Here is a 55,785-nt window from a genome sequence, read left to right on the forward strand (position 1 = left end):
GTGTACGAACAGGCTCAACGCACACCAGAACAGCACCGCCAGCAGTCCGCCGAGCAAGGTCGAGCCGAGCAGTTCGCGCCCGGCATGGTGGGTGCGGGTGGTGGTGCTTTGCTGGCCGAGGCTGACGGCTTTGAGGATGATCGGCAGGTAGCTGGCGGGGTCTATCAGCACCAGCAGGAAGGTCGGCAGCACGATCAATGTTGCGCGCAACGCTACGCGGGGCACGTCTTCGGCGGGCAGGGCGGGGGCGGGTGGTGGCGCGGGACTGTTGGCCGGTTCCGGGAACAGGATGTGGCTCAGGCCGACGATGACGACGGCCAGTAACAGGCCTTTGACCAGTGCGCCGATCACCGCCATCGCCAGCTCGAATGAGGCGAAGCCGGCGGCAGAGATCATGGTCATGCCGATCACCAGGAACGTCATGATCAGCACGTTGCCGCCGCGCAAACCGTAGGTGAACACCAGAAACAGCCCAACACCGATCAGCAGCACGCCGCACACCGGGTAATACCGCAGCAACGGCACCAGCAACAGTCCGAGACTGGTGGTAAACGCGGCGACCAAAGTCAGTACCAGCGCCATTTTGACTGGCAACGGCCGGGGCATGCTGGCGAGCAGCAACACCGCGAGCACCGGCGACAGAAACGATAGTGGCAAGGCGAAACCGTAACTGGCAGCGGTGCACAGCGCCGTGCCGAACGCCAGGCGCAAGGCTCGTTGCGCCGGCACGCTGCGCTCAGTAGGCATACGACAGCCAGCTCATTAACCAGACAAACACCCGCCCGAGTGGGTTGAGCAGATTGCCCTCGGTGGGGAAGGCCATGACTTCCGCCTGCCCACCGGCGCGGATCGCGCGACTGTCGATCAGACGCTTTTTCGCCTCGTCGCTGAACTCGATGATCACCGGAAAACGTTGCGCCGGGCGCAGCCAGTCGCGGCTGTTCTGAATGCTTGGCAAGGTGCCGGGCGCAGGCGTCTGGCCGACGCTCACGCCATAGCCGACGCTGCGCACGCGACCGTCGAGGACTTCGCCGGGCAGCGCGTCGAGGACGATCGCCACCGGGGTGCCGGGTTGCACGCGGCCGAGGTTGTTCTCGGTGAGGTCGGCGCTGACCCACACGTCCTGGATCGTGATCAGTGTCATCACCGGACTGCCGGCAGCCGCGAACTGGCCGACGTCGGTGCGCAGGTCGGTGATCAGTCCCGCCGAGCGCGCGCCGATGCGGGTGTTGGCCAGATCGAGTTCAGCCTTGGCCAGCGTGGCGGCGGCGCTGAGCAGTTTGGCGTTGGTGTCGGTGTTGCCGCCTTCCTGTTCCTGGGCACGCAGCACTTCGGCCCGGGCGGCGGCGACCTTGCTGACCGCCGCTGTATGGTTGGCCCGGGACACTTCAAGAAGTCGTACGGACACCGTGCCCGGATCTTCTTTGTACAAGCCTTCAAGCCGGCGATTGTCCTGGCGCGCCTTGAGTTCATCGGCTTGGGCTGCACGCAGCGACGCCTGGGCCGAAGCGATGCCTGCGGTGCTGGCGCCAACAGTGCGACGGGTGTTTTCCAGATCGGCCCGGGCGCGGTCGACGGCAATCTGCAGCGGCTGCGGATCGAGTTCAAACAGGATGTCGCCAGCCTTCACGTCCTGGTTGTTACGCACGTTGACCTTGATCACCCGGCCCGCGACTTCCGCCGCCACCGGAATCACGAATGCGCCGACCCGCGCCTGCTGGGTGTAGGGCGTGTAGCGGTCGGCCAGCAGGTACCAGGCCAGGCTCAGCACGAGCAACAGCAGCACCCAACGGATGCCTTTTTTCGCCGGGTCGGGTTGAGCCGGTACGGGGGCGGGCGCTGGAGGCGCGGCGTCAGTCATGGGTGCTTACCTGCGGTGGAAGGGGATACGCCGCTTGGGCGGGCGGTGCGTTCAACAAATCGCCCCAGTCGGTGCGCTGCTGCATCTGTTGTCGGGTGGGGGCGTCGATCAGCGGCGCGCTGTTTTGCCAGCCGCCACCGAGGGCTTTGTACAGGGCGATCAGGTTGCTCACCGCGTCGCTGCGGCTGACCAGATAATTGTCTTGCAGCTCCAGCAGCGCACGCTGGGCGTCGAGCACCCGCTGAAAGTCCGAATAACCTTCACGGTATTGCGTGTTGGCCAGCACCAGCGAGCGCCGCGCCGCCCCTTCGGCCTCGCGCAAAATACGCTCGCGCTGCAGCGCTTTGCTCAGGCCGCTGGCGGCATCGTCGGCTTCGCGGGCGGCCTGACGCACCTTGTCGCGATAGGCTTCGATCAGTTGCTGCAGGCGCGCGTCCTGCACTCGGATGTTGTTGCGGATACGCCCGTAATCGAAGAGGTTCCAGCGCAGGCTCGGGCCGCCGATCAGGTCGAGGCTGCGCGGGGTGGCGCTGAGGGTGTCGGTGGACCAGACGATGCTGCCGAGCAAGGTCAGCGACGGGTACAGATCGGTTTCGGCAACCCCGACCAACGCCGATTGCGCAGCGACGTTCAGTTCTGCCGCCCGCACATCGGGGCGGCGCAGCAGCAGGTTGGCCGGGACGTCTTGCAACACCGCGCGATCGACCAGCGGAATCAACCCCGCTCGCTCAGCCAGCAGCGCCGCGCCCCCGGGCGGCTGACCGACCAGTACTGCCAGCGCGTTACGGGTGCGCAGCAACTGATCTTCGAACGCCGGAATGCTGCTCAGCGTGCCCAGGTATTGGGTTTTGGCCTGTTGCAGATCGAGTTCGGCGGTCTGGCCGCTGTTGAACAGTTTTTCGGTGATCTCGAAATTGCGTTTCTGCTGGGCGGCGTTTTCCCGGGCGACTCGCAGCCGTGCTTCGGTGGTGCGCAGCAGAAAATAGGTGTCGGCGACTTGCGCGCGCAGCAACACCAGTGCGTCTTCATAGTTGGCCTGAGCGGCGAAGTAACTGGCATCGGACGATTCGATGGCACGGCTGAAACGGCCCCAGAAATCCAGCTCCCAGCCGACATCGAACGCCGCGCTGTGTTGCCAGAATTGACGGTTCTGCGGGTTGTTGCCACCGGACTGATGACGGTCGATGTAGAGGCTGTCGACGCCCGCCTGCTGCACTTGCGGATAGCGGCCGCTTTCAGCGATACCCAGTTGCGCGCGGGCTTCGAGCACCCGCAGCCCGGTGATTTTCAGGCTGCTGTTGTGCGCATCGGATTCGGCGATCAGGCGGTCGAGCACCGGGTCGGCGAACACCTGCCACCACTGGCGCAGATCGGGCTGGCTGGCGCGCTCGCTGGCCTGCTCCAGCGCGGTGCTGTTCCATTGCTTGCTCCAGGCTTCGCCCGGCGGCTGGAAATCCGGCCCCAGGCGTACGCAACCGCTCAAACTCAAGGCGCCCAGCAACAACCAGTGGCCGGGCCGCGTCAGCAGGGCGGTGGTTGCAGGCATTGCGCGTGTCCCGGGTCGCAAATATCACTGGAGCATAGACGGCAGTTCACAGGTTGATCGGGCGAATCTGCTGCTACGCTTTTCAAGCGCTCCTCAACCGACCCGCGCCCTCGATCAAAAGGTACGAAACCATGGACACCTCACAGGATTCGGTTGTACCGACTCCCCCTGCCACCTGGCGCTTCAAGGCCGGTGTGGTGATCATCTGCCTGATGCTCGGCTCGTGGCTGATGGTGCCAATCGCCGCCAGCCTCGATGTACCCGGCTCGAAAGTCGCGGCGCTGACCGGGGTGCTGTTTATCAGCAACAAGGTGCTATTGCTGCTGGTGATCGCGGTGATGGGCAAGGCCGGCTTTGCCGAACTCAAGCGCAAGATCGGCAGCTATGTGTCGGGAATCATTCCGACGCCGGTTGATCAGGTCGGGCCGATGCGACACCGGATCGGTGTGGTGATGTTCTGGCTGCCGCTGCTGACGGCGTTCCTGGAACCGTATTTCGATAACTTCTGGCCGGGAGTGCGCCCCAATCTGTGGCAGATGCAACTGCTCGGTGACCTGATGTTCATCGGCAGTTTCTTCGTGCTCGGCGGCAACTTCTGGGACAAGGCGCATGCGTTGTTTGTGCGCACGGCGAAGGTGATTTCCGAGTAAGCGCATACGATGCCATATGATCCCTCAGAGGTTTGGAGCGGGATGAGAAATATCGGCGGGCGATTGGGTGCTTGCGTGAAACAAAGCCCCAGTCGCTGTGGCGAGGGCAGTCAAACTCCCGGAAGCGCGTTGAGCGGTGGGGTGATTTGCACCTGTCCGGTGGCGATGTCGACGGTGATCTGAAAAGCGCCCCCAGCATCGGGCTTGATAGCCTTTCCTGAGCGCGCTTCGGTGTTGAACATGATGATTTTGTAGCGTTCATCAACTGCCTTGGCACGCAGTTTTCTTAGAGCGGCATTCTTCTTCCCAGTGAAATACGAAGGGGCCACATTGAAAGCTTCTCCTGCGAGGTTAGCATTCGCGGAGAACGCCTGAATGTCAAAGCCGTTCCGGTCTTCGTTTCCGAACTCGACTATGTATTCATTGAAAGGGAAATGCTCGCCCTTGAGTAGCGCTGCGATGCCATGAAGAATCACCAGATCAGACATGATTCGGTTGGCCGCCTCGAACAACGATACTTCGGGGTAGGGGCCGTGGCCCAGTCGATCGCGCTTCAATGCAAGCATGAGAGGGATTCCGTTTTTGCCTACGATCGACTGGCCGATACTCACCAGTTCTTGATTGAACCACTGCGTAATCGAATCAATATTTTCTAAGTTCAAGTTTCTAACGGGCTGTTGCATGACGGGCTCTATGGTTATGAAATGTTCAGGCGTTGCAGTCAGTCCCAGTCAACTTTCACTCCGTCAATCTCGCGAAAGCTGTCCAAAACATTGATGAACGCAGCCCTGGCAAACGTGACTGACGGGATGCTGTGAAACCAGTCAACTTCGGGGTTTTCACTGGTAATGCGGTCTTTTAGCAAGCCAAAACGCTGCCAATGAATGAAGGTTTCATCCGAGAACTGTTCGGTTACGATCACACTGCAGCTCAGGTCCAGATCGTCGGAGCACACCAGCAATGGCAGCAACGTTGTCCAGCCGGGGGCAGTTGAGTAGGCACGGTCCCAAATCAACTCGTTTTCCTGATCGGAATAAAGTCCTGAGTGCGCTGCTACCAGATGCAATTCGGCCTGCGGGTTGTGGTGTGGCAACCAGACTTCAAGCGGCAGCTCATCAATGGCAAAAGTCGGGTAATGCCCCGCGCTGTACTTCGATTTGTGTTGGGTGATGGTCAGACGATTCATGACACTTGAACCATTTTTACGTAGATTCGCTAGCGTTATACGGAAAGTGCCATGTTTTGGCCATTATGCGCGCGAGGTGCCTTTTTTGTCCGTGGCAGGAAGCGTTCCTGCCACTGAGATCATCCGGCAAAGAGCTGGCGCTTTTCTGGGGCGAACTCTCGTATCGCGACCTGGTGCGGTTGCGTCAGCAACTGGCGGCTTCAGTTCTGGCCGATCAAGCATGGCCCAGGGCAATCGCAAAAGACACGACGATCATGCACGCAAACGCAAAATTGAGATTCATCAGCTGTTCATCCTGAGCCTTTTTAAAGTGAGGCCATTCTGAACACGCGCAATGCAAAGAAAAAATTCGGCTTGTTGATTCCAATGATCGAAACAATTGATACCCGCCGGTTTGTGTTTGCGTGTGGCTTTCGCTAGTCTCGGCAAAACCTGCAACTACAAGCACAAACAGGCAAAACCATGCACGATCATTCGGTCACCGAGCTGCCGTCCCTGCGCCGGCAGAAAATCCTCCTGATCCTCGAACGCGACGGCAAAGTCATGGCGTCGGAGTTGAGCCAGCACTTCGCCGTGTCCGAAGACACCATCCGCCGCGACCTCGCTGAACTGGACCATGCGGGTCTGGTGCAGCGCGTGCACGGCGGGGCGTTGCCGCGTCCCAAGGACACCGGCAAGGATTACTTCACCCGCCTGGAGGAGACCGATGACGTCAAGGTGCGCCTGGCGCAACGGGCGGCGCAAGAGGTCGAGGATGGGCAGATTGTGCTGTTCGATTCCGGCTCGACCACGTTGCAGGTGGCGCGCTCGTTGCGCGCGGATACCCAGATTACGGCGGTGACCGCCGCGCCGATGACGGCCATCGCCTTGTCCGAGTACAAGGGCGTGAAGGTGATTTTGGCCGGTGGGCAACTGAACCCTCGCACGATGTCGGCCGGCGGGCATGAAGCGGTGCGCATGCTGGCCGGGATCAAGGCGGATCTGGCGTTTACCGGCGTCTGCGCGATTCACCCGGAGGTGGGTATCACCTCGCTGCATTTCGATGAAGTGCCAGTCAAGCAGGCCCTGCTCGACAGTGCGGCGCGGGTGATTGCGGTGACCACGGCGGACAAACTGGGGGCGGTGGAGCCGTTTGTGGTGGCTGCGTGTACGCGCCTGCATACGCTGATAACCGAACGGCATGTGGCGTCGGGCAGTGTCGAGGATTATCGGCGGTTGGGGATTGTGGTGCAGCAGTTGCCTGACTGATTGTTGTATTGCGGCTGAGGGCCTCATCGCGAGCAGGCTCACTCCTACAATGGATCTTCAGTGAACCGATGACCCGGTAGGAGCTGCCGAAGGCTGCGATCTTTTGATTTTTAGAAACAAGATCAAAAGATCGCAGCCTTCGGCAGCTCCTACAGGGAGGCGGGTGTGTTAGCGCAAGCGCTCAAGCATCTGGTAATACCACATCCCCGCCGCCAGCAACGGATTGCCCAGCAAATCCCCCATCGGCACGCGAATGTGTTGGCACCCGGCAAAGGTGTCGAACTGTTCCAGCTGCCCGGTGATCGCCCGGCTCATGATTTCGCCCATGATGTGCGTCGTCGCGATGCCGTGGCCCGAATAGCCCTGGCAATACCAGACGTTGTCCGAGAGCTTGCCCAGTTGCGGGATGCGGTTGATCACGATGCCCATCGCGCAGCTCCACTGGTAATCGATCTGCACCCCTTTGAGCGCCGGGAACGTCTGCTCGATGCACGGGCGCAGCTCGGCGGCGATGTCTCGCGAGTCCTTGCCGCTGTAGTTGGCACCGCCGCCGAACAGCAGACGACCGTCGGCCGTGAGGCGGTAGTAATCGAGGACGAAACGGCAGTCGTACACCGCCAGGTCTTCGGGGTTGATCTGCCGCGCCAGATCACCCAGCGGCGCGGTGGTGACGATGCCGCCCATGGCCGGGAAAATCTTGCCCTTGAGCTGGCCCGGTTCGAGCTTGTGATAGACGTCGCCAGCGAGCATCACTTGATTGGCATCGATCTGGCCATGGGCGGTTCTGACGCCCGGGGTCTGGCCGTGAATGATCTCCAGCACTTCGCTGTTCTCGAAGATCAGCGCGCCAAGGCTTTGCGCCGCCCACGCTTCGCCGATGCACAGGTTGAGCGGGTGCAGGTGCATGTTGCGGGTGTTCTTGATTGCGCCGTGGTAGAGGTCGCTTTGCAGCAGGTCGCGTACCTGGCTGCGGTCGAGCAGGCTGACCTCATCGGCCATCCCACGGCGCACGGCTTCCTGGTAATCCTGGCGTAGACCTTCCATGTGGCCCGGCTTGTAGGCAGCGTGCAGATGGCCGTGCTTGAGGTCGCACTGGATGCCATATTTCTCGACCCGCTGCTGAATGATTTCATGCCCGCGCCAGCGCAGGTGCCAGATGAAATCGTCGACGTCATCGCCCAGTTTCGGGCGCATCTGTTTGCGCATCGCGCCGTCGCCGGAGAGGCTGCCGGTGACTTGCCCGCCATTGCGTCCGGTGGCGCCCCAGCCGATCTTGTGGCTCTCGACGATGGCGACTTTCAGGCCTTTTTCGGCCAGTTCCACAGCGGTGGCGACGCCAGTGAAACCGCCGCCGATGATCACTACATCAACCTGGTGCCGGCCTTGCAGGGTCGGGTAGTCGGTGTCCTGATTGAGGGTGGCGGTGTAGTAGGAATTGCAGCGTTGGGTCATGTCAGTGTCCACACAAAATTCAAGTCGGTACGCGATCCCCTGTAGGAGTGAGCCTGCTCGCGATAGCGGTGTGTCAGTCAAATCAGTGTTAACTGACAGATCGTTATCGCGAGCAGGCTCACTCCTACAGGGGGATCAGCGGTGAGGCCTCAGGCTTCGGTCAAATACCAGCGCCAATCCTGCTCACCCACCTCGGCCATGAACTGCCGGTACTCGGCACGTTTCACCGCCAGATACACCCCGAGAAATTCCTGCCCCAAGGCATCCCGTGCCCACGCAGAATTCTCCAGCGCCTGCAACGACGTCAGCCAATCGGTCGGCAGCAATTGCTTGGCTTGCGCATAGCCGTTGCCCTCGACCGGTGCGCCCGGATCAAGGTTTTCGCGAATGCCACGATGGATCCCGGCGAGGATCGCTGCCGCCGCCAGATACGGGTTGGCGTCGGCGCCGCAGATGCGGTGTTCGATGTGCCGGGTGTTGGCCGGGCCGCCGGGCACGCGCAGGCTGACGGTGCGGTTGTCGATGCCCCAGGTCGGCGCCAATGGCGCGTAGCTGTTGGCCTGGAACCGGCGGTAGGAGTTGGCGTTGGGGCAGAACAGCAGCAGCGAATCGAGCAGGGAGGCGAGCATGCCGCCAATTGCGGTGCGCAGCAGCGGGGTGCCGGCGGGGGACTCGGAGGCGAACAGGTTGCGCCCCTCTCCGTCGGCAAGGCTGACGTGCATGTGCATGCCGGTGCCGGCCAGATCATCGAACGGCTTGGCCATGAACGTCGCCTGCATGCCGTGCTTGTGCGCCACGGCTTTGACCAGGCGTTTGTAGCGCACCGCCTGATCCATCGCCTGCAGCGCGTCGCCGTGTTCGAGGGTGATTTCCACCTGGCCCGGGGCGTATTCGGAGATTGCCGTGCGCGCCGGAATACCGTGCAGCTTGCAGGCGCTGTAGAGGTCGGCGAGGAACGGTTCGATCTGCTCCAGTTCACGCAAACCGTAGACCTGAGTGTGTCGCGGTCGGCCACCGTCGGCATCCAGCGCCGGTTGCGGGCGACCGTTGTGATCGCGTTTGGCGTCGAGCAGATAGAACTCCAGTTCGCACGCCATCACCGGGTGATATCCCTCGGCTTTGAGGCCGTCGATCACCTTGATCAGCAGGTGCCGCGGGTCGGCAATACTCGCCGGCAGGCCCTCGGTCGGGTGCATGCTGACCTGCACCGCGGCGGTCGGAATCTGCCGCCACGGCAGGCGCACCAGACTGCCTTCAAGCGGGTAGGCGCGGCAGTCGATATCACCGACGTCCCACACCAGGCCCGAGTTTTCCACGTCCTCGCCCTGCACGGTCAAACCGAGGATGGTGCTGGGCAGCGGACGACCGCTTTCGTAGACGGCGAGCAGTTCTTCGCGGTGCAGCAGTTTGCCGCGCGGGACGCCGTTGGCGTCGAGGATGAACAACTCGATCATGTCGATATCGGGGTTCTGTTCAAGGAACAGGCGTGCGTCTTCGATGGCTGCAAATTTCATGGTCAATCACTCACGATGGCGCCGCACAGGCGCGCAGAATCGGGCCGGACGCGTAGAGAGCGTCCCGGCAGGGATTTCAAATGGAGATCAGTCAAACGTGACACAGAACCTGTGGCGAGGGAGCTTGCTCCCGCTGAGGCGCGAAGCGGCTCTCGCTTTTTGATTCAAAGGCAGGGGACTGCTATGCAGTCCAGCGGGAGCAAGCTCCCTCGCCACAATGGATCTTTACTGACTGACAGAAATCAGCAGGCGATATCCGGCGGGCGTGCGGAGTGACGCAGCTTGGAACGGCGCAGGGCCATGGGGAGATTGACGATGCGATTCATGCGCGGCCCCTGTGACAGAGGGCGCACACAGCGGAGACGTTCAACCTTTCTGGTTGTTGTGGTGACGTACTCATAACGCGTGTTTCCGGTGGCGGAAAACGTCGGTGGCGGGGCAGGCCCGCCGACCGGTGTGCCCGGATAGTAAGGGGCAATCCGCGGGCCTGTAAACCGATGATTGCACCCTTATGCCGTTGGCCGACGCTCAGCGCAGCAGGTGAAAGCCCAGCCCGGCAAGGGCGCAAACGATCAACACTTCAATCACGCCGCGCTTGAAAATGAACAGCGCCAGCGCAGCCAGCAGCGCCAGCCCGATCGAAAACAGATCCGGGTGCCCGGCAAAACCGCTCGGCCAGAACACGTGATAAGCGAAGAAACACGCCAGGTTGAGAATCACCCCGACCACCGCCGCGGTGATCGCGGTCAGCGGTGCGGTGAACTTCAATTCATTGTGGGTCGATTCCACCAGCGGCCCGCCGGCGAGGATGAACAGAAACGAGGGCAGGAAGGTGAACCAGGTCACGAGTGTCGCCGCCAGTGCGCCGGCGGCGAACGCATGTTCCGCGCCGAACGCCGGTTGCACGTAACCGCCGATGAAACCGACAAACGCCACCACCATGATCAGCGGACCGGGCGTGGTTTCGCCGAGGGCGAGGCCGTCGATCATCTGCGTTGGCGTCAGCCAGCCGTAATGCCCGACCGCGCCCTGATAGACATACGGCAACACCGCGTACGCCCCGCCAAAGGTCAGCAGCGCGGCTTTGGTGAAGAACCAGCCCATTTGTGTGAACGTGCCGTCCCAGCCGAACAGCGCGATCAGCAGCCCCATCGGCAAACACCACAGCGCCGCGCCGACCAACAGCAAGCGCCACAGCTTCGGCAGGCTGAATCGCGCATGTTCAGGTGCCGGCGTGTCGTCATCGATCAACGCCGGGCCGAAAGATTTGGCGCTGCTGCGCTGGCCGCCATTGTTGAAGCGCTGCGGCGCCAGGCGCCCGCCGAAATAGCCGAGCAACGCCGCCCCGAGCACGATCAGCGGGAACGGCAGGTTGAAGGCAAAGATCGCCACGAATGACGCCCCGGCGATGGCCCACAGCCAACTGTTTTTCAGTGCCCGCGAGCCAATGCGATGAGCGGCGTGCAAGACAATCGCGGTCACCGCCGGTTTGATTCCGTAGAAGATGCCGGCCACCACCGGCACGTCGCCGAACGCGATGTACACCCACGACAGCGCAATCAGGATGAACAGCGACGGCAGCACGAACAGCGCCCCGGCGATCACCCCGCCCCAGGTGCGATGCAACAGCCAGCCAATGTAGGTCGCCAGTTGCTGGGCTTCGGGGCCGGGCAGCAACATGCAGTAATTGAGCGCATGGAGGAAACGCCGCTCGGAGATCCAGCGCCGACGTTCGACCAGTTCCTGATGCATGATCGCGATCTGCCCGGCCGGGCCGCCGAAACCGATGCAGCCGAGCTTGAGCCAGAAGCGCCAGGCCTGGCGCAGCGTGACGGGATCGGGGCGGGGCAGGTTGTTGGGCGCTGTGCTCAAACGAGACTCCGGAATTTAATCCTGGCGGAGTTGCTATCTAATCAGAATTTCAACCCTCACCCCAGCCCTCTCCCAGAGGGAGAGGGGGCCGACCGAGGTGTCTGGCGTTATCCATCGACCTGAAGATTGAGTCGATTATGGATTCAGAGCCAATCTTTCGATTCGGTGAATTTCTTCAATATCCCCCAATCAGTCCCCTCTCCCTCCGGGAGAGGGTTAGGGTGAGGGGCTCTTGATCTTCAGGCATGCGCCAGGCTCCAGCGCAGCGCCGCATCCTGATCACTCTTGCGCGCCTCGACCCAGTGTGCGCCTTGCGGCGTGCTCTCACGCTTCCAGAACGGCGCACGGGTCTTGAGCACATCCATGATGAAGGCGCAGGCTTCGAACGCCATGTGTCGGTGCTTGCTGCTGACGCCGACGAACACGATCGGCTCGCTGACAGACAGTGCACCGACCCGATGCACAATCTCCACCCCCAGCAGCGGCCAACGCTCGCGGGCCTCTCGGGCGATCTGTTCGAGAGCCTTTTCGGTCATGCCCGGATAGTGTTCGAGGAACAGCTCATTCACGCTTTGGCGGATGTTCAGATCGCGCACGTAGCCGATGAAATTCACCACTGCGCCGACCCGTGGATTACGCGCATGCAAGTCGGCGGTCAACTGGCCGACATCGAAACTTTTATGCTGGACTCGTACCGTCATGCTCAGCCCCCGGTGACCGGTGGAAAAAACGCGATCTCGTCGAAGTCTTCGATGGCTGCGCTCGGTTGGCACAGCTCCTGATTCAACGCACACATCAGGTTGCCGGCGCCGAGCACTTCGCGCCATTCCTCACCACGGGCCATGAGCATCAGCCGCACGTCCTCGATGCTGGTCAGGTCGTTGCTCAGGGGGATTTTTTCGCCGCCCAGATTGAGGCGATCACGGTAGCTGGCGAAGTAGTTGATCAGGATCATTGCGCGTCCTCCCATTGAAAGTGTCCGGAGCGTCCGCCCTGTTTACTGAGCAGGCGGATGTCGCCGATGACCATCGCCCGGTCCACCGCTTTGCACATGTCGTAAATGGTCAGCGCCGCGACGCTGGCGGCGGTCAGCGCTTCGAGTTCGACCCCGGTCTGGCCGGTGAGGCGGCAGGTGCTGGTGATCTGCACGCGGTCCGGTTCGCAGGCCTTGAGTTCGACGTGAATCGAGCTGAGCAGCAGCGCGTGGCACAGCGGGATCAGCTCGTGGGTGCGCTTGGCCGCTTGAATCCCGGCGATCCGCGCCACGGCGAAGACATCGCCCTTGGGGTGGCCGTTGGCCTGGATCATCTGCAGCGTTTCCGGGCGCATCTGCACCCAGGCTTGCGCGCTGGCTTCGCGGCGGGTCGGCGCCTTGTCGCTGACGTCGACCATGTTGGCGCGGCCCTGATCGTCGAGGTGGGTGAGGGTGTTGCTCATGGCGAAAGCTCCTGGATCGGGCTGTAGATTCGGGGGGCGTTGCGGTGCGGGACGTGGATCAGATTGAGCCTGTGCTTGAGCGCCCAGCGCACGGTCAACGCCGTCGGGGCGGACAGGCTGACGAGGGTGCCGAGGCGGGCGCGCACCGCTTTGTGGATCAGTTCCAGGCTGCAACGGCTGGTGACCACCACGAAGCCCTGGCGCGCATCGACTTCGGCGAGGTGCAGCGCGCCGATCAGCTTGTCGAGGGCGTTGTGGCGGCCGATGTCTTCACGGCACAGCAGCGCTTTACCGTTGGCATCGAAGTACAGCGCAGCGTGCAGGGCGCCGCTGCTGCGGGCCAGTTGCTGGGCCTGTTCGATGCGTTGGCGGATACCGTCGAAATGCGCAGCCGGCGGCAGTGCGCAGGGTTGCAGGATGTCCAGTTGCGGCAACGCCTGCTCCAGCGCTTCGACACCACAGATGCCGCAGCCGCTGGTGCCGGCCATCTGCCGACGATGATCCTTCAGCGCCCAGAAGGCGCGACTGGAAATCTGCACGTCAGCCTGGCAGGCCTGATCGAAATGGCTCAGGCGGATGTCGTAGATCTCGTCGACACTGTCGATGATCGCGTTGCTCAGGCTGAAGCCCCGGATGAAGTCTTCGAGGTTGCCGGGCGAGACCATCATCACTGCCTGGCTCAGGCCATTGAAGGTGATCGCCAGGGCGATTTCCGCGGCCAGGGCGGCGTGCGAGAGCGGGGCGTGCGGCAGGTATTCGCGAAACGCCACTTGTGACGGTTGCGGCGCGGGGGCGTTGGCATCGCCCGGTTCGGCAGTTGGATCAACTTGGCACAGCATCTTGAAAGTCCCGAAGCGCTGAAGTGAGTTCAGGCTACGGGGGAGTTAAAAGTGCGTCCAATCGCTTGTTCTGATCTGGTGATTGGGTTGGTCGATCACCGATTTCAAAGGTCCGCGATTGCATGTTCTGGCCTCATCGCGAGCAGGCTCACTCCTACAGGAGAACGCATTCCAAATGTAGGAGTGAGCCTGCTCGCGATGGCGTCCTTACAGCCAACATCACCTATTCGGCAGGAGCCTCAACCCCGAACAACTTGCGCGCCTCGGCAAAACACTTCTCGGCAATCGCCGAACGCGGCTCGGTCTTGCGCATCACCAGCCCCAGCGGCGCGAGCACGCTGGCATCCGGCAACTGCATGAACGACAAATGTTCGATCGGCTGTTCCAGCCCGCTGTCCAGCGGCATGATCGAGCAGCAGAAACCCTGGTGAATCGCCTGCAACAGCTGATAGGTCGAATCGCTCTCCAGAATCGGCTGCGGATTGAGCCCGCGACTGCGGAAACTCAAGTCGATGGATTTGCGGTAATGCATGCCAGTGGTGATCATCCCCAGCGGCAGTTCGGCGGCGTCTTCCCAGCTCATTTCCGAGCCTTCGAAATGGAAGTGACGGTTGTCGTAAAGCAGCCCGACGCGGGTTTCGCCGATCTCGAAAAACTCGAAGTAGTTCGGGTTGACGTGGTCCAGATAGCACACGCCCAGATCGAGCTGGTTGTTGCCCAACCCCTCGATGATCTCGTTGGAACTGAGCGACGACAGACTGAATTTCAGCTCGGGGTAAGTCGCGGACAAACCCTGAATGTAATTGACCGGGTTGAAGCTGCTCAACGGCACCAACCCCAGGCGCAGGCTACCCACCAGTTGCCCGCGGCACGCCGCCGCTTCGGCGAACAAGCCGTCATGGGCAGCCAACAGTGTGCGGGCCCAGGCCAGCACCCGTTCGCCGGCCTGAGTGAAACCTTCAAAGCGCTGGCCGCGATTGACCAGCACCAGGTCCAGCTCATCTTCCAGGTTGCGCAGACGCATCGACAGGGTTGGCTGGGTGATATGGCAGCGTGCGGCGGCTTGGCCGAAGTGTCGGGTTTCATCCAGTGCGATCAGGAACTTGAGTTGTTTGATGTCCACTATGGCACCTGCTCGTTGAGAAATTGGAATGAGTATTGACGCAGATGCGCGCAGCGCACGAAAAACGCGAGGCGCGACAATCTCATTTGACTGTCCATTCGTCCAATCGGAAGTATTGAAAAGCCTATCGATCAGCTCTATCGCCCATGATTTCAAAGGCTTTGGTCGAGGTCAACGGCACCGATAGAGCCGGTCGATAATGTGGTTGGTTAGAGTGATTAGACAGTATTCATAAGTGGCACTTAGGCTGCTGGGCAATGTGATTAACTACTGCCGGAGAGTCCCATGAGCGCGAAAGCGGATGCCCTGTTTGTCCCCCTGAACATTGCTGTGCTGACGGTCAGCGATACCCGCGATTACGCCAGCGATACCTCGGGCCAGTTGCTGGTCAGTCGTCTGCTGGAGGCCGGTCATACCCTGAGTGAGCGCAATCTGCTCAAGGATGATCTGTACAAGATTCGCGCCCAGGTTGCGCACTGGATTGCCGACGACAATATTCAGGTGGTACTGATCACCGGCGGCACCGGGTTCACCGGCCGCGACAGCACACCGGAAGCAGTGGCTTGCCTGCTCGACAAGCAGATCGATGGTTTCGGTGAGTTGTTCCGCGCCATTTCGATTCTCGACATCGGCACGTCCACCGTGCAAAGCCGAGCGCTGGCCGGGTTGTCCAACGGCACGCTGGTGTGCTGCCTGCCGGGTTCGACCGGTGCTTGCCGCACCGCGTGGGAAGGCATTCTCGCCGAGCAACTGGATAACCGTCATCGCCCGTGCAACTTCGTGCCACACCTCAAGGCAGTGCAAGCCTGTGGGCCACGCGGATGAGCAAGGCACCGTTGATGCCGGTCGAGGATGCCCTCGACCAATTGCTGGGCATGGCCAATGAGCAACGTCTGGCTGACAGCGAACTGTTACCGCTCGACGATGCGCGCGGACGGGTGTTGGCCAGCGATCTGGTGGCGACGCTCGACCTGCCGCCATGGCCGAACAGTGCCATGGACGGTTACGCGCTCAATCTCGCTGACTTGCATCGCCAGCCGCTGAAGGTATCGCAAAAGGTCTACGCCGGGCTGGCGCCGGACGCATTGCTGCCTGGCACCTGCGCGCGGATTTTTACGGGCGCACCGCTGCCGCCCGGCGCCACCAGTGTTGAGATGCAGGAAAACGTCGAAGTGCTGGAGGACGGCCGCGTGGGCTTTTTGCAGCCGCTGAAGGCAGGGCAGAACATTCGCGCACAAGGCCAGGAAAATCGCGTTGGCGATATCCTGCTGCGCGCCGGCAAACGCCTTGGGCCATTCGAACTGGCAGTCGCTGCCGGGCAAGGGCTGGCGCAGTTGCACGTGGTGCGTCGCCCACGCGTGGCGCTGTTGTCGACTGGTGATGAACTGGTCGAACCGGGCCAGCCGCTGCGCCCCGGCAGCATCTACAACAGCAACCGTGTGTTGCTCGGTCACTGGTTGCGTGAGCTGGGCTGCGAGGTGATCGACGCCGGGATTCTCCCGGATCGCCCGGCGCAGACGCGGCTCAAGCTTGAACAACTGCAAGTGGCGGCCGACTTGATCCTGACCACCGGCGGCGTGTCTGCCGGCGATGCCGATTGCCTCGGGCAGGTGCTGCGCGAGGACGGCAAACCGCTGCTGTGGAAGCTCGCGATCAAGCCTGGCAAACCGTTGACCGTGGGCCATTTCGGCACGGTGCCGGTGATCGGCCTGCCGGGCAATCCGACCTCGGCACTGGTGACCTTCGGCCTGCTGGCGCGGCCATATCTGCTGCGCATCCAGGGCGTGGAAGACGTCATGCCGCTGAGCTTCGCGGTGAGCGCCGGGTTCGACTGGAGCAAGGCTGGCAGCCGCCGCGAATACCTGCGGGTGCGGCTGGAGGCGGGGAGTGCGGTGCTGTACCCGAATCAAAGCTCCGGCGTCCTGCTCGGTGCAACCTGGGCCGATGGCCTGGTGGAAGTACCGGAAAACAGCACCCACCGCATCGGCGACGCACTGCGCTTCATTCCCTTCAGCGAACTTTTCTGACCCCAACACCAATCAAACCTGTGGGAGCGAGCCTGCTCGCGAAGGCGTCTGCAGATTCAACATCAATATTGACTGGATGATTGCTTTCGCGAGCAGGCTCGCTCCCACATTTGGATTTATGGTGCTCGGCCATTTTGCGGGTGTACATCGAACCTGTAGGAGTGAGCCTGCTCGCGATGACGGTGGCACAGTCAGCATATGCGCTGACTGGTCAACCGCTATCGCGAGCAGGCTCACTCCTACAGGGGGATTTGTGTGGAGGGCGGGATCAGCTCAGCACATAGTCCACCGGCAGCAGCATCGGCGGCAGGTCGGTCACGCCCAGTTCGCTGAGGATGTCGCGCTCGATGGTGCGCACCAGCGAGTCGGTCGCCAGGTCGTTTTCGTCGCGGCCGAATGGGTCTTCCAGTTCATCGGCAATCGCATCCAGACCAAAGAACGTGTAGCTGACAATCGCCGTGAACAACGGCGTCAGCCAGCCCAGCGGCTCGGCCATGGCGAAGGGCAGCAGGATGCAGAACAGGTAGATCGTGCGGTGCAGCAGCAAGGTGTAGGGGAAGGGCAGCGGGGTGTTCTTGATCCGTTCGCACACCGCTTGCGCCTGAGTCAGGCTGGTCAGGTGATTGGCCAGGAGCATGTAGCGCCACTCGGTCAGTTCGCCGCTCTGGTGCAGGTCGGAACACTGCTGACCGACCTGCTGCAAAATCCGCCCGCTGTAGTCCGGGGTCTGCTCGTCCGGTTTCGGCGTGATCCACGCGCTGCTGGCCGCCGCTTCGCTTTCCCGGCGCAACCGCGCATTCAGCGCATGGGCAAACCCGCAGAGATTGAGCAGCAACGGCTGGCGCTGCACCGATTCGCGGATGACATGGGTTTCGCGGATCACCGAACGAATGTGTACGAGCACATCCCCCCAGGCTTTGCGCGCTTCGTACCAGCGGTCGTAGCAGGCGTTGTTGCGAAAATTCATGAAGATCGACAGCGACAGCCCGAGCAGGGTGAACGGCGTGGCGTTGACCTTGGTGAAGTTGCTCGGATGGAGCATTTCAATCAGGACGATGGCCGAGGCCAGCAGGGTGACCATCAGGGTGCGCAGGGCGATGCGTTTGGCAATCGAACCCTTGAGGGTGAAGAGGATGGCGAATTGGTTGACCTTGGGTCTGATGATCATGCTGGGCGATCCCGGTTACGCAGGGTGAGGGCGGCTCAGCCGCCGGTCATGTTCATGAAGCGCACGACCTGGACGTCGTCGTTCACTTCGAAATTGTGCCGATACGGCTTGAGTTTCATCGCCTCGATAATGGCTTTCTCCAGCCGCTGCGGTTGCCCCGGATGAGCGCGCAGCACGGCTTTGAGATCCACCGAATGCTCGTTACCCAGACACAGTAGCAGGCGACCTTCGACGGTCAGCCGCACGCGGTTGCAGGTGCCGCAGAAATTGTGGCTGTGCGGCGAGATAAAGCCCAGGCGAATGTCCGGCGCCTCGGCCACGCGCCAGTAGCGCGACGGGCCTTGGGTCGACTCGGCGGAGTCGATCAGGGTGTAGCGCTCGGCGATTTTCTCGCGTACCTGGGCACTGGAGAAAAACGACTCCGCCCGGCTGTGTTCGCTGATGATCCCCAACGGCATTTCCTCGATGAAGGAGATGTCGAGCTGGCGGTCGATGGCGAAGCTCACCAGATCGTTGATCTCCTGATCGTTGCGCCCCTGCATCACCACGACGTTGAGTTTAGTTCGGGTGAAACCGGCCTTGCGCGCGGCATCGATGCCGCTGATCACCTGCGCCAGATCACCGGTGCGGGTCATTTGCCTGAAGCGCTCGGGGTCGAGGCTGTCGAGGCTGATATTCAGGCGTTTGACCCCGGCGTCGAACAGCGGCGCCGCGAGTTTGCCCAATTGCGAGCCATTGGTGGTCATGCACAGTTCGCGCAGGCCGGGCAGGGCGGCGATCTGCTCGCACAGCTTGACCACGCCCGGGCGAATCAACGGCTCGCCGCCAGTCAGGCGAATTTTGCGGGTGCCCAGTGCCACGAAGCTCTGCGCCAGTTGATAGATCTCTTCCAGCGTCAGTACCTGTTGGCGCGGCAGAAACTGCATGTCTTCAGCCATGCAATAGACGCAGCGGAAGTCGCAGCGGTCGGTGACCGACATGCGCAGATAGTCGACGCGGCGGTTGTAACCATCGATCAAGACACGCTCTGACATGACAGCCTCGCAGGAGTGAGAAATCCGCATTAACGGAACAAGTTGGCGCAGGTTATGGGCAACTTCAGAGGGCGTCCAATCACTGTTAATGAACGGCTGATTGATGGCGTCGATGATGAATTGTTTTTCATTGAAAGTTTCCGCTTTAGTTTCGCAAGGCCCCGTAAATAAAGGGTTTTTAGCCGTGATAGACGCTTTCGATAGTGTGGTCATAAATAGCGATTAGACAATATTTTGTATCGGTTCATATCCTTGCTCCGGCAACTGAAACGACCGCTTTATTGCTGTGCAAAATCGGCCGTCGCTGTTTAACCAAGATCAGGTTCACGCCTGTGTGCATCGTCATGGAGATGTCCCATGTCACAAGTCGACCGTTACAAACCTTACAAGGGTGCCGCTGCAGGTTGGGGGGCTGTCATCAGCCTGACCAAAAGCTGGCTGGGCAGTGAAAACGCCCTGAAAAACATCCGCGCCATGCTCAAGACCAACCAGAACGGCGGTTTTGACTGCCCGGGCTGTGCGTGGGGTGAAGCCCCCGGCGCGAGCATGCTCAAGTTCTGCGAGAACGGCGCCAAAGCGGTGAACTGGGAGGCCACCGGGCGCCTGGTCGATCCGGCGTTCTTTAACAAGTACACGGTGTCGAGCCTGGCTGAACAGAGCGATTACTGGCTGGAATATCAGGGCCGCCTGACTCATCCGATGCGTTACGACGCGCGGATCGACCGCTATGTGGAAACCACCTGGGAAGAGGCGTTCGCGCTGATTGCCGAACACCTCAAGGGCCTGAAATCGCCGCACGAGGCCGAGTTCTACACCTCGGGCCGGGCCAGCAACGAAGCGGCGTTTCTCTACCAGTTGTTCGTCCGCGCCTTTGGCACCAACAATTTCCCCGACTGCTCGAACATGTGCCACGAAGCCAGTGCGGTGAGCATGGGCGAGACCCTCGGCGTTGGTAAAGGCACCGTGGTCTACGAGGACCTGCACCACGCCGACGCGATTTTCGTCATCGGCCAGAACCCCGGCACCAACCACCCGCGCATGCTCGAACCGCTGCGTGAAGCGGTGAAACGCGGCGCGCAAGTGGTGTGCATCAACCCGTTGAAGGAGCGTGGCCTGGAACGTTTCCAGAACCCGCAGAACCCGATCGAGATGCTCAGCAACGGCTGGGAAGCGACCAACACCGCGTACTTCCGTCCGGCGCTGGGTGGCGACATGGCGATGATTCGCGGCATGGCCAAGTTCCTCTTGCAGTGGGAGCGTGAAGCCCAGGCCAGCGGCGGCGAACCGGTGTTTGACCACGCATTCATTGCCGAGCACACCTCGGGTCTGGACAGCTATCTGGCGGAAGTCGATGCGACTTCGTGGGAGCACATCCTCGAACAGTCCGGCGTGCCGCTGCACGACATCGAACTGGCGGCGCGCATGTATGGCCGCGCCAAGAGCGTGATCATGTGCTGGGCCATGGGCCTGACCCAACACGTGCACTCGGTGCCGACCCTGCAGGAAGTCATCAACCTGCAACTGTTGCGCGGCAACGTTGGTCGTCCGGGTGCCGGTCTGTCGCCGGTGCGCGGTCACAGCAACGTGCAGGGCGACCGCACCATGGGCATCAACGAACTGGCGCCCAAGGAGCTGATGGACGCACTGGAAAACCGCTTCAACTTCAAAGTGCCGCGCATGCACGGCCACAACACCGTCATGGCGATCGGTGCCATGGAGCGTGGCGAGGCCAAGGTGTTCATCGGTCTGGGCGGCAACTTTGCCCAAGCCACACCGGACACCCCGCGCACCCACGAAGCGATGCGCAAACTCGACCTGACCGTGCACATCTCGACCAAGCTCAACCGCAGCCATCTGGTGACCGGGCGTGACGCGTTGATCCTGCCGTGCCTCGGTCGCACCGACATCGACATCCAGGCCGAAGGCCCGCAAGGCGTGACGGTGGAAGACACCTTCAGCATGGTGCACTTGTCGTTCGGTCAACTGAAACCGAAGTCGGCGCACTTGAAGTCCGAGCCGGCGATCATTGCCGGGATTGCCGCCGCCACGTTGGGCAAACATCCAATCGACTGGGAGTGGGTCGTGGGCGACTACGGGCGCATCCGCAACCTGATCGGCGACGTGATTCCGGGTTTCGAGAACTTCAACGAGAAGCTGTTGACCCCGGGTGGCTTCCACCTTGGCAACGACGCCTCGGACCGGGTCTGGAACACCGAATCCGGCAAAGCCCAGTTCACCCCGTGCGTGCTGCCGGAACACCTGATCAGCGAAGGCGTGCGCAACCTGCCGGTCAAGCCGCATCTGATCCTGCAGACCATGCGTTCGCACGATCAGTACAACACCACGCTGTACGGCCTCGACGACCGTTATCGCGGGGTCTACGGCATGCGCGACGTGATCTTCGCCAACGAACAGGACATCCAGCGGCTCGGTTTCGAACCGGGGCAGAAGGTCGATCTGGTGGCGCTGTGGAATGACGACCGTGAGCGTCGGGTCAGCGGTTTCACCCTGATCGCCTACGACATTCCGCCCGGTCAGGCGGCTGCTTACTACCCGGAAACCAATCCGCTGGTGCCGCTGGAAAGCTACGGCGACCGGACCTACACGCCGACCTCGAAATTCGTCGCGATTCGCCTCGAAGCGGCCAAGGTCAGCAACCTGATCCCGTCGTCGGTGGCCTGACCCGCTACTCATAAAAAACCATAGCAATTTGACTGGCTGCAGGCGTTCACGCCTGGCGGTGGCCCGGCGACGTGCTGCCGCTTTTCAGCCTGGATGAGGACATCATCATGCTCAACATGGAGGCACTGGACCTGGCGCGAATTCAATTCGCGTTCACGGTTTCGTTCCACATTATCTTCCCGGCGATCACCATCGGTCTGGCGAGTTTCCTTGCGGTACTCGAAGGCTTGTGGCTGAAAACCCATGACGACACTTACCGTGATCTTTACCACTTCTGGTCGAAGATCTTTGCCGTCAACTTCGGCATGGGCGTGGTCTCGGGGCTGGTCATGGCGTACCAGTTCGGTACCAACTGGAGTGGGTTTTCCGACTTCGCCGGGAGCATCACCGGGCCGTTGCTGACCTATGAGGTGCTGACTGCATTCTTCCTTGAGGCCGGTTTCCTCGGGGTCATGCTGTTCGGCTGGAACCGCGTCGGTCGTGGTTTGCACTTCTTCGCCACGGTGATGGTCGCCATCGGCACGTTGATTTCGACCTTCTGGATTCTCGCTTCCAACAGTTGGATGCAGACCCCGCAGGGCTTCGAAATCGTCGACGGTCGGGTGATGCCGCTGGACTGGCTGGCAATCGTGTTCAACCCTTCGTTCCCGTTCCGGCTGGCGCACATGGCGATTGCCGCGTTCGTTGCGACGTCGTTCTTCGTCGGTGCGTCGGCGGCCTGGCACTTGCTGCGCGGCAACAACACGGCGCCGGTGCGCAAGATGTTTTCCATGGCGTTGTGGATGGCGCTGATCGTTGCGCCGATTCAGGCAGTGGTCGGTGACGCCCACGGCTTGAACACCCTGGAGCATCAACCGGCAAAAATCGCCGCCATCGAAGGTCACTGGGAAAACGCCGACAACGGCCCGACGCCGCTGGTGCTGTTCGGCATCCCCGACATGCAGGCGGAGAAGACCAGGTACGCGCTGGAAATCCCGTACCTGGGCAGCCTGATCCTGACCCACAGCCTCGACAAACAGATCCCGGCGCTCAAGAGCTTCCCGAAAGAGGATCGGCCGAATTCGACCATCATCTTCTGGAGCTTCCGCGTGATGGCCGGGCTGGGCATGTTGATGATCCTCGTCGGTCTGCTGGGCCTCGCCCTGCGTCGTGGTGGCAAGCTCTATCAGCATCGTGGCTTCCAGCGTCTGGTATTGCTGATGGGGCCGAGTGGGTTGATCGCGCTGCTGGCCGGATGGATCACTACCGAAGTCGGGCGTCAGCCGTGGGTGGTGTACGGCCTGATGCGTACCCATGACGCGGCGTCCCACCACTCGGTGGCGCAGATGAGCACCTCGTTGCTGCTGTTCGTGGTGATCTACTGCTCGGTGTTCACCGTGGGCATCGGCTACATGATGAAACTGGTACGCAAAGGTCCGCAGCCGCATCACGAACATCCGCCTGCGGATGAACATTTGCAGACACCGCGCCGGCCTCTTTCGGCAGCGACCGATCACCTTGAATCCGCGACCCGGATCCACTGATAAAGGAGCATTGAATCATGGGTATTCAAGGTATCGATCTTTCGTTGATCTGGGGTGTGATCATTGCCTTCGGGGTGATGATGTACGTGATCATGGACGGTTTCGATCTGGGGCTGGGGATCCTGTTTCCGCTGATCCCCGATGAGCAGGAGCGCGACGTGATGATGAACACCGTCGCCCCGGTCTGGGACGGCAACGAAACCTGGCTGGTGCTCGGTGGCGCGGCGTTGTATGGCGCTTTTCCGCTGGCGTATGGAGTGATTCTGGAGGCGTTGTACCTGCCGCTGATCCTGATGCTCTGCGGGCTGATTTTCCGTGGCGTGGCGTTCGAGTTTCGCTTCAAGTCGTCGCCGCAGAAACGCCATTGGTGGGACAAGGCGTTCATCGGCGGCTCGCTGCTGGCGACGTTCTCCCAAGGCGTGGTGATCGGCGCGTACGTGTCGGGCATTCCCGTGGTGGATCGGCAGTTTGCCGGTGGCGGCCTGGACTGGCTGGCGCCGTTCCCGCTGGTGTGCGGCGTCGGTCTGGTGGTGGCGTATGCGCTGCTGGGCAGTACCTGGTTGCTGGTCAAGACCGAAGGCATGCTCGAATCGCGGATGCGCCTGTTCACCCGACCATTGGCCTGGTTGCTGCTGGCGATGGTGGTGGTGATTGGCGTGTGGACCTTGCAACTGCACCCGGAACTGGCCACGCGCTGGTCGAGCCATGGGCACTTGCTGGTGTTTGGCGGGTTGGTGGTGCTGGCGCTGCTGGCGTTGTTCGGATTGCTGCGCACCTTGCGTCAGCGCCACACCCACTGGCCGTTCGTGTTCACGTTGGTGTTGATGCTGCTGGGTTACATCGGCCTGGCGCTGAGCATCTGGCCGAACATCATCCCGCCGTCGGTGAGCCTGTGGGCGGCGGCGTCACCGCCATCGAGCCAGTTGTTCGCCCTGATCGGCGCACTGTTCATCCTGCCGGTGATCCTGATGTACACCTTCTGGAGCTACTACGTATTCCGCGGCAAAGTGAGGATTGGCGATGGCTACCATTGATTCGCGCGAGGCCAGATCCAGCCGCTGGTACAAGCGCCTGGGCTGGTTGTTGCTGATCTGGCTGGGCAGTGTGGTGTCACTCGCGGTGGTGGCGAGCCTGCTGAAACTGGCGATGTATGCAGCGGGAATGAGAACCCACTGACAATGAAAAAACCGGAGCCATGGCTCCGGTTTTTTTGTGGCGGTCGGAATTCTGGATGTACCACCAGACATTGTAGGAGTGAGCCTGCTCGCGATGGCGGTGGGTCAGTCGATGGCCATGTTGACTGGGCTGGCCTTATCGCGAGCAGGCTCACGCCTACAGGGGGTAGCGGTGCATGGGATAGGGGTTATTGCGCACCAAACATCGCGGTCCAGTAGATCCCGGCGCTGCTCTTTGGATCGGTCGCGTAGGCGGCGCCGAGTTCCTTGTATTGCGGGTTCATCAGGTTGGCGCAGTGGCCGGGGCTGGCGAGCCAGCCGTCGACGACTTTGCGTACGGTGTCTTGCCCGGCGGCGATGTTTTCGCCGACCTGTTGGCCGCTGTAGCCGGCCAGTTCGGCGCGGTCACCCGGGGTGCGGCCGTCGCGGTCCTTGTGGTCGAAGTAGTTGTTGTTGGCCATGTCCCGGCTGTGATCCTGGGAGATAGTGCCCAGGCTCGCATTCCAGGCCAACGGTGCGGCGGCGGCGAAGGCCTGGCCACCGCATTGGCGCGGCTGGGCGCGGGCGGCGTTGAGCTGCTCGAGCAACTTCTGGCCTTCGCTCTGCGCATCGCCCAGTTTCGCCGACAGCAACGGTCGCGCCAGCACAATGCGCCAGTCGCGATCGGTACGGCTGACGCCGACATCGACGAACTGTGGATCCAGCACCACCTGACAGAAACTCTCCTGTATCGCCTTCATCGCCGACGCCGCATCACGCGGGCCGTTGAGGGTGATCGCCTGCACGTTGACCATCGGGTAACTGGCGCTGGCCATGGCCTGTTGCAGATCGACTGCACCGGTGGCCGGCAGCCGCAGTCGTGGATCGGCCGACAGCGGTGGCAATTCGTTGGACGCCTGGCTGCCGCAGCGCTGTGGTTGGCTACGGTAGGCGTTGATCGACTCGATCAGTTGCGACTCGTCGGCAGCCATGGCCGAGGCAGTCACGGCCAGGCCCACGGACAGCGCGGCAAAACGCAAAACGGATGGCATGAAGCGCATGGAAATCTCCCTTGAGCGGAATGCGCCCATGATGCGCGAAATGGCCCGGGGGAATGCAATGTCTTTTTCTTCATCGAGCGGGTTTTTCTGCGGAACGATGCGCCGGTATTTGCCGTCTACACTCTCCAAAGGCCCCGGAAACCGGGCGTCTCCCCCACGAAACACCTTGCCCGGACCGGGCGCTGCCGGAAGAACTGACATGGGATTGAAATGGTTGGCTGGCTGTTTCGCAGTGACCCTGATGGCCGGTGGGGTGATGGCTACCGAACAGGCACCGATCAAGGCCAAGGCCGAAGAAAAGGCTCAGGTGCTGGAAGAAAAAGCCGCCGACAAAGTCAGCGCCGCGCCGGCGCCCAAATCCGAAGCGATCACCCCCACCGAAGTACAAGCGGTAGACCCGGCAGGCTCCGCGCCGCTGGATGATCCGATCACCTGCCTGGCGCGCAGTATCTACTGGGAAGCCAAGGGCCGTGATACGCCGGAAATGCAAGCGGTGGCCAATGTGGTGATGAACCGCCTGGGCCACGACGGCTTCCCCGGTACGGTGTGCGAAGTGGTCAAGCAGGGTTCGGAAACCAAAAGCTGCCAGTTTTCCTGGTGGTGCGATGGCAAGGCGGATCAGGTCAAGGAAGACGCCGAATACACCCTGGCCAAGGCGATTGCAGGCAAGGCGCTGAACCGCCAGCTGCCGGATCGTACCCATGGCGCGCTGTACTTCCATGATCGCAACGTGCATCCGAGTTGGGCCAGGGAATACAGAAAGACCGCCGAGGTCGGCAAATTCCTGTTCTACAAACCGGTCGGCGGTGATGCGCGTTAGACGCAGACTTCCCTGACACAGTTGCGCAACCAGCGATGCGCCGGGTCGGCGTCCATGCGCGGGTGCCAGAGCATCGACACGCTGATCGGCGGCATCCTGAAGGGCAGAGAGAAACTGTGCAGGCCCGTGCGCAGTTTGCTGGTGTGACGCTCCGGAACGGTGGCGATCAGGTCCGATTCGCGGACCAGCGTCAGGGCGGCAGAGAAGCCGCCGAACGAGGTGACGATATCCCGCGTCAGCCCCAACGCGAGCAACGCTTCGTCCACCGGACCGCTGCTGCGCCCACGACGTGAGATGAGAATGTGCTGGCCGCCGGCAAAGCGTTTGCTGCTGATCTTGCCCGCACTCAACGCATGCCCCTCACGGACCACGCCGATCCAGTGATCCTGAAACAGGATACGGCTGTGCAGCGCCGGGTCGGTGCTGTCGTCGACCACACCGGTCTCCAGATCCACCCGGCCTTCACGCAGCAGCGTGCTGTCCTTGTCGGCTTTCTGCACAAACCGCAGGCGCACGCCGGGCGCCTCTTCAGCGATGCGCGCGAGCAGTGCGGCGGCGAAGGTTTCAACGAAACCGTCGGTGTTGCGCAAGGTGAAGGTGCGCTGCAACTGGCCGGGGTCGAGTATTTCGGCGGGGCGCAACGCCGCCTCGGCTTCCTGCACCAGGCCACTGACCCGCTCGCGCAACTCCAGCGCCCGTGGTGTCGGTACCAGACCACGGCCGGCCCTTACCAGCAATGGATCGCCAGTGGTTTCGCGCAGCCGGGCCAGGGCGCGGCTCATGGCCGACGGGCTCAACCGCAGGCATTGCGCGGCGCGCGCGACGCTGCCTTCGCGCAACAACACGTCGAGGGTGATCAACAGGTTCAGATCCGGTGTGCTCATGACATGGCGTTCCATGCAGGTATCAAGTGCAAAGCATGCGTCTTGCGCCTTGCCTTGTCGAGACTCAGGCTATGCCGTCTGACCTTTGCACCAGGAGCGCCCGATGCCCGGATCCCCGTTGACCCCCCAAGCCCGCTGGGCGCTGACCAGTCTGGCGCTGTCGATGTTGATGCCGTCGCTGGACACCAGCATCGCCAACGCCGGGCTGCCGACGCTGGCCACGGCATTCGGGGCGACGTTTCAACAGGTGCAGTGGATCGTGCTGGCGTACCTGCTGGCGGTCACCACGTTGATCGTCAGTGTCGGGCGTCTGGGCGACGGGATCGGTCGGCGGCGACTGTTACTGATCGGGATCGGCATTTTTACCAGCGCGTCTTTGTGCTGCGCGCTGGCCCCGGGATTGGGCTGGTTGATCGGCGCCCGGGCGGTGCAAGGCCTTGGTGCGGCGATCATGTTTGCGTTGACCGTGGCGCTGGTGGCAGATGCGGTGCCCAAGGCGCGAGCGGGCAGTGCGATGGGCTTGCTGGCGACGATGTCGGCCACCGGCACCAGCCTCGGGCCGTCGCTGGGTGGCTTGCTGATCGCGCAGGTCGGCTGGCCATCGATCTTTGTCCTCAACGTGCCGTTGGGGCTGCTCAATGCGTGGCTGGTTTATCGCTATCTGCCAGCGGATCGGCCGGCGAGGTCGGGCGTTGCGTTTGATTACCTCGGCACCGTGGTGCTGGTGTTGGCACTGGCAGCCTACGCGCTGGCGATGACACTCGACGGTTATACGTTGATGTTGTTGCTGGTCAGCCTGTGCGGAGCCGGGGTGTTTGTCGGGGTCGAGATGAAAGCCAGGGCGCCGCTGATTCGTTTGTCATTGTTCGCCGATGCGCGACTGAGCAGTAGCCTGGCGCTGACGTTCCTGGTGACGACGGTGATGATGACCACGCTGGTGGTCGGGCCGTTTTACCTGAGCCGGGGTTTGGGACTGGGCAGCACCGTGGTCGGCCTGGCGTTGTCGGTCGGGCCGCTGCTGGCGGCGTGCGGCGGTGTGCCGGCGGGGCGTCTGGTGGATCGCTTTGGCGCGCGGCGGGTGGTGCCCGGTGCGTTGCTCGGGTTGGCTGGCGGCTGCAGTTTGTTGGCGCTGTTGCCGACCCGTTTCGGGCTGCCGGCGTATCTGCTGCCGATGGCGGTGATCGCCAGCAGTTACGCGTTGTTCCAGGCGGCGAACAATACCGGGTTGATGAGTACGGTCAGTCAGGCTCAGCGCGGCGTGGTCTCGGCCCTGCTCGGGCTGGCGCGCAATCTGGGTTTGATCACTGGCGCGGCGGTGATGGGGGCGGTGTTTGCGCTCGCTACGGGAGACCCGGCGCAAGCCCCGGCCGAGGTTATCGGCAGCGGCTTGCACAGCACGTTCGGCGTTGCGGCGGCGCTGATGGTCATGGCCCTGTTCGTCAGCCGAACGCGGATCACCTGTGAAAGCGAGCCTGCTCGCGATGCCACAAACCCCGCGGACTGACACACCTCCGTGTAGGCGCTGCGGCACGCTGCGCCTACAGGGGAGTGTGGTGTTCGTCAGCTGGCGTGGGTACTCAAGATGCTCGCCACCTGCTGTGGCTGGCAGTTGAGGTACGGCGAGGATTTCAGCCAGCGCTGGTCGGGGTACCAGGAGAACATGAACTGGCCGTCCTTGAGTTTATCGATCACCTGCCTGGCCACTTGCGGACGCACCGCCGGGCAACCCTGACTGCGCCCGATGCGGCCCTGACGCTTGCTCCACAACGGATTCACGTAATCGGCGGCGTGGATCACGATGGCGCGGTCGCGGGCCATGTCATTGAAGCCCGGTTCCAGACCGTCCATGCGCAGCGAATAACCGTGGGTGCCCTTGTAGCTTTCCTGGGTGCGGAACAGGCCGAGGCTGGACTGGTAACTGCCTTCGCGGTTGGAGAACTGGGTGGCGAAGTTTTCCCCGGAATTGGAGCCGTGGGCGACCAGGTCGCGCAGCACCAGTTTCTGTCTGCTCAGATCGAAGATCCACAGCCGGCGGGCGGTGGAGGGCTGCGAATAATCGATGATCGCCAGGTGCCGGGACGGTTTCGCGCCATTGTTGACCGCGCATTGCATGGCGTTCAAGGCACCTTTCAGCGCTTGGGGATTGAGTTCCGGCGCGGCCTGGGCGAGGCTGGTGAAGAGAACCGGCGATGGTTTGCCGGCGGCGAAAGCGGGGCTGCTCACGACGACGAGGGTCGCGGTAGACAGCAGAAGTCGGCGCAGAAACGTCAACATTTATAAAGTGTCCTCACTGGCTACTTATTTGGCACTTTGGCTCCTGACTCCCAGTCATACCCGACAGACCCCTGATTCGGGCCTGACTGTTCAGCGCACCTGATGTAAGGTTGACCATCATTGAGACGGCCACGGATTGGAGTAAAGCAGTTGTTCAAAAAGTACGCATCCTACTTGAGCATTTGTTTGCTCGCTGCGCCGTTTGTCGCTTGTGCCAATGAGCCGTTGCCGCCGTTGCAGACTCTGCCGACGCCGCCGGCGGAAATGCCGGTCGAACCGCAAAGTCCGCTGCAGGCGGTGCTGATCGGTTTGCCCCAGGCCTGCCCGGCGATTGCCGCGCACCTGAGCGGCCCGGCGCTGGCGCAACTGCAAGCGTTCTACCAGCAGCAGGACTGGCTGCCGGTGTGGGCCAGCGAGTCAGGGCGTTTGCCGGCCTTGCAGGGGCAATTGCAGCTGTTGGCCGATGATGGACTCAATCCCAAGCGCTACCCGGTGGCGGTCAATCCGCCGCAGGACGGCGAACTGTGCGCCGATATCGACATCACTCGCAATTACCTGCAAGCCCTGCAGGATCTGCATTACGGGCGCCTGTTGCAGTCGCATTTCGAGCCGCTGTGGCATGCCGACGACACCCCGCGTGACCGCCAGGCCGAATTGCTCGCCATCGCCGTGCCCGGTCTGCACGACATCAAGGCCGCGTTCGATCTGGCGCGTCCGCGTCTGGCGCAATACCAGAGCCTGCGTCATCTCTACGCAAGCCTACGGCAGCAAGCGTTGCCGCGCTGGCAGTCGGTCGGCAACGGCCCGTTGCTGCGCCCGGCCATGGAAGACAAACGCGTGCCGGAACTGGCGCAGCGCTTGTTCAACGAAGGCTACCTGACTCACGCCATCGGCACTCCTGGCAATGCCTATGAAGGCGTGCTGGTGGAGGCGGTAAAAAGCTTCCAGGTCAACCATTCGTTGCAGGCCGACGGGGTGGTCGGGCCGGGGACGATTGCCGAACTCAACATCAGTCCGCTGACGCGCCGCGAACAATTGCGCGTCAACCTCGAACGCTTCCGCTGGCTGGCGCAGGACATGGAGCCCGATGGCTTGCTGGTCAACGTTGCTGCCGCCGAGCTGACCCTGTATCAGGGCGGCAAGCCAGTCTGGCAGACCCGCACCCAGGTCGGCCGCGCCGAACGGCAGACTCCGCTGCTCAAATCCCGGGTCACGCGCCTGACCCTGAACCCGACCTGGACCGTGCCGCCGACCATCTGGAAGGAAGACAAACTACCGGCGATCCGCAAGGACCAGACCTTCCTCAGCCGCCAGAATCTGCAAGTGCTCGACGCCCATGGCCAGCCGTTGGCCGCGGCGGACATCGACTGGGACAACCCCGGCAACATCATGCTGCGCCAGGACGCCGGGCCGCGTAACCCGCTGGGGCAGATGGTCATTCGCTTCCCCAACCCGTTCGCGGTGTACCTGCATGACACGCCGAGCAAAGCCCTGTTCGACAAAGGCCCCCGCGCGTTCAGCTCCGGGTGTGTGCGGGTCGAGCATCCGATGCAACTGCGTGACCTGTTGCTGACCCCGGCGGAACGCGCGCGCACCGAAACCTTGCTCGCCACCGGCAGCACCCACGAATTCCGTCTGTCGGCGCCGGTGCCGATCCTGATGACCTACTGGACAGCGCAAGTCGGCAGTGACGGGCAGGTGCGTTATGCGCCGGACATCTACAGTCGCGACAGCGCGCTGCTGGCCGGGCTGGACGGGGCAAACTGATCGACCCCTGTAGGAGTTTTGTGTGATTCCGCAAGCGTGTGCAGCGTCTAGCCCAAGTGTCCCCGCAATCCCATGGGGCGAGACTTCGGAACCCGGCATGCAAGCGCTGTTGAACGAGATTCTTGACGCTGTCCGGCCCTTGATCGGGCAGGGCAAAGTGGCTGACTACATTCCCGCCCTCGGCACCGTGCCGGCCAATCAGCTGGGCATTGCGGTGTATGGCAATGACGGCGAAATGTATTGCGCCGGCGACGCCGAGACGCCGTTCTCGGTGCAGAGTATTTCCAAGGTGTTCAGCCTGGTGCAGGCCATCGAGCATTCCGGCGAGGCGATCTGGGAGCGTCTGGGTCACGAACCGTCCGGCCAGCCGTTCAACTCGCTGGTGCAGCTGGAGTTCGAACGCGGGCGCCCGCGCAACCCGTTCATCAACGCCGGGGCGCTGGTGATCTGCGACATCAACCAATCGCGTTTTGCCGCGCCGGCCTTGTCGATGCGTGACTTTGTGCGGCGCTTGTCGGGCAATCCGCAAGTGATCGTCGACGGCAAGGTCGCCGAGTCCGAATACCAGCATCGTGCCCGCAACGCGGCCATGGCGTACCTGATGCAATCGTTCGGCAACTTCCACAACGATGTCGAAGCGGTGCTGCGCAGTTACTTCAGCCACTGCGCGTTGCGCATGAACTGCATCGACCTGGCGCGAGCGTTCTGCTTCCTCGCCAACGACGGTTTCTGCAAACACAGCGGCGAACAGATCCTCACCCGACGCCAGACCCAACAGGTCAACTCGATCATGGCCACCAGCGGTCTGTACGACGAGGCCGGCAACTTTGCCTATCGTGTCGGTCTGCCGGGCAAGAGTGGAGTCGGTGGCGGTATCGTCGCGGTGGTGCCGGGGCAGTTCAGCGTGTGCGTGTGGTCGCCGGAACTCAACGCCGCCGGCAACTCGCTGGCGGGGATGGCGGCGCTGGAGATGTTGAGCTCGCGGATTGGCTGGTCGGTGTTCTAAAAAACACCGCGGTAACGGTAGGAGTGAGCCTGCTCGCGATAGCGGTGTGTCATTCAATATGGCTGCGCCTGACACACCTATCGCGAGCAGGCTCACTCCTACAAGGGGTTTGTGTTGCTTGGGGGAGGGCTATTCCTATACATTTTCCGGCCGCCCCTCCTATGGTGAATCCGCTTCATGTCTCTTGCGCTCGAACGTCTAGTCGCTGGCACGCCGATCCCTTTCGCCGGTAACCGCGTAACCGTGGTCAGCCCCGAACTGGCCGCGCGTTTTCAGCCCGGTGACCACCTGCTGGTCGAGCAGGTGAGCGGCGAGCTGTTGCTGATTCCGGTCGTCGATCAACAGGCCGCTGCGGTGGCGATCGAACGTGCAGCGGCGGCCTTCACCGCTCTGTCGTCGGTGTCCGACGAGGCCATCAGCCGCTTCTTCGATCTGTTCGCGCAACGCCTGGAAACCCCGGATTGCTGGGCCTTGATCGAAGCGGCGAACCTGGCCGACATCGAGCGCGCCAAGGCCCGTGGCCGCTCCACCACCCGATTGCTCGCCGATGAACGCATGCGCCGCGACATGATCGCCGGCCTGCGCGCCTGGCGAGATGCGCCGGCCACGCGCGGCAAGGTCATCAGCAGCGTCGAACACGACGGCTGGAAGGTCGAACAAGTGGTGTCGCCGTTGGGCATCGTGGCCTTCGTGTTTGAAGGGCGACCGAACGTCTTTGCCGACGCCGCCGGGGTATTGCGCACCGGCAACACTGCAGTGTTGCGCATCGGCAGTGACGCGTTAGGCACGGCGCAAGCGATCGTCTCTCACGCCTTGAACCCGGCGCTGGCCGATGCCGGTCTGCCGGCGGGTGCAGTGTCGCTGGTGGAAAGCGTCAATCACGCCGCCGGTTGGGCGATGTTCGCCGACCGGCGTTTGTCGCTGGCGGTGGCCCGGGGTTCGGGCCGTGCGGTCAGCCAGTTGGGCAGCATCGCTCAACAGGCTGGCACGGCGGTCAGCCTGCACGGCACCGGTGGTGCGTGGCTGATTGCTGATCGTGACGCCGACGCCACGCGCTTCGCCGCCGTGGTGCGCAACTCGCTGGATCGCAAAGTCTGCAACACACTGAATGTCTGCCTGATTCAACGCGATCGCGCCGCCGAACTAGTGCCGCTGTTCCTCGATGCCCTGCAACAGGCCGGCGCCGCACGCGGGCAGGGCTGCAAATTGCACATCGTCGAAGGCAGTGAAAGTTATCTGCCGGCTGAGTGGCAGCACGCGACGGTCGAGGTCTATCGCGCCGAGGGGTATCAGACCGAAGCCCTGGCCGAAGCGCTGGCGCAATCCCAGCTGGGTCGCGAGTGGGAATGGGAAGAAACCCCGGAAGTCAGCCTGATGATCGTCGACGATCTGGCTCAGGCGATTGCCCTGTTCAACCGCTACAGCCCGCAGTTCACGGTGTCGCTGATCAGCGAGGATGCTGCTGCGCAAGAGCGTTTTTACAACGCGGTGAACGCGCCGTTTGTGGGTAACGGGATTACCCGTTGGGTGGACGGTCAGTACGCGCTGAACAAGCCGGAGCTGGGGCTTTCGAACTGGGAGAGTGGGCGCCTGTTTGCGCGCAGTGCGATTCTGTCGGGGGATGGGGTGTTCACCGTTCGTAGCCGCATGACTCAGATCGACCTCACCGTAAAACGCTGATGTCTGAAACCATTAACCAGGACATCTGATGTGTGGCGAGAGGGCTTGCCCCCGTTGGGTCACGAAGCTGCCCCGGCTTTTTGGGGGCTGCTCGCAGCCCAACGGGGGCAAGCCCCCTCGCCACAGAGTTTGATAGTGTCTATTCAGGCAGCGTTGGCAGGTTTGGCAGTAATGGCGCAAGTCGCCGGCTGCTCGGCCAGCGGCACAAACGTGCGGCGATCCGCCGACAGCGCATCGATCGAGCCCGTCTCGATGTCATACACCCAGCCGTGCAGGTTCAACAGGCCTTTCTCCTGCGCCAGGCGCACGCTCGGGTGGGTCTGAATGTTCGCCAGTTGCGCGATCACATTCTCCCGTACCATTGAACTCAACCTGGCCGCGTCATTGGCATGCGGGCGCGCTTCGTTCACCACTTTCGCCGACTCGGCATGTTGCAGCCAGCCGCTGACGGCGGGCAGGTGATCCATGCATTTGCACTGGGCAATCGCGGTCATTGCACCGCAGTCGGAGTGGCCGCAGATCACGATGTCGGTCACCCCCAGCACTGCCACTGCGTATTCCACCGTCGCCGACACCCCGCCCGGGTGCGGGCTGTAGGACGGCACGATATTGCCCGCGTTGCGGATCACGAACAGCTCGCCGGGCTCTTGCTGGGTCAGCAATTCCGGCACCACGCGGCTGTCGGAACAGGTGATGAACAGGGTTCCGGGCTGCTGCGTAGTCGCCAGGTGTTTGAACAGTTCAGTGCGTTGCGGGAACGCTTCGTTCTGGAACTTCAGGAAACCGTCGATCAGGGCTTTCATGGGCATGTCCTCATTGAACAAGAGAGCGGTCGGCCCGCACGCGGAGCGCGGGCCGGGATGGATCAGAACGGACGCAGCGGCAGGAACTTGCCGTCGAGGGTGACCACGGCGCGGGAGCCGCCTTCCGGGTCTTCGACTTTCTTGATGTCGAGTTTGAAGTTGATGGCGCTGATGATGCCGTCACCGAACTGCTCATGTACCAAGGCTTTGAGGGTGGTGCCGTAGATCTGGATCATCTCGTGGAAGCGGTAGATGGTCGGGTCGGTCGGCACGCCGCTGAGGCTGCCGCGCAGCGGGATGATCTGCAGGGCGGCAATGGCGTCGGCGTCCAGTTCAAGTTTGTCGCCGACCACTTGCGCGGCGTCTTGCGGCAGCGGGTGCTGGCCGAGCAGGGCAGCAGTGACGTAGGCCAGGCTCAGGCCGGTGTCGTCGGCCAGATCCTGCCACGACAGGCCTTTGCGTGCCTTGATGTCGAGAATACGGGTGGTCAGGGCCAGGCTGGCATCGTTGTAGGCGTGGGACTGTTGCATGGTTGTCACTCCTTTCAAGGTGGGCTTGCTGTGTGGAAGCAATCTTCTGCCGATTGATCCATAGCGTCCAAGACCGATATACAATGCTTCGCATAAGCCCTGCCTATAGATGGTGAGTCCATGCTGTTGCGACATTTGCGTTATCTGCTGGCCGTGGCCGATCACGGCGGTTTCACCCGAGCGGCTGAGGCCTTGCACGTGTCGCAGCCGACCCTGTCGCAACAGATTCGCCAACTGGAGGAAACCCTGGGGGTGATCCTGTTCGACCGAACTTCGCGCACGGTCAAACCCACCGATGCCGGCGAGGCTTACATCGAATGCGCGCGGCGGGTACTGGTGGAGCTGGAGGCGGGCAAACGTGCGTTGCACGACGTGAAGGACCTGTCGCGCGGCACCTTGCGCCTGGCCATGACCCCGACGTTCATGGCCTATCTGGTCGGGCCATTGGTGCGTGATTACGCGGCGCGGTTTCCCGGGATTCACCTGCAGATTTTCGAGCTGTCGATGGACGACATCGAAGCGGGGCTGGCGGACGACTCGCTGGACATCGCCATCGCTTTTACCCCGGTACGCAACCCGGACATCGAGTGCATCCCGGCGTTTACCGAAACTCTGGGCATCATGGTCGGGCGTGAGCATCCGCTGTACGAAAGCACCGCGGTGCTGACCTCGGGAGACCTTGCGCAACTGGATTTCGCCTTGCTCGCGCCGGACTTCATCACGCGGCTATCGATCGATGAGTATTTCCGTCAGCAGGGGATTACCCCACAGGTGCGGATCGAGGTGAACTCGGTGAGTACATTGCTCGAAGTGGTGCGGCATTCGCCAATGGCGACGATGTTGCCTGAGGCGATTGCGACCGAGGATCGGGCGTTGCACAGGCTACGGGTCGAGAACGAAGCGCCGCAGCGTGGGGCGGCGTTGTTGCGACGCAAGAATAATTATCACAGTGCGGCGGCGCTGGCGTTTATGAATCTCGTCCTACAACGCCAATGATATCTCCCTGTAGGAGCTGCCGAAGGCTGCGATCTTTTGATCTTGTTTTTAAGATCAAGATCAAAAGATCGCAGCCTTCGGCAGCTCCTACGGTGAGTTTTAAGGGGAACAATAAAAAGGGCCTGCTTCTTTTGGAAGCAGGCCCTTTTTATTATTGAAGTTGTCAATCAGCAGAACCGGTCAATCACCCGGACTTCATTCTTGTTCTGCATCGAGTCCCACGCCTGTTTCAGCGTCTGCAGTACATTGCCGATGAAGTCTTTGTCGGCCGCGGCTTTCTTGCCGACATAACCGTGGCCGCGGCGGTACATCTTCAGGCGGGCCAGCAGGTTCTGGTTGTTGCGGTCGAATTCTTCTTCACCCGCGTGGGGCGACAGGCAGTCGATATGCACCTGACCCGACTTGCTGATCCAGAGAATGTGGCTGTCGTGGCTGTCTTTTTGTGCAGCGAACATACGAGCCAGTTCTTCGATAGTAGGTTGATTGTTCAGATTCATGATGTTTGCCCCTTGACCAGTTTGGTGATCTTTCAAAGTTGATTCGCTAATACAGGTAGCCCATCGGTTAGTTGATCCCTGGCACCGAAACCAGGACGTCAGCGGTCGCCCGTGAGAAGTACGGGGTCATGCGTCTGTTGCATGTAGTCGTGTTGAATAACTGCTACGCAATAGCGTCACAACGAGGAGAAGCAGCGAAAACCGGGAGGCTCCTTGACGACGTTTTCAGGGTCGACCACAAGCGTCTTGAGAATTTTCGCCAGCGCTTCTCGTCCTTGTACTGGACGTTCAGGCCAGGTCAGCTTCTTCAATCTGCCTTGTGGGCAGCGTGTATCCGGAAAAAACAACTCGGCGGTCAGACGAGTTTGCTCAAGCGTGTTACCGATGTTCCCGATCGGGGAACGTCTTCATCATGCAAAAGCAAAACGATGCCGTCAACGGTTTTGTAGTGATTATTTTTGTTCACTACATATTGTCGGACAAAGCTGTTTTGGAATGAGAAAAGTTCCGTTCAGGCAACGGACGCGGGGGCGCGCAGAATGTAGAAGGTGCAGGGGTAACCGTCCACGGGGCGGTGATCGCAGGTGAATTTGCCTGCGCTCAATGCGGGGATCAACCGGGCCCAGAAGCGCTGTGCAGGCAGGTTGGCGTCGATATGGAAAATCTGCCATTGACCGGGCAGGCGGCTCAAGAGGACAGAGACGACAAACTGCGCGACGCCTTGGCCACGAAAGCGTCGGGCGAGGAAGAAGTAGCCGATGTTGTGTTCGGCGCCGGCAATGTGGGTGTCATCGTCCACGATCACGAATCCGGCCAGTTCACCGTCAACGCGGATCAGGAACGGCAGGGTGGCAGGGTTACGCCAGTAGTCGTCTTTGAGGTGAATGCTGAAGAAACCGTGCTCGGCGATTTTCAGCGGCAGCCATTCGCTGAAATCATGCATGTAGAACTGCATCAGGTTTTCGATGATTGGCAGTTCGTCGCGGTGGGCGGCAAGCAATTCGATGGTGGGCATGCTAGCGAGCTCTTAAGGCCAGACCTGAGTATTGTCGATTTGCTGTGGTGAGGGAGCTTGTCGAGTCGTCGCACCGTCTCGCTGGGGGGGGAAGCCGCCCCTCTATGCCAGCCGCAAAATTTCAATTGCAGGTTTGCGGCTGCTGCGCAGCCGAGCGGGAGCAAGCTCCCTCGCCACAAAAATCCCGACCGGACTGATCTATTTCGCTGTGCGTTTGGCTGGGCCGGCAGTTTTACTGCGCGTGGATTTACGTTTCTTCTTCCACGGTGCGGCAGCTTTACCGGCCGGTGGCGGGCCGCTGATGGTCAGGTTCAGCGCGGAGCAACGTGTCACCTGCTTGCTCATCCACGCGGCCTGTTTGGTGACGAACTCTTCCAGGCTCATTTCACCGCTCTGCACCATGTCCAGCGCCTGTTCCCAGATGGCGGTGGTGCCGGGGTCGGCAATCGCGCGGGGCACGGCATCGATCAGGCTGAAGGCGGCGGGTGTCGCGGCGAGGGCCTTGCCGTTTTTCACCAGATAACCACGGTCCAGCAGGCCCTGGATGATCGAGGCGCGAGTGGCTTCGGTGCCGATGCCGGTGGTGTCCTTGAGTTTCTGTTTGAGCAGCGGATCTTCCACCAGTTTGGCGACGTTCTTCATCGCCTTGATCAGGTCGCCCTCGGTGTAGGGTTTGGGCGGTTGCGTCCACAGGTCCTTGAGGGTTACGCCGGCCACGGCGCAGTCGACACCCTGGCTCAGCGCCGGCAGGGTTTGCGGTGCTGGCGCTTCACGGCCCTTGGCCGGGGCGAGGGCTTCGGGCAAGGCGCGCTTCCAGCCCGGTTCGATGATCTGCTTGCCGACTGCGCGCAAGGCTTCACCGGCGCAATCGAAATCGGCCTGGGTGCGGTCGTATTCATGGTTGGGCAGAAACTGCGCCAGGTAGCGGGCGCGAATCAGGGTGTACACCGCACGGTGTTTGCCGCTCAGTCGTTCAAGGTTTTTCGCCGCCGCGGTGGGGATGATGCCGTGGTGCGCGCTGACCTTGGCATCGTTCCACGCCCGGGAGCGGCGCTGCGGGTCGAGGTGGCCATTGAGTGCTTCAAGGCCCGGATCGGCCTGACGCAGTGCCGCGAGTATCCCCGGTGCTTCGCTGTGCTGGCTCAGCGGCAGAAAGCCGCAATCGCTGCGCGGGTAGGTGATGACCTTGTAGGTTTCGTAGAGCGCCTGGGCGATGTCGAGGGTTTCCTGAGCGCCGAGGCCGAGCTTCTTCGAGCAGACTTCCTGCAGGGTGCCGAGGTCGAACGGTAGCGGCGCCACTTCGCGCATGCGTTCGGTGCGCAGCTTGACCACCCGTGCACTGGCGGCGCTGTTGAGGGCGGCGGCGGCCTGCTGGGCCAGTGCCTGATTCAGGCAGCGATCCTGATCGTCACACACGTCGCCGGGGGCACGCCATTGCGCGGTGAACGGCGTGCCGTTGTGCAGCAATTGCACATCGATCGCCCAATAGGGCACCGGCACGAAATCGGCGATGCTGCGGTCGCGATCCACCACCAGCCGCAACGTCGGCGTCTGCACCCGACCGACCGGCAGCACACCCTGATAGCCGGACTGTCGGCCCAACAACGTGAACAGGCGACTCATGTTCATGCCGATCAGCCAGTCGGCCCGGGAGCGCCCAAGCGCCGAGTGATACAGGCTGAAGGTTTCCGCCCCTGGCTTCAGTGCGGCCAGGGCCTTGCGGATCGACGCTTCGTCCAGCGCCGATAACCACAAGCGGCGGATCGGCCCGCGATAGCGGCAGTGCTCGACCAGTTCCCGGGCAATCATCTCGCCCTCACGGTCGGCGTCGGTGGCGATGATCAGCTCGCTGGCCTCGCCCAGCAGGCGCTTGACCGCTTTGTACTGGCTGGCGGTGCGCGGCTTGACGGTCATTTTCCACTTGTCCGGGATGATCGGCAGATCCGCCAGCACCCAGCGTTTGTAGCGTGCGTCGTACGCATCCGGCGGCGCGGTTTCGAGCAGGTGGCCGATGCACCAGGTCACCGTGACGTCCGTTCCCAGCCAGCAGCCGTCGCCCCGGCGTCTGGCGCCCAGCACGGCCGCAATGTCTTTGGCCTGGGAAGGTTTTTCACAGAGGTACAACCGCATAACCACCGTCGTCGATCAGTTCACTGAAGGTGCACAGAATGGCTGCAGTTGGCGTTCGGGGCAACTTTTATCTGTATGGATATACAGATAAAAGCGTTGCCGGGGATGACCGGTATTACCGGGACGGCGCGCACGGCTATCGAGAATTCGAATGGTGCGGCGGTTGTCGGGCATGGCAGGTTCTTCGGGCCTTTCAAGAAACGCGAGTGACAGGACGATCTCGCCAGAAGATCGCCATGGTCCGAACGCACTGACTACTCTGAAACAAGGAAGTCCACCATGGCTCAAGCCAAAGCGAAAACCAGCAGCGCCTATGACGAAGTGAATGCCTTCAGCCATCTGTATGACCGTGGCGTCGGTCTGGTCAATGGCAAACCGTCATTCACCGCCGACCAGGCGGCCGATGAAATCCTGCGCAAAAACCTGTCGTGGCACGACAAGAACGGCGACGGAAAAATCTCCCTGACTTATACCTTCCTGACCGAGAAACCGGCGAACTACAACCCGAACCTTGGCAACTTCAGCCAGTTCAGCGCTCAGCAAAAGGCCCAGGCCGTGCTGTCCATGCAATCCTGGGCCGACGTGGCCAAGGTGACCTTCACTGAAGGCAAGGGTGGCGACGGCCACATGACCTTTGGCAACTACGACGTCAGCACTGGCGGCGCGGCGTTCGCTTATCTGCCGAGCGGCGGCAGCTATGACGGTCAGTCGTGGTACCTGATCAACAATCAATATCAGGTCAACAAGACCCCGGACACCAACAACTACGGGCGGCAGACCCTGACTCACGAGATCGGCCACACCCTCGGCCTGTCGCACCCGGGCGCGTACAACGCCGGCAACGGCAACCCGACCTACAACGACGCCAAGTACGCCGAAGACACCCGTGGCTACAGCCTGATGAGCTACTGGAGCGAAGCCAACACCGACCAGAACTTCAGCAAGGACGGCAGTGGCGCCTACGCCTCGGCGCCGTTGCTGGACGATATCGTCGCGGTGCAGAAACTCTACGGCGCCAACTACGAAACGCGCGCCGATAACACCACCTACGGTTTCGGCTCCAACGCCGGGCGCGATTTCTACAGCGCCACGTCGGCGTCGTCGAAAGTGGTTTTTTCGGTGTGGGACGGTGGCGGCGATGACACCCTGAACTTCTCCGGTTTCACCCAGAACCAGAAGATCAACCTCAATGAAGGTTCGTTCTCTGACGTCGGCGGGCTGGTGGGCAACGTGTCGATCGCTTACGGCGTGACCGTGGAAAACGCCGTTGGCGGTTCGGGCAATGACCTGCTGATCGGCAATTCGGCGGTCAACCATCTGTTCGGCGGCGCCGGCAACGACATCCTCTACGGCGGTGGCGGCGCGGATGTGCTGTGGGGCGGCGAGGGTGCAGACACCTTCGTGTTCGGCGCGGCCAGTGACTCGACCAACAACCAGCCGGACTGGATCATGGATTTCAAAAGCGGCCTGGACAAGATCGACCTCTCGGGCATCGACGCGTTTGCCACGGGTGCGGCTTCGCTGAATTTCGTCAGCAGTTTCACCGGCCATGCGGGGGACGCGATCCTGACGTACTACGCGCAAAACGGTCAGACCGGGCTGCTGGTCGACCTGACGGGGCAGGGGCAGGTCGACTTTGCCGTGGGGGTGGTGGGGCAGGCGGTGGCGACTGATATCGTCGTTTGATCTGTTAGATCCGGAGGCCACATGTTCCCTGTGGTGAGAGCGCTTGTCGAGTCGTCGCACCGTCCCGCTCGGCGGCAAAGCCGTCGCAAAACCTGAAATCGCGTTATACCTGATACACCGCGATTTCCGGATTAAGGGCTGCTACGCAGCCCAGCGGGAGCAAGCTCCCTCGCCACAGTTCATTCGTCCCTGGAGAAACCCCGATGAAAACCTCCGGCCTCAACCCCGTCATCACCCTCGAACAACTCCCCGGTTGCCTGCTGGTGAAATTCCACGGCATCCAGGTCGCGGCGTCCTCGCATGTGCTGATCCTCAACGAGGCCAACTACCCGCCGGTTTACTACGTCCCTCGCGAAGACATCGACGAGAAATACTTCGCCCGCACCGACCACACCAGTTACTGCCCGTACAAGGGCGATGCCAATTACTTCAGTCTGCAAGTACCGGGGCATGAAGGGGCGAATGCGGTGTGGACTTACGAGAAACCGAAAGTCTCGGTCGAGCAGATCAAGGACTATGTGGCGTTTTATCCGGATCAGGTGAAGTTTGAGGTCATCAAGCCTGACGCGTAAATTCAGCCAAACCATCACTTGTGGTGAGGGAGCTTGCTCCCGCTGGGCCGCGAAGCGGCCCCAATCACGACAATTGCGGTGTGCCTGATACACTGCAATTGCAGGGTTTACGACTGCTACGCAGTCGAGCGGGAGCAAGCTCCCTCGCCACAGGTGAGCTGACTTGATCTGGAATCAGTTCTTGTCCAGGTCGATATTCTTCGTCTCACGCAGGCAGAACATTCCCACCACCAGGCTCACCCCGGTAATCAGTACCGGGTACCACAGCCCGTAGAAAATATCCCCGGTGTACACCACCAGCGCAAACGACACGGTCGGCAGGAACCCGCCGAACCAGCCGTTGCCGATGTGATACGGCAGGGACATCGAGGTGTAGCGGATGCGGGTCGGGAACAGTTCGACCATCAGCGCGGCCAGCGGGCCGTAGCACATGGCCGAGATGATGATCAGTGCGACGATCAGGGCGACGATCATCGGCTTGTTGATCTGTTGCAGGTCCGCCTGTTGCGGGTAGCCGGCGAGGGTGACCGCGCCGCGCAGGGCCGCTTCGTCGTAGCCGTCGATCTTCACGTCACCGATGCTCACCTGCACGCCGCTGCCGGCCGGGGCGGCGGCGCTGGTGTAGGGCAGGCCTTGCTTGACCAGAAAGGTTTTGACCTTGTCGCATGGGCTGTCGAATTTGGCCTTGCCCACCGGATCGAACTGGAAGGTACAGGTCGCCGGATCCGCCAGCACGGTGATCGGTGCCTGACGGCTGGCCTGGTCGATCGCCGGGTTGGCGTAGTGGGCCAGGGATTTGAAGATGGGGAAGTACAGCGCAGTCGCCAGCAGCAGGCCGAGCATCAGCACCGGTTTACGCCCGACCTTGTCCGACAGCCAGCCGAAAATGATGAAAAACGGCGCGCCGATCACCACGCTGATGATCAGCAGACTGTTGGCCACCGCCGGGTCCATTTTCAGGAACTGCGTGAGGAAAAACAGCACGTAGAACTGCGCGGCGTAGAAGGTCACCGCTTGCCCGGCGTTGATGCTGAACAGGGCGATCAGCACTACCTTGAGGTTCTCCCATTTGCCGAACGATTCGCGGATCGGCGCCTTCGACGCTTTGCCTTCCTCTTTCATTTTCAGATACGCCGGCGACTCGTGCAGGCTCAGGCGAATCCAGGTGGAAATGCCCAGCAGCACAATCGACAGCAGGAACGGAATGCGCCAGCCCCAGATTTCGAACTGGTCACCGGTGAAGTAACGGCAACCGAGCACCACCAGCAGCGACAGCAGCAGGCCGAGGGTCGCGGTGGACTGGATCCAGCTGGTATGGAAACCGCGTTTGCCGATCGGCGCGTGCTCGGCGACATAGGTCGCCGCGCCGCCGTATTCACCGCCCAGCGCCAGGCCCTGCAGCATGCGCAGCACCACCAGAATGATCGGTGCGGCGATGCCGATGCTGGCGTAGGTCGGCAGCAGGCCGACGCAGAAGGTCGCGATGCCCATCAGAACGATGGTCGCGAGGAACGTGTATTTGCGCCCGATCATGTCCCCCAACCGACCGAACACCAGCGCCCCGAACGGTCGCACGATAAACCCGGCGGCGAAGGCCATCAGCGCGAAAATGAACGCCGTGGTGTCGTTGACCCCGGCGAAAAACTGCTTGCTGATCACCGCCGCGAGGGCGCCGTAGAGAAAGAAGTCATACCACTCGAACACCGTCCCCAGGGACGAGGCGAAGATGACTTTCTGCGTGGCATTGCTGGTGCTGGTGCCGCTCGCGACGTCCAGCGGCTGAGCGTGTTCTGACATATCGGTATCCCTCACAGTGATTGTTTTTGTTGTTCCACTGGTGTTGCGTGTCCGGGTGTTGCGCGATGCCTTGAATTAACGCGGTCTCCTGTAGGAGCTGCCGCAGGCTGCGATCTTTTGATCTTGCTTTTGATCTGGAAAATCCAAAGCCAAAAGATCGCAGCCTGCGGCAGCTCCTACAGGGTTTGGGCCAGCTCCAATTTTGGAGTGCTGCTTTTGGTGCTGGAATTGAGGATCAACTGTGCCGCCTTTTCAGCAATCATCAGCGTCGGCGAACAGGTGTTGCCCGAGGTGATGCGCGGCATGATCGAGGCGTCGGCGATGCGCAGGCCGGGCACGCCATGCACGCGCAGTTGCGCATCGACCACCGAGTCCGCGTCCTGGCCCATGCGGCAGGTGCCGACCGGGTGGAAAATCGTCGTGCCGATTTTTGCCGCGGCTTCGTGCAGTTGCTCCTCGCTTTGCAGGCTGTCGCCGGGCAGATACTCGACCGGATTGAACGCTTGCAGGGCCGGGGCGCTGACGATGCGGCGGGTCAGGCGAATGGCGTCGGCGGCCACGCGCAGGTCTTCGGGATGGCTGAGGTAATTGGGTTGGATCAGCGGCGCGGCTTGCGGATCCGCCGAACGGATGTCGATTCGCCCACGGCTCTGCGGACGCAGGTCGCACACCGACGCGGTGAACGCCGGGAAGCTGTGCAACGGCTCGCCAAAACGCTCCAGCGACAGTGGCTGCACGTGGTATTCGAGGTTGGCCGAGGTCTGCTCCGGTCCGGATCGCGCAAACGCCCCGAGCTGACTCGGCGCCATTGACAGCGGCCCGCTGCGGTCGTACAGATAACGCAGGCCCATGCCCATCTTGCCCCACACGCTGCCGGCGATCTGGTTGAGGGTGCGGGCGTTCTGCAGTTTGTAGATCAGGCGCAGTTGCAGGTGATCCTGCAGATTGCCGCCAACTCCCGGCAATTCATGAATCACGCCGATACCGAGGCGTTCCAGCAACGGACGCGGGCCGATCCCGGAGCGCTGCAGAATGCTCGGCGAACCCACGGCGCCGGCGCAGAGGATGATTTCCTTGCGCGCCTTGAAGCTCTTCACCTGACCCTCATGACGGGCGCTGACCCTCGACGCACGGCCGTTTTCCAGCAGCACGCGATCCACTTCAACCCCGGTCAGCACCGTCAGATTGGCCCGCTCACGAATCGGTTTGAGAAAGGCCTTCGCCGCGTTCCAGCGCACTCCGGCCTTCTGGTTGACCTGAAAGTAGCCGCAACCTTCGTTGTCGCCCTGATTGAAGTCATCGATGCTGGCAATGCCGCTCTGCTCGGCGGCGCTGCGGAAGGCATCGAGAATCGGCCACGACAGGCGCTGCTGTTCCACCCGCCATTCGCCCTGGGCGCCGTGAAATTCGGCAGCGCCGGCAAAGTGGTTTTCGCTTTGTTTGAACAGCGGCAGCACGTCGTTCCAGGCCCAGCCCGGATTGCCCTCGGCCGCCCAGCCGTCGTAGTCGCCGGCCTGGCCGCGCATGTAGATCATGCCGTTGATGGAGGAGCAGCCACCGAGCACTTTGCCGCGCGGGTAGCTCAGGCTGCGACCCTGCAGGCCGGGTTGTGCTTCGGTCTTGAAGCACCAGTCGGTGCGCGGGTTGCCGATGCAGAACAGGTAGCCGACGGGGATGTGAATCCACGGATAGTTGTCGCGCCCGCCGGCTTCGAGCAGCAACACCCGCTGCTGCGCATCCGCCGACAGTCGATTGGCCAGCAAGCACCCGGCAGGGCCGGCGCCGACCACGATGTAGTCGTATTCCTCAAGGGAAGTCTGCATTCCCTGACCTCGCTTTTTGTTTTTATTGTCGGACACTCTAGTTGTTAGCTTTCGTTAAAAGAATGTTAGTTTTTGCGCAGCCGCTGTGCGTTTTCAAACAGCCGCAACTGACCATAGCTGACAAGGACCCGCCATGTTCGACTGGAACGACCTGCGGTTTTTTCTCGAACTGCAACGCAGCGGTCGCCTGCTCACCGCCGCCCGACGCTTGAACACCACCCACGCCACCGTGGCCCGGCACATCGAGGCCATCGAAAAAAGCCTCGGCACCGCGCTGTTCGTCCAGCACGCCCAAGGCTACGAAATGACCCCGGCGGGGGAGGCGCTGCTCAAGCACGCCGAAGCCATGGAAAACGTCGCGCTGCTGGCCCAGGAAGAAATCACCCAGTCCACCGCACCGCTGGGCAAGATCCGCGTCGGCGTCACCGAAGGCCTCGGTATCAAATTTCTCGCCAGCCGCATGATCGGCCTGTTCGAGCGTTACCCGGGGCTGGAAGTGGAGCTGGTCGCGGTGCCGCGTTTCGTCAGCATCCTCAACCGCGAGGCGGAAATCAGCATTCATCTGGAGCGCCCGTCTGCCGACATGCTGGTCACCCGCAAACTCACCGACTACCGCCTGGCGCTCTACGCCAGCCAGCGTTACCTCGACAACGCGCCGCCCCTGCGCAGCCGCGAAGACCTTGGGCGGCATGCGTGGATTGGCTATGTGGACGATCTGTTGTTCAGCCAGGAACTGATGTTCCTCAACAGCTTCTGCCGCAGCCCTCGCGTCGTGTTCCACAGCACCAGCGTCATCGCCCAGCAGGAAGCGGCGCGCTCGGGTTTGGGCATTGCCGTGTTGCCGTGCTACATGGCCGCGTCCGACCCGGATCTGGTGCCGTTGTTGCCGGACGAGAGCATCGAACGCAGTTACTGGATCAGCACCCGGCGCGAGTTGCACAAGTCGGTGCGGCTGCGGGTGGTCTGGGATTATGTGGTGGGGTTGTGTGAGGCGGAGCAGGGGCTGTTGCGCGGATAGTCCTGAGCACAAAAAAACCTGTAGGAGTGAGCCTGCTCGCGATAGCGGTATGTCTATGAAATAGAAGTCGGCCGATACACCGTTATCGCGAGCAGGCTCACTCCTGCAAGGGATCGCATTCGGGGTTGATTAATATATGGATATCCGTATATTCAGATTTCCATATGTTCGAGTCCGCCCCATGCTCACCCCCACCGAACTCTTCAAAAGCCTGGCCGACGAAACCCGTGTCCGCGCCACCCTGTTGATTGCCGAGCAGGGTGAGCTGTGTGTCTGCGAGTTGATGTGCGCCCTCGACGACAGTCAGCCGAAAGTCAGCCGCCACCTGGCGCAACTGCGCAGCAACGGTTTACTCCTCGATCGCCGTCAGGGGCAGTGGGTGTATTACCGGCTCAATCCGCAGCTGCCGGGTTGGGTGCACGAGATCCTGCAAGTCACCGCAAAGGCCAACGCCAATTGGCTCAAGGACAACACCTGTCGCCTGCAGAACATGGACGGTCGTCCTGCCCGCGAAACCGCCTGCTGCTAAATCCTTTATTTTTTCGGGAGCCACCGATGCGAGTCCTGTTCATGTGCACGGCCAACAGTTGCCGCAGCATTCTTTCCGAAGCCCTGTTCAATCACCTCGCACCACAAGGTTTCGAGGCGGTGAGTTCCGGCAGTTTCCCCAAGGGCCAAGTGCTGCCGCGCAGCCTGAGCACCTTGCAGCAGGCCGGGATTTCGATTGATGGCTTGTCCAGCAAAGGCAACGACGCCTTTGAGGACAACCCGCCGGACATCGTCATCACCGTGTGCGACAAGGCGGCCGGCGAAAGCTGCCCGGTGTACTTCGGCCCGGCGCTGAAAAGCCATTGGGGGCTGGAAGATCCGTCCGATGTGCAGGGCGACGAAGCGGCAATCGACGCGGCGTTCCGCGCGACGCTGGCGCACATCGAGCGGCGCTGCAAAGCCTTCCTCGACCTGCCGTTCAATCGTCTGAGCCGCGACCAACTGAAAACCGCGCTCGATGCCATCGGCGCGCTGTAAGGAGGATTTATGTCAGAGCATCTGCCCAACCTCGACCTGAGCCTGTTCGAAGGTCGAACCACCACGCCGGACCAGCACAAACCACGCATTCTGTTGCTCTACGGCTCGACCCGCGAACGCTCCTTCAGCCGTCTGCTGGTGGAAGAGGCCGCGCGCTTGCTGGAACACTTCGGCGCTGAAACCCGGGTGTTCAATCCGTCCGGTTTACCGTTGCCGGATGATGCGCCGGTCGATCATCCCAAGGTTCAGGAACTGCGTGATCTGGTGCTGTGGTCGGAAGGCCAGGTCTGGTGCTCGCCGGAACGCCACGGTGCGATGTCGGCGGTGTTCAAGGCGCAGATCGACTGGATCCCGCTGGAGCTCGGCGCGGTGCGTCCGACCCAGGGCAAGACCCTCGCGGTGATGCAGGTCTGCGGCGGTTCGCAGTCGTTCAACGTGGTCAATCAACTGCGCGTGTTGGGGCGCTGGATGCGCATGTTCACCATCCCCAATCAGTCCTCGGTGCCCAAGGCCTACATGGAATTCGACGAGGCAGGGCGGATGAAACCGTCGCCGTTTTATGATCGCGTGGTCGATGTGATGGAAGAGCTGGTCAAGTTCACCGTGCTGCTGCGCGACCGCCAGGACTTTCTGGTGGACCGCTATTCCGAACGCAAGGAAAGCGCCGAGCAGTTGATGGCGCGGGTCAATCAGCGGTCGATCTGAAGCGCCGCGACACGGGTTCGTCGGTCGGGCAGTGCACAAACGTTCTAGCCGTTCAGGGGCATTTGTGGATTACTGGCGCCAGCCCATCAGCGTATTCAAGCCATGAGTAACTGGATCGACCTTGCCCACGACCGGGAAACCGGCATCGAAACCCTGCACGCGCATTTCGCCGGGCACGCGCACGCCTACGATCCGCACTGGCATGAAACCTACCTGATCGGTTTCACCGAGCAAGGCGTGCAGCGTTTCAACAGCCGTCGGGCACGGCATGACAGTACTCCGGGCAAAGTCTTCATGCTCGAACCCGGGGACATTCATGACGGCGACGCGCCGAGCCCGGACGGCTTCACCTATCGCATGCTGTACCTGCAACCGGCGTGGCTGGAACAGGCGCTGGACGGCCTGCAACTGGACGGCTGCGCGGGCGGCTTGCCCGGCATTGGCAACGTGCTCAACGACGATCCCGAACTGGCCCGCGCCACTCTGTTCGCGTTCAACGCGCTGCATAAACAGGACGTGCGCATGGTCCGCGAAGTGGCGCTGGATGCGTTGCTCGAACGTCTGGCGCTGCACCTCTATCGGCGCCCGCAATCATCCGCCACGCTGCGTGCGCCGCTGATTGCCCGGCAGGCGCGGGACTACCTGATGGCCTACCACGAGCAGGACATCAGCCTGCACACCCTGGCCGAAGTCTGCGGCACCGACCGCTTTCGTCTGACTCGGGCGTTCAAGGCAGCCTATGGTCTGGCACCGCATGCCTGGCTGATCCAGTTACGGCTGATCCGTGGCCGGCAATTGCTGGCCGCCGGGGTGCAGCCGGTGGACGTGGCGAGCAGGCTCGGTTTCTCCGATCAAAGTCACTTGGGCCGCTGGTTCGTGCGCGCCTACGGCATCACGCCGGGTGCCTATCAGCAGCGTGCCATCGGCACCTTTCGACGCTGAACAAACGTTCAAGACCACAGCGCTGCGCAACCGCCACAGTAGGCCCTGACTTTCTACAGGGCCGTGCCATGCTTGCGTTCATTCTCTTTGCCTTCGTTGCCTCGATCACCCCGGGGCCGACCAATCTCATCGTGCTCAGTACCAGCGCCCGACGCGGCTGGCGGCCGTGCCTGCCGATCATTCTCGGTGCGGGAGCCGGCGCCGCGTCGTTGGTGTGGGTCGCCGGTGCGGGCGCGAGCACGCTGATGCTGCCCGGGGTGCGCCCGGTGATCAGTGTGCTTGGGTTGGGCTGGATGCTGTGGCTGGCGTGGCAGATTTTCACGGCGCCGGCCACGGCCATCGATCCCGCTGCCGGCGAGGAAAAACCCGAGCTGGGTTTGCTGGGCGCCGCGCTGTTGCAATGGGTCAACCCCAAATCGTGGATGATGGCGATTGCCGTGATCAGCGTGTTCACCGCTCAGGGGCAAGGGCTGAATGCGCTGTGCCTGGCGTTTTTTCTGGTGTCGTTACCGTGTCTGGCGCTGTGGGCGCTGCTCGGTCGAGGCGCGGCGCGCTGGCTGAGTAATCCGGCGCAGTTGCAGTGGCTGAACCGGATTCTCGCGGTGCTGCTGGTCGTCTCATCCGCCGCTGCGTTGCTGCACAGTTGAACTGACCGGCACCGACAACGTCGCGCACAACCCGCCCTCAGCCCGGTTGACCAAAGTAATCCGTCCGCCCAGGCGCAACGCGATGGTGTTGACGATGGTCAGCCCCAGGCCTGCACCGTTGGCGTTGCCTCGGCTGTAGAAACGTTCGAACAACCGCGCCCGATCCGCCTCGTCGATGCCCGGGCCCTGGTCTTCGACGCTCAGAAGGCACCAGCCGTCGACTTCGCTCAACTTCACAGTGATCACGCCGTTCTCCGGAGAGAAGTTGGCGGCGTTGGTGATCAGGTTGCTCAGGGCGATGTCGATGGCGGCGGTGCTGGCCATGACGTGCAGTGCTTGCTCGCTGTCTTCGAAGGCCAGTTCCAGGTGTTTGCTCAGTAGCCACGGCGTCAGTTGCACGAGGCAGTTGCGCGCGGTTTCGCTGAGGTCGATGCGTTGCAGCGGCGGCGGGTTGGATTTCGGTTCCAGGCGGGCCATGGTCAGCAGCTGGTTGACCAGCCGACTGGCGCGGTCGACGCCGGAAATCAGAAACTGCAAAGACTCGCGGCGCTCCTGTTCGGTGCCGGCCTCCAGCAGGTTTTGCGCATGCACCCGCAGCACCGCCAGTGGCGTACGCATCTCGTGGGCAGCGTCGGCGATGAAGCGTCGTTCGCGGCCGAGCACTTCCTGGATCTGTGCGAGCATGCGGTTGAGCGCCGCCTGCATCGGTTCCAGCTCGCTGGGCAGCGGCGTCAGTTGTAGCGGTTCCAGCGAGCCGCTGTGCCGGGCGCGCAGGGTCGCGGCCATGTCCGCCAAAGGTTTGAGGCCCCAGCCGATGGCCAGCCAGATCATCGCCGCGAGTATCAGGCTGCCCAGCACGTTCGGCCACAGGGTGTGACGCACAATGCGGTCGACCAGATCGGCACGCACATCGTCGCGCTCGCCGACCCAGATGCGCAGACCGTTCTGCGGATCTTCCAGCACGAAGGCGCGCCAGTGCCGGTTGTTCAAATCCACCACATCGCTGAAGCCCGGTTGCATCGGCGGTGCGGTGAACGACGGCGCACTGGCGGTGTGCACCAGCACCTCACCCTTGGGGTTCCACACCTGGAAAGCGATCTTGCTTTCGTACGGATGGCCGTCGATGCGTGGCTTGGCTTCGCTCAGCGCCTGATTGAACGCCTGATACAGCTGCGAATGTTCCCTGCTCGCCAGCGGCATGCGCATCACGCCCTGCAACAGGCGGGCGTTTTGCGCCAGTTGGGCGTCGTAGACTTCGGCGATTTCGTGGTTGCTGTCGTGCAGGTTGAACACGCTGAGCACAGCAAGACCGGTGAGCAGCAAACCGATGATCAGCGTCAGCGTGCGGCGACGGATCGAGGTCATCGACGCTCCTCCACCAGATAACCCACGCCGCGAACGGTGCGGATCAGGTCGGTGGAGAATTTTTTGCGCAGGTGATGGATGTGCACTTCCAGGGTGTTGCTTTCCGCTTCCTCGTTCCAGCCGTAGAGCAACTGGATCAGTTGGTCGCGGGTCATCACCCGGCCCGGCGGCGACAGCAGTTCGTGCAGTAACTGATATTCCTTGGGCGTCAGGGCCACCGGCTGACCCTGATAGCTGACTTGCTGAGTGCCGGGATTGAGGCTGATGCCGGCGTGCTCGATCAGCGCCTGGCCGCGACCGGCACTGCGGCGCAACAAGGCCCGCAGGCGCGCCTTGAGTTCGGCGAGGTCGAACGGTTTGACCAGGTAATCGTCAGCGCCGGCGTCCAGCCCGGCGATGCGATCTTCAGTGGCATCGCGCGCGGTGAGAATCAGCACCGGCAGGTTCGACCCGCTGTCGCGCAGGCGGCGCAGCACTTCGAGGCCGTCCATGCGCGGCAGGCCCAGATCGAGCACCGCCACGTCGAAAGTCTCACTGAGCAGCGCATGTAACGCGCTGCTGCCGTCCTTGAGCCAGTCGACGGTGTAACCTTCGCGGCCCAGCGCCTGATGAATGCCTTCACCGAGCGCGATGTCATCCTCAATCAGTAGTAAACGCACGCGGACTCCTGTCAGTCGAGTTTCTTGTTCACGTCCACCAGCAGGGCGGCGATTTCTTTGCGACGCCCGGCATCAGCGGTTTCCCGGCCCGGGCGCGGCGCGGCTTGCAGCGCTTTGAGCAGCGCGGCCCTGGCTTCAGCGTAGTGCTTCTGACGGTAGAGGTGATCGCCCCAGAAGTACAGGCTGTCGATGCCGTCCGGGTTCAGTTGCAAGGCTTGCTTGAGCAGTTGCTCGGCCTTGTCGCTGTCGCCGAAACCGATCGGCCAGCCCGGGACGCGATCATACAACGCGGCGAGGCTGGTGTAGGCCGAACCTTGCAGGGCCTTGGGGTCAAGCGTCAGGGCTTTTTCCAGATCGGCCTTGGCGTCCTTGGCCTTGCCCAGGGCGCCGAGACCGCCCTGAGCACCGGCCCAACTGCTGGTGACGATGCCTTTCCAGATCCACGCTTCGGCCACCGCCGGACGCTGGGTAGTGAAGGCAGTGGCGTCGGACGACAGTTGCTCGAATGCGGCGGCGCGCTGTTTTTCTGCCACCTCGTATTGGATGTGCGCCCAGCTCTGCTGGATGCCGTTGAGGCGTTGCTGGTCGGCCGGTTCCAGGGCCCAGACGCTTTGACTGAGGGCGGCGAACAACAGGCATGCGGAAAGTTTTTTCATGGTTTTGGGGACTCGTTGTCAGTTTTTTCACTGAGGCGGCGAATCAGCGGCAGTTGCTTGCGCAAGCCTCGATCCACCAAGTGCGGCAGCAGGTTGTTGAGGCGCACGAAGAAGCGTTCGGGCCAGCCCAGATACAGGTCGCGGCGGTCGCCGGCAATCGCATGGACCACCGCCGAGGCCACGGTTTGCGGGTCATCGACGTTGGACTTGAGCGCATCGTTCAAGGCTTGCGCCGCCGCACTGTTCATCGAGGTGCGCGTGGCCCGGGGCGCGACATACAACACGTTGACCCGGGTGTCGGCCAGTTCCCGGCGCAACGCTTCCGAGAAACCGCGCAGGGCGAACTTGGTCGCGCAGTAGCTGGCGTAACCGGGGTAACCGATCGAGCCATAGGTGGAACCGACGTTGACCACCATCGCGCTGTCGGCCTGTTTGAGCAGCGGCAGCAGCAGTTTGGTCAGGCACATCGGCGCACTGATGTTCACCGCGAGCATGGTGTTGATGTCGCTGTCATCGAGCTGCTCGAGCATGGCGAAGTGGTTGACCCCAGCGGCATTGATCAGCAGGTTGATGCCTCCGATGGCTTCAGCCGCGGCCAGCACTTTGCGCCGGTCGCTGAGAAAGGTCAGGTCGGCGGCGACCCAGCACAGGGTCTCGGGATAGCGTGCCAGCAACGGCGCCAGCGCCTCCTCATGCCGCGCCACGGCCAGCACCCTGGCACCGGCGGCGCACAAGGCCTCGGTAATCGCCATGCCGATGCCGCCACTGGCACCGGTCAAGACCACGCGTGCGTCACGCAGCTGCATGTTGAGCCTCCGCATCGCGCGGCAGGCCACGGAACATGTCGGTGTACAGGCGATAGACGACTTTCGAGGCGTGAATCACCGCCGCTTGGTCCTCGGGATCTTCCAGCTGATTCATCAGTCGGCGATAGGTCTGCATGTGTTCGATGTCGAGCGAGCCGTGCGAGCTCAGGTAGCTGAACGCTGTTTCCGGCAGCGCCAGGCGCTCGCGAATGCTGCCCGCCGCATGGGTGGCCAGGGCGATGCTGGTGCCTTCGAGCACGTTGACCATGCCGAACAGCCCGACTGGATTGCCACGGGCGATCAGGTCGTAGAGAAAACTCACCATCAATTCGATCGGCAGCGACGGCTGGCCGTCGCGCACCGCATCGCGATCACCGCCACACGCGGCGATGTCGTTGAGTACCCAGTGTTCATGGCCGTATTCGTCTTCGATGTACTCGGCCACCGCTTTGCGCAGCCATTCCAGGCGCATCGGCAGGCGCGCGCCGCAGGCCATCATCAACGGCACGGTGTGGCGCACGTGGTAATACGCCTGAGCCAGAAACGCCCGGTAGCTGTCGAGGCTGACCTTGCCTTGCAGGGCATCAAGGATGATCGGCAGGTTGAACAACTCGTTGCGTTCTTGCTGCGTGGCTTCTTGCAGGGTGTCGAAAAAACTCATGACGCGGACTCCTCGGAAACGGCGGATTCAGACAATTGGGTGCGGTACTGCGCGACGATTGCATCGCGGCGCGGGCGGCCATTGGCGGTGAGCAAGCCATTGGCGGCGGTGAACGGTTGGGTCAGGCGCGTCCAGCGATGCACCTGCGCGTAGTCGGGCAAGGCTTCGTTGGCTTCGGCGACCGCAGCGGCCAGCTCGGCGTCGCTGCAATCGGCGCGGTGCGGCCAGAGCAAGGCGTGGTTGTGCGGCAAGGCTTCGCCGTAGACGAAGGCCTGGGCAATATGGCGGCGCTGGGTCAGTTCGGACTCGACCCATTCCGGGTTGACGTTGCGCCCGAAACTGGTGACGAACTGGTGCTTCTTGCGGCCCTTGAGGTAGAGGAAACCTTCCGGATCGAACTCGCCCAGGTCGCCGCTCGGCCACCATTCGTCGGTGTACGGCGCTTCCCCTAGATAACCGAGCAGCGTCGAGCCCTTGATCAGCACTTCGCCGTCCTCGGCCAGGCGCACCTCGACGTGGGGCAGGGGCTGGCCGACGCTGCCCGGACGCCGTGCACCGGGGCGATTGAGGCACACCACCGAGGCGCATTCGGACAAGCCGTAGCCTTCGAACACCGGCAGGCCGACGCGCTGCGCACGGTGCAGCAGATCCTCTGACACCCGTGCGCCACCGACGGCGGCGAAGCGCAGTTTTTGCGGGTCAAAGGCTTTCTGTTCGGCAGCGCTGACCAGCATCAATAACAGTTGTGGCACCAGAATCAGACTCTCCGGCGCACGCCCGGCCAGGTAGCCCAGCAGATGCGGCACGTCGACGCCACTGGCGCCCTGAATGCCCAGCGTCTTTTGGCTCGGCAGACTCAACGTCGCACCGGCGTACAGCGCCGCATAACAGCCGAGGTTTTCCAGCAGAATCGCCAGCGGCAACAGCGCCAGATGATGCTGTGGGTCGGTGGATTTACTCGCCTGCTCCAGCTCCCGCGCCACGCGCAGCAAACTGTCAGCGCTCAAGCACACGCCTTTGGGTGTGCCGGTGGTGCCAGAGGTGAACGTCAGTTTGGCGGTGCCGGCCGGCAGGCGACTCGGGCCGCTGAACGTGCGGCACCAGAACTCGCCGCGTTTCTCATAACCGGCCGCCAGCAGTTCGGCTGCCAGCTCCGGCTCGGCGATCACCCGTTCGGCCTGGCTCTGCTCCAGACAATGAGCGCGTTGCGCCGGGCTGAAAAACGGTGGCAGTGTTACGCAGGTCAAGCCTTCGAACAGCACGGCCAGATCCCACAGCATCGCGTCGACGCCGTTGTCCAACGCCAAGGCAATCACCTGCGCCTGCTCATCGCGCAGACGCTCCTGGCGATACAGCACCTCCGCAAACAGGGTGGCGTAATCGAGCTTCAGTGTGTCGCCCCACAGGGCGGTGGTGTTGTCATTGCGCCGGGCATGGTCGCGCAGGGTTTCCTGGAAGCGTTGCAATTCAAGCGACATGGCAGGCTCCTTCAATCGAGGTCGGCAGTCCCAACCGAGTGAACAGGCCGATATTGCGCAAATGGATGAATCCGGCGCGGATGTTGCCGACGTGCACCCAGGGTTTGCTTTCGTAATAACTGCCCCAGTGTTGACGCTCGTCACCCAGTCGTTCCGGGTCGGCGG

At 62.1% G+C, this 55,785-nt stretch carries 54 protein-coding genes (2 of these 54 running past the window's edge); 22 read left to right on the top strand and 32 right to left on the bottom strand.

The annotated features are described in order from the left end of the window. The 3 genes in view from NN484_RS07995 to NN484_RS08005 are tightly spaced (each overlapping or abutting the next) and all read right to left on the bottom strand, a layout consistent with a single transcriptional unit that may run on beyond the window. On the bottom strand, positions 1–747 hold the 5' portion of the coding sequence (locus tag NN484_RS07995) for a DUF2955 domain-containing protein (protein WP_215502696.1). Its footprint begins 279 nt before the window's first position; only the first 747 of its 1,026 coding nucleotides appear in the window; it begins with the start codon at positions 745–747; its stop codon lies off the left edge, out of view. Next, positions 737–1,861, bottom strand: a complete 1,125-nt coding sequence (locus NN484_RS08000; protein ID WP_215502697.1) for an HlyD family secretion protein — start codon at positions 1,859–1,861, stop codon at positions 737–739. The genes NN484_RS07995 and NN484_RS08000 overlap by 11 nt, the downstream gene beginning before the upstream one ends. Continuing rightward, the gene (locus tag NN484_RS08005) at positions 1,854–3,407 is read right to left on the bottom strand and encodes an efflux transporter outer membrane subunit (RefSeq protein ID WP_274658843.1); all 1,554 of its coding nucleotides are present in this window, start codon (positions 3,405–3,407) and stop codon (positions 1,854–1,856) included. Before NN484_RS08005 ends, NN484_RS08000 begins: the two co-directional genes overlap by 8 nt. Before the next feature lie 131 nt (positions 3,408–3,538). On the opposite strand from NN484_RS08005, the gene NN484_RS08010 reads away from it, so the two are divergent. Beyond that, positions 3,539–4,057 carry a transporter suffix domain-containing protein gene (locus tag NN484_RS08010; protein WP_215502698.1) on the top strand — a complete coding sequence of 173 codons (519 nt, stop codon included), beginning with the start codon at positions 3,539–3,541 and terminating at the stop codon, positions 4,055–4,057. Between the two features lie 110 nt (positions 4,058–4,167). Here NN484_RS08010 and NN484_RS08015 read toward each other — a convergent pair whose 3' ends face one another. Together NN484_RS08015 and NN484_RS08020 are read right to left on the bottom strand one after the other, a co-directional pair. Further along, entirely contained in the window at positions 4,168–4,740 is a 573-nt protein-coding gene (locus NN484_RS08015; protein ID WP_274658844.1) for a hypothetical protein, read from the bottom strand. 38 nt (positions 4,741–4,778) lie between these two features. Then, on the bottom strand, positions 4,779–5,243 hold the full coding sequence (locus tag NN484_RS08020; protein WP_274658845.1) for a hypothetical protein: 465 nt from the start codon (positions 5,241–5,243) through the stop codon (positions 4,779–4,781). Between the two features lie 462 nt (positions 5,244–5,705). Between NN484_RS08020 and NN484_RS08025 the strand changes: the two genes are divergently transcribed. Next, complete coding sequence (locus tag NN484_RS08025) at positions 5,706–6,491, top strand: DeoR/GlpR family DNA-binding transcription regulator (RefSeq protein WP_274658846.1); 786 nt, start codon at positions 5,706–5,708, stop codon at positions 6,489–6,491. 168 nt (positions 6,492–6,659) lie between these two features. On the opposite strand, the gene NN484_RS08030 is transcribed toward NN484_RS08025, so the two are convergent. The 8 genes from NN484_RS08030 to NN484_RS08065 all read right to left on the bottom strand — a co-directional run bounded on the left by NN484_RS08030 (position 6,660) and on the right by NN484_RS08065 (position 14,728). After that, positions 6,660–7,943, bottom strand: a complete 1,284-nt coding sequence (locus tag NN484_RS08030; RefSeq protein ID WP_127652659.1) for an NAD(P)/FAD-dependent oxidoreductase — start codon at positions 7,941–7,943, stop codon at positions 6,660–6,662. Between the two features lie 149 nt (positions 7,944–8,092). Continuing rightward, positions 8,093–9,457, bottom strand: coding sequence for a glutamine synthetase family protein (locus NN484_RS08035; protein ID WP_274658847.1), 1,365 nt, complete (start codon positions 9,455–9,457; stop codon positions 8,093–8,095). A 528-nt stretch (positions 9,458–9,985) separates the two neighbouring features. Then, positions 9,986–11,329, bottom strand: a complete 1,344-nt coding sequence (gene chrA / locus NN484_RS08040) for a chromate efflux transporter (RefSeq protein ID WP_274658848.1) — start codon at positions 11,327–11,329, stop codon at positions 9,986–9,988. Positions 11,330–11,568: 239 nt separating this feature from the next. Continuing rightward, entirely contained in the window at positions 11,569–12,030 is a 462-nt protein-coding gene (gene moaE / locus NN484_RS08045; RefSeq protein WP_127652662.1) for a molybdopterin synthase catalytic subunit MoaE, read from the bottom strand. Positions 12,031–12,032: 2 nt separating this feature from the next. Beyond that, the gene (locus NN484_RS08050) at positions 12,033–12,284 is read right to left on the bottom strand and encodes a MoaD/ThiS family protein (protein WP_127652663.1); all 252 of its coding nucleotides are present in this window, start codon (positions 12,282–12,284) and stop codon (positions 12,033–12,035) included. Then, positions 12,281–12,766: a cyclic pyranopterin monophosphate synthase MoaC gene (gene moaC / locus NN484_RS08055; protein ID WP_127652664.1), complete on the bottom strand. Its 486-nt coding sequence runs from the start codon at positions 12,764–12,766 to the stop codon at positions 12,281–12,283. The genes NN484_RS08050 and moaC overlap by 4 nt, the downstream gene beginning before the upstream one ends. Continuing rightward, the gene (fdhD, locus tag NN484_RS08060; protein ID WP_127652665.1) at positions 12,763–13,605 is read right to left on the bottom strand and encodes a formate dehydrogenase accessory sulfurtransferase FdhD; all 843 of its coding nucleotides are present in this window, start codon (positions 13,603–13,605) and stop codon (positions 12,763–12,765) included. The genes moaC and fdhD overlap by 4 nt, the downstream gene beginning before the upstream one ends. Before the next feature lie 223 nt (positions 13,606–13,828). After that, positions 13,829–14,728 carry a LysR family transcriptional regulator gene (locus NN484_RS08065; RefSeq protein ID WP_127652666.1) on the bottom strand — a complete coding sequence of 300 codons (900 nt, stop codon included), beginning with the start codon at positions 14,726–14,728 and terminating at the stop codon, positions 13,829–13,831. 285 nt (positions 14,729–15,013) lie between these two features. On the opposite strand from NN484_RS08065, the gene moaB reads away from it, so the two are divergent. Both moaB and NN484_RS08075 read left to right on the top strand, forming a co-directional pair. Then, positions 15,014–15,553, top strand: a complete 540-nt coding sequence (gene moaB / locus NN484_RS08070) for a molybdenum cofactor biosynthesis protein B (protein ID WP_025111335.1) — start codon at positions 15,014–15,016, stop codon at positions 15,551–15,553. Further along, complete coding sequence (locus NN484_RS08075; RefSeq protein WP_127652667.1) at positions 15,550–16,755, top strand: molybdopterin molybdotransferase MoeA; 1,206 nt, start codon at positions 15,550–15,552, stop codon at positions 16,753–16,755. Before moaB ends, NN484_RS08075 begins: the two co-directional genes overlap by 4 nt. A gap of 268 nt (positions 16,756–17,023) precedes the next feature. Here NN484_RS08075 and NN484_RS08080 read toward each other — a convergent pair whose 3' ends face one another. Then, complete coding sequence (locus NN484_RS08080; protein ID WP_215502704.1) at positions 17,024–17,923, bottom strand: bestrophin family protein; 900 nt, start codon at positions 17,921–17,923, stop codon at positions 17,024–17,026. Positions 17,924–17,958: 35 nt separating this feature from the next. Beyond that, positions 17,959–18,957: a GTP 3',8-cyclase MoaA gene (gene moaA / locus NN484_RS08085; protein WP_127651524.1), complete on the bottom strand. Its 999-nt coding sequence runs from the start codon at positions 18,955–18,957 to the stop codon at positions 17,959–17,961. A 357-nt stretch (positions 18,958–19,314) separates the two neighbouring features. On the opposite strand from moaA, the gene NN484_RS08090 reads away from it, so the two are divergent. The 4 genes from NN484_RS08090 (at position 19,315) to NN484_RS08105 (ending at position 24,338) form a co-directional block, all read left to right on the top strand. Then, entirely contained in the window at positions 19,315–21,639 is a 2,325-nt protein-coding gene (locus tag NN484_RS08090) for an FdhF/YdeP family oxidoreductase (protein ID WP_102359126.1), read from the top strand. Positions 21,640–21,746: 107 nt separating this feature from the next. Then, the gene (locus NN484_RS08095) at positions 21,747–23,162 is read left to right on the top strand and encodes a cytochrome ubiquinol oxidase subunit I (protein WP_127651529.1); all 1,416 of its coding nucleotides are present in this window, start codon (positions 21,747–21,749) and stop codon (positions 23,160–23,162) included. A 17-nt stretch (positions 23,163–23,179) separates the two neighbouring features. Then, the gene (gene cydB, locus NN484_RS08100) at positions 23,180–24,196 is read left to right on the top strand and encodes a cytochrome d ubiquinol oxidase subunit II (RefSeq protein ID WP_127651523.1); all 1,017 of its coding nucleotides are present in this window, start codon (positions 23,180–23,182) and stop codon (positions 24,194–24,196) included. After that, on the top strand, positions 24,183–24,338 hold the full coding sequence (locus tag NN484_RS08105) for a DUF2474 family protein (protein ID WP_127651522.1): 156 nt from the start codon (positions 24,183–24,185) through the stop codon (positions 24,336–24,338). The genes cydB and NN484_RS08105 overlap by 14 nt, the downstream gene beginning before the upstream one ends. A gap of 187 nt (positions 24,339–24,525) precedes the next feature. Here NN484_RS08105 and NN484_RS08110 read toward each other — a convergent pair whose 3' ends face one another. Further along, positions 24,526–25,377, bottom strand: a complete 852-nt coding sequence (locus tag NN484_RS08110; RefSeq protein ID WP_127651521.1) for a CAP domain-containing protein — start codon at positions 25,375–25,377, stop codon at positions 24,526–24,528. Between the two features lie 199 nt (positions 25,378–25,576). Between NN484_RS08110 and NN484_RS08115 the strand changes: the two genes are divergently transcribed. After that, a complete protein-coding gene (locus NN484_RS08115) occupies positions 25,577–26,197 on the top strand; it encodes a cell wall hydrolase (protein ID WP_127651520.1) in 621 nt (206 codons plus the stop codon). On the opposite strand, the gene NN484_RS08120 is transcribed toward NN484_RS08115, so the two are convergent. Next, positions 26,194–27,081: a LysR family transcriptional regulator gene (locus tag NN484_RS08120; RefSeq protein WP_127651519.1), complete on the bottom strand. Its 888-nt coding sequence runs from the start codon at positions 27,079–27,081 to the stop codon at positions 26,194–26,196. The two genes, NN484_RS08115 and NN484_RS08120, sit on opposite strands and share 4 nt — an antisense overlap. 103 nt (positions 27,082–27,184) lie before the next feature. On the opposite strand from NN484_RS08120, the gene NN484_RS08125 reads away from it, so the two are divergent. Beyond that, positions 27,185–28,585, top strand: a complete 1,401-nt coding sequence (locus NN484_RS08125) for an MFS transporter (protein ID WP_274658849.1) — start codon at positions 27,185–27,187, stop codon at positions 28,583–28,585. Positions 28,586–28,641: 56 nt separating this feature from the next. Here the strand turns inward: NN484_RS08125 and NN484_RS08130 are convergent, their stop codons facing one another. Beyond that, the gene (locus NN484_RS08130) at positions 28,642–29,355 is read right to left on the bottom strand and encodes a murein L,D-transpeptidase catalytic domain family protein (protein ID WP_127651517.1); all 714 of its coding nucleotides are present in this window, start codon (positions 29,353–29,355) and stop codon (positions 28,642–28,644) included. 150 nt (positions 29,356–29,505) lie between these two features. On the opposite strand from NN484_RS08130, the gene NN484_RS08135 reads away from it, so the two are divergent. The 3 genes from NN484_RS08135 (at position 29,506) to NN484_RS08145 (ending at position 33,808) form a co-directional block, all read left to right on the top strand. Beyond that, positions 29,506–31,122: a L,D-transpeptidase family protein gene (locus tag NN484_RS08135; RefSeq protein ID WP_215502707.1), complete on the top strand. Its 1,617-nt coding sequence runs from the start codon at positions 29,506–29,508 to the stop codon at positions 31,120–31,122. A gap of 97 nt (positions 31,123–31,219) precedes the next feature. Further along, the gene (glsB, locus tag NN484_RS08140; RefSeq protein WP_027611723.1) at positions 31,220–32,128 is read left to right on the top strand and encodes a glutaminase B; all 909 of its coding nucleotides are present in this window, start codon (positions 31,220–31,222) and stop codon (positions 32,126–32,128) included. Positions 32,129–32,305: 177 nt separating this feature from the next. Next, entirely contained in the window at positions 32,306–33,808 is a 1,503-nt protein-coding gene (locus tag NN484_RS08145) for an aldehyde dehydrogenase family protein (RefSeq protein WP_215502708.1), read from the top strand. A gap of 143 nt (positions 33,809–33,951) precedes the next feature. Here the strand turns inward: NN484_RS08145 and NN484_RS08150 are convergent, their stop codons facing one another. Next, the gene (locus NN484_RS08150; protein WP_215502709.1) at positions 33,952–34,611 is read right to left on the bottom strand and encodes a carbonic anhydrase; all 660 of its coding nucleotides are present in this window, start codon (positions 34,609–34,611) and stop codon (positions 33,952–33,954) included. Between the two features lie 62 nt (positions 34,612–34,673). Then, positions 34,674–35,141: a cyanase gene (gene cynS, locus NN484_RS08155; RefSeq protein ID WP_215502710.1), complete on the bottom strand. Its 468-nt coding sequence runs from the start codon at positions 35,139–35,141 to the stop codon at positions 34,674–34,676. Between the two features lie 120 nt (positions 35,142–35,261). Between cynS and cynR the strand changes: the two genes are divergently transcribed. Further along, complete coding sequence (gene cynR / locus NN484_RS08160) at positions 35,262–36,137, top strand: transcriptional regulator CynR (protein WP_215502711.1); 876 nt, start codon at positions 35,262–35,264, stop codon at positions 36,135–36,137. A 167-nt stretch (positions 36,138–36,304) separates the two neighbouring features. Here cynR and NN484_RS08165 read toward each other — a convergent pair whose 3' ends face one another. From NN484_RS08165 to NN484_RS08175, 3 genes are all read right to left on the bottom strand, one after another. After that, entirely contained in the window at positions 36,305–36,634 is a 330-nt protein-coding gene (locus tag NN484_RS08165) for a hypothetical protein (protein ID WP_047293552.1), read from the bottom strand. Positions 36,635–37,145: 511 nt separating this feature from the next. Continuing rightward, a complete protein-coding gene (locus tag NN484_RS08170; RefSeq protein WP_274658851.1) occupies positions 37,146–37,649 on the bottom strand; it encodes a GNAT family N-acetyltransferase in 504 nt (167 codons plus the stop codon). Between the two features lie 198 nt (positions 37,650–37,847). After that, positions 37,848–39,779 carry a DNA topoisomerase III gene (locus NN484_RS08175; RefSeq protein WP_215499521.1) on the bottom strand — a complete coding sequence of 644 codons (1,932 nt, stop codon included), beginning with the start codon at positions 39,777–39,779 and terminating at the stop codon, positions 37,848–37,850. Positions 39,780–40,058: 279 nt separating this feature from the next. Between NN484_RS08175 and NN484_RS08180 the strand changes: the two genes are divergently transcribed. Both NN484_RS08180 and NN484_RS08185 read left to right on the top strand, forming a co-directional pair. Then, positions 40,059–41,465, top strand: coding sequence for a serralysin family metalloprotease (locus NN484_RS08180; RefSeq protein WP_127651509.1), 1,407 nt, complete (start codon positions 40,059–40,061; stop codon positions 41,463–41,465). 203 nt (positions 41,466–41,668) lie between these two features. Further along, complete coding sequence (locus NN484_RS08185) at positions 41,669–42,037, top strand: DUF427 domain-containing protein (RefSeq protein ID WP_127651508.1); 369 nt, start codon at positions 41,669–41,671, stop codon at positions 42,035–42,037. A gap of 174 nt (positions 42,038–42,211) precedes the next feature. Here NN484_RS08185 and NN484_RS08190 read toward each other — a convergent pair whose 3' ends face one another. Both NN484_RS08190 and NN484_RS08195 read right to left on the bottom strand, forming a co-directional pair. Continuing rightward, a complete protein-coding gene (locus NN484_RS08190; RefSeq protein ID WP_274658852.1) occupies positions 42,212–43,834 on the bottom strand; it encodes an MFS transporter in 1,623 nt (540 codons plus the stop codon). A gap of 176 nt (positions 43,835–44,010) precedes the next feature. Beyond that, positions 44,011–45,657, bottom strand: coding sequence for a GMC family oxidoreductase (locus tag NN484_RS08195; RefSeq protein WP_274658853.1), 1,647 nt, complete (start codon positions 45,655–45,657; stop codon positions 44,011–44,013). A gap of 133 nt (positions 45,658–45,790) precedes the next feature. On the opposite strand from NN484_RS08195, the gene NN484_RS08200 reads away from it, so the two are divergent. The 6 genes from NN484_RS08200 (at position 45,791) to NN484_RS08225 (ending at position 49,995) form a co-directional block, all read left to right on the top strand. Further along, positions 45,791–46,675: a LysR family transcriptional regulator gene (locus NN484_RS08200; RefSeq protein WP_215499527.1), complete on the top strand. Its 885-nt coding sequence runs from the start codon at positions 45,791–45,793 to the stop codon at positions 46,673–46,675. Positions 46,676–46,856: 181 nt separating this feature from the next. Further along, a complete protein-coding gene (locus NN484_RS08205; protein WP_215499529.1) occupies positions 46,857–47,204 on the top strand; it encodes a metalloregulator ArsR/SmtB family transcription factor in 348 nt (115 codons plus the stop codon). A gap of 26 nt (positions 47,205–47,230) precedes the next feature. Then, a complete protein-coding gene (locus NN484_RS08210; protein ID WP_127651503.1) occupies positions 47,231–47,701 on the top strand; it encodes an arsenate reductase ArsC in 471 nt (156 codons plus the stop codon). Positions 47,702–47,710: 9 nt separating this feature from the next. Beyond that, the gene (gene arsH / locus NN484_RS08215) at positions 47,711–48,406 is read left to right on the top strand and encodes an arsenical resistance protein ArsH (RefSeq protein WP_215499533.1); all 696 of its coding nucleotides are present in this window, start codon (positions 47,711–47,713) and stop codon (positions 48,404–48,406) included. A 102-nt stretch (positions 48,407–48,508) separates the two neighbouring features. Continuing rightward, positions 48,509–49,348 carry an AraC family transcriptional regulator gene (locus NN484_RS08220; RefSeq protein WP_127651501.1) on the top strand — a complete coding sequence of 280 codons (840 nt, stop codon included), beginning with the start codon at positions 48,509–48,511 and terminating at the stop codon, positions 49,346–49,348. Positions 49,349–49,416: 68 nt separating this feature from the next. Beyond that, the gene (locus NN484_RS08225) at positions 49,417–49,995 is read left to right on the top strand and encodes a LysE family translocator (protein WP_215499537.1); all 579 of its coding nucleotides are present in this window, start codon (positions 49,417–49,419) and stop codon (positions 49,993–49,995) included. On the opposite strand, the gene NN484_RS08230 is transcribed toward NN484_RS08225, so the two are convergent. The 7 genes in view from NN484_RS08230 to NN484_RS08260 are tightly spaced (at most 11 nt apart) and all read right to left on the bottom strand, a layout consistent with a single transcriptional unit that may run on beyond the window. Continuing rightward, complete coding sequence (locus tag NN484_RS08230) at positions 49,966–51,360, bottom strand: ATP-binding protein (RefSeq protein ID WP_274658854.1); 1,395 nt, start codon at positions 51,358–51,360, stop codon at positions 49,966–49,968. The genes NN484_RS08225 and NN484_RS08230 overlap by 30 nt on opposite strands. After that, positions 51,357–52,019, bottom strand: a complete 663-nt coding sequence (locus NN484_RS08235) for a response regulator (protein ID WP_127651498.1) — start codon at positions 52,017–52,019, stop codon at positions 51,357–51,359. Before NN484_RS08235 ends, NN484_RS08230 begins: the two co-directional genes overlap by 4 nt. 11 nt (positions 52,020–52,030) lie before the next feature. Continuing rightward, positions 52,031–52,675, bottom strand: a complete 645-nt coding sequence (locus NN484_RS08240) for a tetratricopeptide repeat protein (protein WP_215499541.1) — start codon at positions 52,673–52,675, stop codon at positions 52,031–52,033. Further along, positions 52,672–53,481, bottom strand: coding sequence for an SDR family oxidoreductase (locus tag NN484_RS08245; protein ID WP_127651496.1), 810 nt, complete (start codon positions 53,479–53,481; stop codon positions 52,672–52,674). The genes NN484_RS08240 and NN484_RS08245 overlap by 4 nt, the downstream gene beginning before the upstream one ends. Continuing rightward, positions 53,468–54,142, bottom strand: a complete 675-nt coding sequence (locus NN484_RS08250; RefSeq protein ID WP_127651495.1) for an iron-containing redox enzyme family protein — start codon at positions 54,140–54,142, stop codon at positions 53,468–53,470. The genes NN484_RS08245 and NN484_RS08250 overlap by 14 nt, the downstream gene beginning before the upstream one ends. Further along, positions 54,139–55,620: an AMP-binding protein gene (locus tag NN484_RS08255; protein WP_274658855.1), complete on the bottom strand. Its 1,482-nt coding sequence runs from the start codon at positions 55,618–55,620 to the stop codon at positions 54,139–54,141. The genes NN484_RS08250 and NN484_RS08255 overlap by 4 nt, the downstream gene beginning before the upstream one ends. Next, positions 55,610–55,785, bottom strand: the final stretch of a protein-coding gene (locus NN484_RS08260; RefSeq protein WP_274658856.1) for a thermostable hemolysin. 502 nt of this gene lie beyond the right edge of the window; only the last 176 of its 678 coding nucleotides appear in the window; its start codon lies beyond the right edge, outside the window; it ends in the stop codon at positions 55,610–55,612. Before NN484_RS08260 ends, NN484_RS08255 begins: the two co-directional genes overlap by 11 nt.

It is taken from the genome of Pseudomonas serboccidentalis (genome assembly GCF_028830055.1).
GTDB classification, from domain to species: Bacteria; Pseudomonadota; Gammaproteobacteria; order Pseudomonadales; family Pseudomonadaceae; genus Aquipseudomonas; species Aquipseudomonas serboccidentalis.

What these genes read in the sequence shown, in the direction of transcription:
- NN484_RS08005 (WP_274658843.1), bottom strand. Translation starts at nt 3,407, where the DNA reads ATGCCTGCAACCACCGCCCTGCTGACGCGGCCCGGCCACTGGTTGTTG.
- NN484_RS08150 (WP_215502709.1), bottom strand. Translation starts at nt 34,611, where the DNA reads ATGAAAGCCCTGATCGACGGTTTCCTGAAGTTCCAGAACGAAGCGTTC.
- NN484_RS08205 (WP_215499529.1), top strand. Translation starts at nt 46,857, where the DNA reads ATGCTCACCCCCACCGAACTCTTCAAAAGCCTGGCCGACGAAACCCGT.
- NN484_RS08240 (WP_215499541.1), bottom strand. Translation starts at nt 52,675, where the DNA reads ATGAAAAAACTTTCCGCATGCCTGTTGTTCGCCGCCCTCAGTCAAAGC.
- NN484_RS08225 (WP_215499537.1), top strand. Translation starts at nt 49,417, where the DNA reads ATGCTTGCGTTCATTCTCTTTGCCTTCGTTGCCTCGATCACCCCGGGG.
- NN484_RS08250 (WP_127651495.1), bottom strand. Translation starts at nt 54,142, where the DNA reads ATGAGTTTTTTCGACACCCTGCAAGAAGCCACGCAGCAAGAACGCAAC.
- NN484_RS08080 (WP_215502704.1), bottom strand. Translation starts at nt 17,923, where the DNA reads ATGATCATCAGACCCAAGGTCAACCAATTCGCCATCCTCTTCACCCTC.
- NN484_RS08195 (WP_274658853.1), bottom strand. Translation starts at nt 45,657, where the DNA reads ATGCAGACTTCCCTTGAGGAATACGACTACATCGTGGTCGGCGCCGGC.
- NN484_RS08165 (WP_047293552.1), bottom strand. Translation starts at nt 36,634, where the DNA reads ATGAATCTGAACAATCAACCTACTATCGAAGAACTGGCTCGTATGTTC.
- NN484_RS08120 (WP_127651519.1), bottom strand. Translation starts at nt 27,081, where the DNA reads ATGAGCACACCGGATCTGAACCTGTTGATCACCCTCGACGTGTTGTTG.
- NN484_RS08200 (WP_215499527.1), top strand. Translation starts at nt 45,791, where the DNA reads ATGTTCGACTGGAACGACCTGCGGTTTTTTCTCGAACTGCAACGCAGC.
- moaC (WP_127652664.1), bottom strand. Translation starts at nt 12,766, where the DNA reads ATGAGCAACACCCTCACCCACCTCGACGATCAGGGCCGCGCCAACATG.
- NN484_RS08075 (WP_127652667.1), top strand. Translation starts at nt 15,550, where the DNA reads ATGAGCAAGGCACCGTTGATGCCGGTCGAGGATGCCCTCGACCAATTG.
- NN484_RS08185 (WP_127651508.1), top strand. Translation starts at nt 41,669, where the DNA reads ATGAAAACCTCCGGCCTCAACCCCGTCATCACCCTCGAACAACTCCCC.
- NN484_RS08010 (WP_215502698.1), top strand. Translation starts at nt 3,539, where the DNA reads ATGGACACCTCACAGGATTCGGTTGTACCGACTCCCCCTGCCACCTGG.
- NN484_RS08105 (WP_127651522.1), top strand. Translation starts at nt 24,183, where the DNA reads ATGGCTACCATTGATTCGCGCGAGGCCAGATCCAGCCGCTGGTACAAG.
- NN484_RS08180 (WP_127651509.1), top strand. Translation starts at nt 40,059, where the DNA reads ATGGCTCAAGCCAAAGCGAAAACCAGCAGCGCCTATGACGAAGTGAAT.
- NN484_RS08190 (WP_274658852.1), bottom strand. Translation starts at nt 43,834, where the DNA reads ATGTCAGAACACGCTCAGCCGCTGGACGTCGCGAGCGGCACCAGCACC.
- NN484_RS08020 (WP_274658845.1), bottom strand. Translation starts at nt 5,243, where the DNA reads ATGAATCGTCTGACCATCACCCAACACAAATCGAAGTACAGCGCGGGG.
- arsH (WP_215499533.1), top strand. Translation starts at nt 47,711, where the DNA reads ATGTCAGAGCATCTGCCCAACCTCGACCTGAGCCTGTTCGAAGGTCGA.
- NN484_RS08030 (WP_127652659.1), bottom strand. Translation starts at nt 7,943, where the DNA reads ATGACCCAACGCTGCAATTCCTACTACACCGCCACCCTCAATCAGGAC.
- fdhD (WP_127652665.1), bottom strand. Translation starts at nt 13,605, where the DNA reads ATGCTGTGCCAAGTTGATCCAACTGCCGAACCGGGCGATGCCAACGCC.
- NN484_RS08255 (WP_274658855.1), bottom strand. Translation starts at nt 55,620, where the DNA reads ATGTCGCTTGAATTGCAACGCTTCCAGGAAACCCTGCGCGACCATGCC.
- NN484_RS08025 (WP_274658846.1), top strand. Translation starts at nt 5,706, where the DNA reads ATGCACGATCATTCGGTCACCGAGCTGCCGTCCCTGCGCCGGCAGAAA.
- NN484_RS08125 (WP_274658849.1), top strand. Translation starts at nt 27,185, where the DNA reads ATGCCCGGATCCCCGTTGACCCCCCAAGCCCGCTGGGCGCTGACCAGT.
- NN484_RS08175 (WP_215499521.1), bottom strand. Translation starts at nt 39,779, where the DNA reads ATGCGGTTGTACCTCTGTGAAAAACCTTCCCAGGCCAAAGACATTGCG.
- NN484_RS08110 (WP_127651521.1), bottom strand. Translation starts at nt 25,377, where the DNA reads ATGCGCTTCATGCCATCCGTTTTGCGTTTTGCCGCGCTGTCCGTGGGC.
- NN484_RS08145 (WP_215502708.1), top strand. Translation starts at nt 32,306, where the DNA reads ATGTCTCTTGCGCTCGAACGTCTAGTCGCTGGCACGCCGATCCCTTTC.
- NN484_RS08230 (WP_274658854.1), bottom strand. Translation starts at nt 51,360, where the DNA reads ATGACCTCGATCCGTCGCCGCACGCTGACGCTGATCATCGGTTTGCTG.
- NN484_RS08035 (WP_274658847.1), bottom strand. Translation starts at nt 9,457, where the DNA reads ATGAAATTTGCAGCCATCGAAGACGCACGCCTGTTCCTTGAACAGAAC.
- NN484_RS08015 (WP_274658844.1), bottom strand. Translation starts at nt 4,740, where the DNA reads ATGCAACAGCCCGTTAGAAACTTGAACTTAGAAAATATTGATTCGATT.
- NN484_RS08090 (WP_102359126.1), top strand. Translation starts at nt 19,315, where the DNA reads ATGTCACAAGTCGACCGTTACAAACCTTACAAGGGTGCCGCTGCAGGT.
- moaA (WP_127651524.1), bottom strand. Translation starts at nt 18,957, where the DNA reads ATGTCAGAGCGTGTCTTGATCGATGGTTACAACCGCCGCGTCGACTAT.
- cydB (WP_127651523.1), top strand. Translation starts at nt 23,180, where the DNA reads ATGGGTATTCAAGGTATCGATCTTTCGTTGATCTGGGGTGTGATCATT.
- moaB (WP_025111335.1), top strand. Translation starts at nt 15,014, where the DNA reads ATGAGCGCGAAAGCGGATGCCCTGTTTGTCCCCCTGAACATTGCTGTG.
- NN484_RS08000 (WP_215502697.1), bottom strand. Translation starts at nt 1,861, where the DNA reads ATGACTGACGCCGCGCCTCCAGCGCCCGCCCCCGTACCGGCTCAACCC.
- NN484_RS08050 (WP_127652663.1), bottom strand. Translation starts at nt 12,284, where the DNA reads ATGATCCTGATCAACTACTTCGCCAGCTACCGTGATCGCCTCAATCTG.
- NN484_RS08095 (WP_127651529.1), top strand. Translation starts at nt 21,747, where the DNA reads ATGCTCAACATGGAGGCACTGGACCTGGCGCGAATTCAATTCGCGTTC.
- cynS (WP_215502710.1), bottom strand. Translation starts at nt 35,141, where the DNA reads ATGCAACAGTCCCACGCCTACAACGATGCCAGCCTGGCCCTGACCACC.
- NN484_RS08245 (WP_127651496.1), bottom strand. Translation starts at nt 53,481, where the DNA reads ATGCAGCTGCGTGACGCACGCGTGGTCTTGACCGGTGCCAGTGGCGGC.
- moaE (WP_127652662.1), bottom strand. Translation starts at nt 12,030, where the DNA reads ATGACGGTACGAGTCCAGCATAAAAGTTTCGATGTCGGCCAGTTGACC.
- NN484_RS08115 (WP_127651520.1), top strand. Translation starts at nt 25,577, where the DNA reads ATGGGATTGAAATGGTTGGCTGGCTGTTTCGCAGTGACCCTGATGGCC.
- NN484_RS08130 (WP_127651517.1), bottom strand. Translation starts at nt 29,355, where the DNA reads ATGTTGACGTTTCTGCGCCGACTTCTGCTGTCTACCGCGACCCTCGTC.
- glsB (WP_027611723.1), top strand. Translation starts at nt 31,220, where the DNA reads ATGCAAGCGCTGTTGAACGAGATTCTTGACGCTGTCCGGCCCTTGATC.
- NN484_RS08220 (WP_127651501.1), top strand. Translation starts at nt 48,509, where the DNA reads ATGAGTAACTGGATCGACCTTGCCCACGACCGGGAAACCGGCATCGAA.
- NN484_RS08210 (WP_127651503.1), top strand. Translation starts at nt 47,231, where the DNA reads ATGCGAGTCCTGTTCATGTGCACGGCCAACAGTTGCCGCAGCATTCTT.
- cynR (WP_215502711.1), top strand. Translation starts at nt 35,262, where the DNA reads ATGCTGTTGCGACATTTGCGTTATCTGCTGGCCGTGGCCGATCACGGC.
- NN484_RS08170 (WP_274658851.1), bottom strand. Translation starts at nt 37,649, where the DNA reads ATGCCCACCATCGAATTGCTTGCCGCCCACCGCGACGAACTGCCAATC.